This window comes from Rubrilithobacter danxiaensis (assembly GCF_047272945.1).
GTDB classification, from domain to species: domain Bacteria; phylum Bacteroidota; class Bacteroidia; order Sphingobacteriales; family Sphingobacteriaceae; genus Rubrolithibacter; species Rubrolithibacter danxiaensis.
The window spans coordinates 173,015-228,717 of the sequence record NZ_JBKOPS010000006.1 but is presented as its reverse complement, the minus strand read 5'-3'; the positions used below and the strand labels follow the sequence as shown (position 1 = coordinate 228,717).

The 55,703-nt window shown below is 39.0% G+C and carries 64 protein-coding genes and 1 pseudogene (1 of these 65 cut by a window edge); 37 read left to right on the top strand and 28 right to left on the bottom strand.

Annotated elements, in window-relative coordinates; all coding sequences use genetic code 11:
* The first annotated feature begins 17 nt into the window (after positions 1-17).
* Entirely contained in the window at positions 18-146 is a 129-nt protein-coding gene (locus ACLCDL_RS09835) for a hypothetical protein (RefSeq protein ID WP_423148116.1), read from the top strand.
* A 137-nt stretch (positions 147-283) separates the two neighbouring features.
* Positions 284-760 carry an RDD family protein gene (locus ACLCDL_RS09830; protein ID WP_423148115.1) on the top strand — a complete coding sequence of 159 codons (477 nt, stop codon included), beginning with the start codon at positions 284-286 and terminating at the stop codon, positions 758-760.
* Positions 761-1,293: 533 nt separating this feature from the next.
* Here the strand turns inward: ACLCDL_RS09830 and ACLCDL_RS09825 are convergent.
* Both ACLCDL_RS09825 and ACLCDL_RS09820 read right to left on the bottom strand, forming a co-directional pair.
* Positions 1,294-1,881 (bottom strand): hypothetical protein, encoded by a 588-nt coding sequence (locus tag ACLCDL_RS09825; RefSeq protein ID WP_423148114.1) that lies wholly within the window; start codon positions 1,879-1,881, stop codon positions 1,294-1,296.
* Positions 1,844-2,227: a hypothetical protein gene (locus ACLCDL_RS09820; protein WP_423148113.1), complete on the bottom strand. Its 384-nt coding sequence runs from the start codon at positions 2,225-2,227 to the stop codon at positions 1,844-1,846. The genes ACLCDL_RS09825 and ACLCDL_RS09820 overlap by 38 nt, the downstream gene beginning before the upstream one ends.
* Before the next feature lie 304 nt (positions 2,228-2,531).
* Here ACLCDL_RS09820 and ACLCDL_RS09815 point away from each other — a divergent pair, with 304 nt between their 5' ends.
* Positions 2,532-2,945 carry a VOC family protein gene (locus ACLCDL_RS09815; protein ID WP_423148112.1) on the top strand — a complete coding sequence of 138 codons (414 nt, stop codon included), beginning with the start codon at positions 2,532-2,534 and terminating at the stop codon, positions 2,943-2,945.
* Between the two features lie 136 nt (positions 2,946-3,081).
* Here ACLCDL_RS09815 and ACLCDL_RS09810 read toward each other — a convergent pair whose 3' ends face one another.
* The gene (locus tag ACLCDL_RS09810) at positions 3,082-3,273 is read right to left on the bottom strand and encodes a hypothetical protein (protein ID WP_423148111.1); all 192 of its coding nucleotides are present in this window, start codon (positions 3,271-3,273) and stop codon (positions 3,082-3,084) included.
* A gap of 100 nt (positions 3,274-3,373) precedes the next feature.
* Between ACLCDL_RS09810 and mazG the strand changes: the two genes are divergently transcribed.
* From mazG to ACLCDL_RS09790, 4 genes are all read left to right on the top strand, one after another.
* Positions 3,374-4,180 carry a nucleoside triphosphate pyrophosphohydrolase gene (gene mazG, locus ACLCDL_RS09805; protein ID WP_423148110.1) on the top strand — a complete coding sequence of 269 codons (807 nt, stop codon included), beginning with the start codon at positions 3,374-3,376 and terminating at the stop codon, positions 4,178-4,180.
* 69 nt (positions 4,181-4,249) lie between these two features.
* Positions 4,250-4,651, top strand: a complete 402-nt coding sequence (locus ACLCDL_RS09800; protein WP_423148109.1) for a hypothetical protein — start codon at positions 4,250-4,252, stop codon at positions 4,649-4,651.
* 3 nt (positions 4,652-4,654) lie between these two features.
* Entirely contained in the window at positions 4,655-5,221 is a 567-nt protein-coding gene (locus ACLCDL_RS09795; protein ID WP_423148108.1) for an RNA polymerase sigma factor, read from the top strand.
* A complete protein-coding gene (locus tag ACLCDL_RS09790) occupies positions 5,205-6,518 on the top strand; it encodes a hypothetical protein (RefSeq protein WP_423148107.1) in 1,314 nt (437 codons plus the stop codon). Before ACLCDL_RS09795 ends, ACLCDL_RS09790 begins: the two co-directional genes overlap by 17 nt.
* Before the next feature lie 61 nt (positions 6,519-6,579).
* Here the strand turns inward: ACLCDL_RS09790 and ACLCDL_RS09785 are convergent, their stop codons facing one another.
* The gene (locus tag ACLCDL_RS09785) at positions 6,580-7,800 is read right to left on the bottom strand and encodes an ABC transporter permease (protein ID WP_423148106.1); all 1,221 of its coding nucleotides are present in this window, start codon (positions 7,798-7,800) and stop codon (positions 6,580-6,582) included.
* 96 nt (positions 7,801-7,896) lie between these two features.
* Between ACLCDL_RS09785 and ACLCDL_RS09780 the strand changes: the two genes are divergently transcribed.
* The gene (locus tag ACLCDL_RS09780) at positions 7,897-9,171 is read left to right on the top strand and encodes an exo-beta-N-acetylmuramidase NamZ family protein (protein ID WP_423148105.1); all 1,275 of its coding nucleotides are present in this window, start codon (positions 7,897-7,899) and stop codon (positions 9,169-9,171) included.
* Positions 9,172-9,178: 7 nt separating this feature from the next.
* On the top strand, positions 9,179-10,096 hold the full coding sequence (gene fmt, locus ACLCDL_RS09775; RefSeq protein ID WP_423148104.1) for a methionyl-tRNA formyltransferase: 918 nt from the start codon (positions 9,179-9,181) through the stop codon (positions 10,094-10,096).
* 35 nt (positions 10,097-10,131) lie between these two features.
* Here fmt and ACLCDL_RS09770 read toward each other — a convergent pair whose 3' ends face one another.
* The 10 genes from ACLCDL_RS09770 to ccsA (ACLCDL_RS09725) form a co-directional block, all read right to left on the bottom strand.
* Positions 10,132-10,707 (bottom strand): Maf family protein, encoded by a 576-nt coding sequence (locus tag ACLCDL_RS09770; protein ID WP_423148103.1) that lies wholly within the window; start codon positions 10,705-10,707, stop codon positions 10,132-10,134.
* An 8-nt stretch (positions 10,708-10,715) separates the two neighbouring features.
* Positions 10,716-11,252, bottom strand: a complete 537-nt coding sequence (locus ACLCDL_RS09765; protein WP_423148102.1) for a KdsC family phosphatase — start codon at positions 11,250-11,252, stop codon at positions 10,716-10,718.
* A 48-nt stretch (positions 11,253-11,300) separates the two neighbouring features.
* Entirely contained in the window at positions 11,301-11,543 is a 243-nt protein-coding gene (gene iscX / locus ACLCDL_RS09760) for a Fe-S cluster assembly protein IscX (RefSeq protein ID WP_423148101.1), read from the bottom strand.
* A 10-nt stretch (positions 11,544-11,553) separates the two neighbouring features.
* A complete protein-coding gene (locus ACLCDL_RS09755) occupies positions 11,554-11,886 on the bottom strand; it encodes a 2Fe-2S iron-sulfur cluster-binding protein (RefSeq protein WP_423148100.1) in 333 nt (110 codons plus the stop codon).
* A 24-nt stretch (positions 11,887-11,910) separates the two neighbouring features.
* On the bottom strand, positions 11,911-12,687 hold the full coding sequence (locus ACLCDL_RS09750; protein ID WP_423148099.1) for a Rossmann-like and DUF2520 domain-containing protein: 777 nt from the start codon (positions 12,685-12,687) through the stop codon (positions 11,911-11,913).
* Position 12,688: 1 nt separating this feature from the next.
* Positions 12,689-15,127 (bottom strand): cytochrome c biogenesis protein CcsA, encoded by a 2,439-nt coding sequence (gene ccsA, locus ACLCDL_RS09745; protein ID WP_423148098.1) that lies wholly within the window; start codon positions 15,125-15,127, stop codon positions 12,689-12,691.
* Positions 15,128-15,134: 7 nt separating this feature from the next.
* Complete coding sequence (locus ACLCDL_RS09740) at positions 15,135-15,545, bottom strand: cytochrome c maturation protein CcmE domain-containing protein (protein WP_423148097.1); 411 nt, start codon at positions 15,543-15,545, stop codon at positions 15,135-15,137.
* A 178-nt stretch (positions 15,546-15,723) separates the two neighbouring features.
* Positions 15,724-17,160 (bottom strand): Glu/Leu/Phe/Val family dehydrogenase, encoded by a 1,437-nt coding sequence (locus tag ACLCDL_RS09735; RefSeq protein ID WP_423148096.1) that lies wholly within the window; start codon positions 17,158-17,160, stop codon positions 15,724-15,726.
* Between the two features lie 92 nt (positions 17,161-17,252).
* Positions 17,253-17,459 carry a CcmD family protein gene (locus tag ACLCDL_RS09730; RefSeq protein ID WP_423148095.1) on the bottom strand — a complete coding sequence of 69 codons (207 nt, stop codon included), beginning with the start codon at positions 17,457-17,459 and terminating at the stop codon, positions 17,253-17,255.
* Between the two features lie 41 nt (positions 17,460-17,500).
* Positions 17,501-18,166, bottom strand: coding sequence for a cytochrome c biogenesis protein CcsA (ccsA, locus tag ACLCDL_RS09725; protein WP_423148196.1), 666 nt, complete (start codon positions 18,164-18,166; stop codon positions 17,501-17,503).
* 223 nt (positions 18,167-18,389) lie between these two features.
* Here ccsA (ACLCDL_RS09725) and ACLCDL_RS09720 point away from each other — a divergent pair, with 223 nt between their 5' ends.
* Entirely contained in the window at positions 18,390-19,592 is a 1,203-nt protein-coding gene (locus tag ACLCDL_RS09720; protein WP_423148094.1) for an acyltransferase family protein, read from the top strand.
* Positions 19,593-19,614: 22 nt separating this feature from the next.
* On the opposite strand, the gene ACLCDL_RS09715 is transcribed toward ACLCDL_RS09720, so the two are convergent.
* Positions 19,615-20,274: a heme exporter protein CcmB gene (locus ACLCDL_RS09715; RefSeq protein WP_423148093.1), complete on the bottom strand. Its 660-nt coding sequence runs from the start codon at positions 20,272-20,274 to the stop codon at positions 19,615-19,617.
* A gap of 668 nt (positions 20,275-20,942) precedes the next feature.
* Here ACLCDL_RS09715 and ACLCDL_RS09710 point away from each other — a divergent pair.
* From ACLCDL_RS09710 to ACLCDL_RS09685, 6 genes and pseudogenes are all read left to right on the top strand, one after another.
* On the top strand, positions 20,943-22,475 hold the full coding sequence (locus ACLCDL_RS09710; RefSeq protein WP_423148092.1) for a TolB family protein: 1,533 nt from the start codon (positions 20,943-20,945) through the stop codon (positions 22,473-22,475).
* Positions 22,476-22,479: 4 nt separating this feature from the next.
* Positions 22,480-23,556, top strand: coding sequence for an SGNH/GDSL hydrolase family protein (locus tag ACLCDL_RS09705; RefSeq protein WP_423148091.1), 1,077 nt, complete (start codon positions 22,480-22,482; stop codon positions 23,554-23,556).
* Between the two features lie 27 nt (positions 23,557-23,583).
* Entirely contained in the window at positions 23,584-23,730 is a 147-nt protein-coding gene (locus tag ACLCDL_RS09700) for a VOC family protein (protein ID WP_423148090.1), read from the top strand.
* A 12-nt stretch (positions 23,731-23,742) separates the two neighbouring features.
* Positions 23,743-23,991, top strand: a pseudogene (locus ACLCDL_RS09695) (VOC family protein); the annotation flags it as partial.
* A 14-nt stretch (positions 23,992-24,005) separates the two neighbouring features.
* Positions 24,006-24,620 (top strand): YdeI/OmpD-associated family protein, encoded by a 615-nt coding sequence (locus ACLCDL_RS09690; RefSeq protein WP_423148089.1) that lies wholly within the window; start codon positions 24,006-24,008, stop codon positions 24,618-24,620.
* Positions 24,607-25,113, top strand: coding sequence for a methylated-DNA--[protein]-cysteine S-methyltransferase (locus tag ACLCDL_RS09685; RefSeq protein WP_423148088.1), 507 nt, complete (start codon positions 24,607-24,609; stop codon positions 25,111-25,113). The genes ACLCDL_RS09690 and ACLCDL_RS09685 overlap by 14 nt, the downstream gene beginning before the upstream one ends.
* 9 nt (positions 25,114-25,122) lie before the next feature.
* Here ACLCDL_RS09685 and ACLCDL_RS09680 read toward each other — a convergent pair whose 3' ends face one another.
* The 5 genes from ACLCDL_RS09680 to ACLCDL_RS09660 all read right to left on the bottom strand — a co-directional run bounded on the left by ACLCDL_RS09680 (position 25,123) and on the right by ACLCDL_RS09660 (position 28,634).
* A complete protein-coding gene (locus ACLCDL_RS09680) occupies positions 25,123-25,995 on the bottom strand; it encodes an AraC family transcriptional regulator (protein ID WP_423148087.1) in 873 nt (290 codons plus the stop codon).
* 285 nt (positions 25,996-26,280) lie between these two features.
* Entirely contained in the window at positions 26,281-26,703 is a 423-nt protein-coding gene (locus ACLCDL_RS09675; RefSeq protein WP_423148086.1) for a hypothetical protein, read from the bottom strand.
* Position 26,704: 1 nt separating this feature from the next.
* On the bottom strand, positions 26,705-27,040 hold the full coding sequence (gldC, locus tag ACLCDL_RS09670) for a gliding motility protein GldC (protein WP_423148085.1): 336 nt from the start codon (positions 27,038-27,040) through the stop codon (positions 26,705-26,707).
* Positions 27,037-27,297: a hypothetical protein gene (locus ACLCDL_RS09665; protein WP_423148084.1), complete on the bottom strand. Its 261-nt coding sequence runs from the start codon at positions 27,295-27,297 to the stop codon at positions 27,037-27,039. Before ACLCDL_RS09665 ends, gldC begins: the two co-directional genes overlap by 4 nt.
* Complete coding sequence (locus tag ACLCDL_RS09660; protein ID WP_423148083.1) at positions 27,294-28,634, bottom strand: DEAD/DEAH box helicase; 1,341 nt, start codon at positions 28,632-28,634, stop codon at positions 27,294-27,296. The genes ACLCDL_RS09665 and ACLCDL_RS09660 overlap by 4 nt, the downstream gene beginning before the upstream one ends.
* A 159-nt stretch (positions 28,635-28,793) precedes the next feature.
* Here ACLCDL_RS09660 and ACLCDL_RS09655 point away from each other — a divergent pair, with 159 nt between their 5' ends.
* The 12 genes from ACLCDL_RS09655 to ACLCDL_RS09600 all read left to right on the top strand — a co-directional run bounded on the left by ACLCDL_RS09655 (position 28,794) and on the right by ACLCDL_RS09600 (position 41,500).
* Positions 28,794-30,131, top strand: a complete 1,338-nt coding sequence (locus ACLCDL_RS09655) for a dihydroorotase (protein WP_423148082.1) — start codon at positions 28,794-28,796, stop codon at positions 30,129-30,131.
* A gap of 2 nt (positions 30,132-30,133) precedes the next feature.
* On the top strand, positions 30,134-31,156 hold the full coding sequence (locus ACLCDL_RS09650; protein ID WP_423148081.1) for a glycosylasparaginase: 1,023 nt from the start codon (positions 30,134-30,136) through the stop codon (positions 31,154-31,156).
* Positions 31,157-31,185: 29 nt separating this feature from the next.
* On the top strand, positions 31,186-31,932 hold the full coding sequence (locus ACLCDL_RS09645; RefSeq protein ID WP_423148080.1) for a copper homeostasis protein CutC: 747 nt from the start codon (positions 31,186-31,188) through the stop codon (positions 31,930-31,932).
* Between the two features lie 103 nt (positions 31,933-32,035).
* Positions 32,036-33,760 (top strand): GMC oxidoreductase, encoded by a 1,725-nt coding sequence (locus ACLCDL_RS09640; RefSeq protein ID WP_423148079.1) that lies wholly within the window; start codon positions 32,036-32,038, stop codon positions 33,758-33,760.
* 92 nt (positions 33,761-33,852) lie between these two features.
* Positions 33,853-35,706: a Fe-S protein assembly chaperone HscA gene (gene hscA / locus ACLCDL_RS09635; protein WP_423148078.1), complete on the top strand. Its 1,854-nt coding sequence runs from the start codon at positions 33,853-33,855 to the stop codon at positions 35,704-35,706.
* Between the two features lie 186 nt (positions 35,707-35,892).
* Positions 35,893-36,336 carry a hypothetical protein gene (locus ACLCDL_RS09630; RefSeq protein WP_423148077.1) on the top strand — a complete coding sequence of 148 codons (444 nt, stop codon included), beginning with the start codon at positions 35,893-35,895 and terminating at the stop codon, positions 36,334-36,336.
* A gap of 157 nt (positions 36,337-36,493) precedes the next feature.
* Positions 36,494-37,906, top strand: a complete 1,413-nt coding sequence (locus ACLCDL_RS09625; RefSeq protein WP_423148076.1) for a hypothetical protein — start codon at positions 36,494-36,496, stop codon at positions 37,904-37,906.
* 233 nt (positions 37,907-38,139) lie between these two features.
* A complete protein-coding gene (locus ACLCDL_RS09620; RefSeq protein WP_423148075.1) occupies positions 38,140-38,517 on the top strand; it encodes a type II toxin-antitoxin system RelE/ParE family toxin in 378 nt (125 codons plus the stop codon).
* Entirely contained in the window at positions 38,489-38,794 is a 306-nt protein-coding gene (locus tag ACLCDL_RS09615) for a helix-turn-helix domain-containing protein (RefSeq protein WP_423148074.1), read from the top strand. The genes ACLCDL_RS09620 and ACLCDL_RS09615 overlap by 29 nt, the downstream gene beginning before the upstream one ends.
* Before the next feature lie 145 nt (positions 38,795-38,939).
* Entirely contained in the window at positions 38,940-39,512 is a 573-nt protein-coding gene (locus tag ACLCDL_RS09610) for a hypothetical protein (RefSeq protein ID WP_423148073.1), read from the top strand.
* Positions 39,513-40,092: 580 nt separating this feature from the next.
* Positions 40,093-40,581: a class I SAM-dependent methyltransferase gene (locus ACLCDL_RS09605; RefSeq protein ID WP_423148072.1), complete on the top strand. Its 489-nt coding sequence runs from the start codon at positions 40,093-40,095 to the stop codon at positions 40,579-40,581.
* A gap of 469 nt (positions 40,582-41,050) precedes the next feature.
* Positions 41,051-41,500, top strand: coding sequence for an SRPBCC family protein (locus ACLCDL_RS09600; protein WP_423148071.1), 450 nt, complete (start codon positions 41,051-41,053; stop codon positions 41,498-41,500).
* Positions 41,501-41,650: 150 nt separating this feature from the next.
* On the opposite strand, the gene ACLCDL_RS09595 is transcribed toward ACLCDL_RS09600, so the two are convergent.
* From ACLCDL_RS09595 to ACLCDL_RS09580, 4 genes are all read right to left on the bottom strand, one after another.
* Positions 41,651-42,154, bottom strand: coding sequence for a GNAT family N-acetyltransferase (locus ACLCDL_RS09595; RefSeq protein ID WP_423148070.1), 504 nt, complete (start codon positions 42,152-42,154; stop codon positions 41,651-41,653).
* 178 nt (positions 42,155-42,332) lie between these two features.
* Positions 42,333-42,866, bottom strand: coding sequence for a dihydrofolate reductase family protein (locus tag ACLCDL_RS09590; RefSeq protein WP_423148069.1), 534 nt, complete (start codon positions 42,864-42,866; stop codon positions 42,333-42,335).
* 354 nt (positions 42,867-43,220) lie between these two features.
* On the bottom strand, positions 43,221-43,958 hold the full coding sequence (locus ACLCDL_RS09585; RefSeq protein ID WP_423148068.1) for an SDR family oxidoreductase: 738 nt from the start codon (positions 43,956-43,958) through the stop codon (positions 43,221-43,223).
* 78 nt (positions 43,959-44,036) lie between these two features.
* Positions 44,037-44,603 (bottom strand): Crp/Fnr family transcriptional regulator, encoded by a 567-nt coding sequence (locus ACLCDL_RS09580; RefSeq protein WP_423148067.1) that lies wholly within the window; start codon positions 44,601-44,603, stop codon positions 44,037-44,039.
* A gap of 400 nt (positions 44,604-45,003) precedes the next feature.
* Here ACLCDL_RS09580 and ACLCDL_RS09575 point away from each other — a divergent pair, with 400 nt between their 5' ends.
* The 5 genes from ACLCDL_RS09575 to ACLCDL_RS09555 all read left to right on the top strand — a co-directional run bounded on the left by ACLCDL_RS09575 (position 45,004) and on the right by ACLCDL_RS09555 (position 47,994).
* Complete coding sequence (locus tag ACLCDL_RS09575; protein WP_423148066.1) at positions 45,004-45,450, top strand: DUF1569 domain-containing protein; 447 nt, start codon at positions 45,004-45,006, stop codon at positions 45,448-45,450.
* 98 nt (positions 45,451-45,548) lie between these two features.
* The gene (locus tag ACLCDL_RS09570) at positions 45,549-46,112 is read left to right on the top strand and encodes a YdeI/OmpD-associated family protein (RefSeq protein ID WP_423148065.1); all 564 of its coding nucleotides are present in this window, start codon (positions 45,549-45,551) and stop codon (positions 46,110-46,112) included.
* A 169-nt stretch (positions 46,113-46,281) separates the two neighbouring features.
* A complete protein-coding gene (locus ACLCDL_RS09565) occupies positions 46,282-46,629 on the top strand; it encodes a TfoX/Sxy family protein (RefSeq protein WP_423148064.1) in 348 nt (115 codons plus the stop codon).
* Between the two features lie 73 nt (positions 46,630-46,702).
* Positions 46,703-46,951 (top strand): KTSC domain-containing protein, encoded by a 249-nt coding sequence (locus tag ACLCDL_RS09560; RefSeq protein WP_423148063.1) that lies wholly within the window; start codon positions 46,703-46,705, stop codon positions 46,949-46,951.
* Between the two features lie 2 nt (positions 46,952-46,953).
* Positions 46,954-47,994 carry a 2Fe-2S iron-sulfur cluster-binding protein gene (locus ACLCDL_RS09555; protein WP_423148062.1) on the top strand — a complete coding sequence of 347 codons (1,041 nt, stop codon included), beginning with the start codon at positions 46,954-46,956 and terminating at the stop codon, positions 47,992-47,994.
* 2 nt (positions 47,995-47,996) lie between these two features.
* Here ACLCDL_RS09555 and ACLCDL_RS09550 read toward each other — a convergent pair whose 3' ends face one another.
* Positions 47,997-48,875, bottom strand: coding sequence for a hypothetical protein (locus tag ACLCDL_RS09550; RefSeq protein ID WP_423148061.1), 879 nt, complete (start codon positions 48,873-48,875; stop codon positions 47,997-47,999).
* Between the two features lie 88 nt (positions 48,876-48,963).
* A complete protein-coding gene (locus ACLCDL_RS09545; RefSeq protein WP_423148060.1) occupies positions 48,964-49,839 on the bottom strand; it encodes a hypothetical protein in 876 nt (291 codons plus the stop codon).
* Positions 49,840-49,971: 132 nt separating this feature from the next.
* On the opposite strand from ACLCDL_RS09545, the gene ACLCDL_RS09540 reads away from it, so the two are divergent.
* The 4 genes from ACLCDL_RS09540 to ACLCDL_RS09525 all read left to right on the top strand — a co-directional run bounded on the left by ACLCDL_RS09540 (position 49,972) and on the right by ACLCDL_RS09525 (position 54,399).
* On the top strand, positions 49,972-50,592 hold the full coding sequence (locus ACLCDL_RS09540) for an L-threonylcarbamoyladenylate synthase (RefSeq protein ID WP_423148059.1): 621 nt from the start codon (positions 49,972-49,974) through the stop codon (positions 50,590-50,592).
* Positions 50,593-50,652: 60 nt separating this feature from the next.
* A complete protein-coding gene (gene nhaA / locus ACLCDL_RS09535; RefSeq protein ID WP_423148058.1) occupies positions 50,653-51,846 on the top strand; it encodes a Na+/H+ antiporter NhaA in 1,194 nt (397 codons plus the stop codon).
* A gap of 105 nt (positions 51,847-51,951) precedes the next feature.
* Positions 51,952-53,112 carry a sugar-transfer associated ATP-grasp domain-containing protein gene (locus tag ACLCDL_RS09530; protein WP_423148057.1) on the top strand — a complete coding sequence of 387 codons (1,161 nt, stop codon included), beginning with the start codon at positions 51,952-51,954 and terminating at the stop codon, positions 53,110-53,112.
* Positions 53,113-53,214: 102 nt separating this feature from the next.
* Positions 53,215-54,399: a sugar-transfer associated ATP-grasp domain-containing protein gene (locus ACLCDL_RS09525; protein ID WP_423148056.1), complete on the top strand. Its 1,185-nt coding sequence runs from the start codon at positions 53,215-53,217 to the stop codon at positions 54,397-54,399.
* On the opposite strand, the gene trpA is transcribed toward ACLCDL_RS09525, so the two are convergent.
* Entirely contained in the window at positions 54,396-55,169 is a 774-nt protein-coding gene (gene trpA, locus ACLCDL_RS09520) for a tryptophan synthase subunit alpha (protein WP_423148055.1), read from the bottom strand. The genes ACLCDL_RS09525 and trpA overlap by 4 nt on opposite strands.
* A 73-nt stretch (positions 55,170-55,242) precedes the next feature.
* Positions 55,243-55,703, bottom strand: the 3' end of a protein-coding gene (gene trpB / locus ACLCDL_RS09515; RefSeq protein WP_423148054.1) for a tryptophan synthase subunit beta. Its footprint extends 721 nt past the window's final position; only the last 461 of its 1,182 coding nucleotides appear in the window; its start codon lies off the right edge, out of view — the gene reads right to left on this strand; the stop codon is at positions 55,243-55,245.

Genomic DNA, 55,703 nt, shown 5'->3' with positions numbered 1-55,703 from the left:
ATTTCATCGCATTACAAATGTACCTCTCAGCCATCCGCGTTATAAACGCAGACGATAAAGCGTTGAAAATTGCAAGTCAAAAAGTAGAAGAACTTACAAAGCTTATGGGAGAGATCGATAACGACACAAAGAAAAACGGCTTATAACACACCCTTCAAAAATGGCGGCCGATGTTATTCTCGAAAATTTTCTACTTTTAACTAAGTTTTGTGCCGGGTGACAAATGAAGTCTTTCTATCCGCCATCTTCGCAAAGCCTTAACCGTTAGTCAGAAGTTCCCAATATGATCCATCAGTACAAAACGAACTTAAAGAAACGCATTTTAGCGACTTTGCTTGACTATTTAATTTTTGGTCTTCTAACTTATCTCTACTTCGGTTTTTTTGGAGAAGTGAATGAGCAAGGAGGATTCGAACTTTATAATTTAATGCTTCTTCCTATTGTTGTTTTATGGACTTGTTACTTCGTAGTAGTTGAAGGATTGAAAGGAGCTACATTTGGGCATCAGGCGTTAAACCTAAAGGTCTTAACAGTAAAAGGAGATGAAATAGGCTTTACAGAAGCATTTTTGAGACATATATTAGATTTGATTGATATTTATATCTATGGTATTCCTGCTCTAGTTGCTATAAAGTTTACCGACAGACATCAGCGACTAGGGGATCTAGTAGCAAAAACAGTAATGGTGGATTTGGATGACGAAACACAGTATAAAGAGAAAGTGCCAAGAAAAATCTTTGAAAGTAAAACCAGCCACTAACAAGAGCTTATAGCTATTGCTATTTCAGACTTTTCTATTACTTTAGTTCAAACTTGTGAAGATTGTGTTCTTAATTACTTAATATCACAAGCCGTTAACCGCTATCAATAATTATTGTGCTAAAAATATTCGAAAGAATTTATTACGGAACGATTAAAATGCATACATGGACGACCTCTTATATGCGAATAAACTTTTTTCTTTCCTAAATCGTCCTCGTTTGCAACGAGGATTAGCGAGAATTGCGATTTTATCGCACATTACAAATGTACCTCTCATTCCTCCGCGTTTTTAACGCGGACGATAAAGCGACGGAAAGCAATATTATTGCACATTAAAACATCGATCTCTTCCTTGATTCCTGTCTCTATAAAACATTTAAAAACTCCATTTCAATAAATAAAAATCCCCTTACCAATAAATCTCAACATCTATCAATAAGGGGAATATAAATAACGTTTCTAAACCGTCGCTTTAGCTGTTTCTGCAGTGGCAGCAGACTGTCTTCCTCCCCGGTCGGAGGTTTTACGAGCTTATTTGTAAGCGCCTATAAAGGTTTTATCGGCAGAAAGCCCTTCAACCATGGTATCCAGTAGCCCCAGGTTTGTGCGGGCATCTTTAAAAAGCGTTGCAAGTGTTTTTGTAGCTACGCTTCGAATGTCGCCTACCTTATCCCGCTGAGCGGTTAAGGGTTTAAAATCATTAATAGCAGTTTGCAACTCGTCTAGCTGCTGCGGGCTAACCTGGTAAGCGGCTGCTTCGGCCTGATGCTGAAAGCCGAGGCCAAGAATATCCTGGCTGGTATAAACCAGGGCTTCCTCCTTCATTTTATTAAAGTCCGACTTTGAAAAATCAACCGCCTTTTCCAGCACCGGGTTCTGCTTCACTTTTGCAAATGCTTTCAGTTTTAATGAGAGGGAATAAGCCATTTCTGTTAATTTTTTTCGCTGCAGTTCCCGCTGATCAGTATAACCCGCCGGGTTGTTTTGCAATTGGTTCAGTCCCGAATTCTCAATATCCCTGATATTGTTCTGGAACTTGTTAAATGTTTGAACAATTGGCTCAATACCACTCCAGGCATAATTAAACTGATAAAACGAGGCGGCTATCGCCTTGTACATACTTAACGAATTTAATTGCTTTTGATTCATTGTTTTTTAATTTATAATTAAATATATTAAAAATAAAAACAATAAAAGCAAGAATTGAAAGCTTATTTCCAATGTAACAATTGGCGTTTCTATCCGGATGATTGGCATTTTCGTTACAACAATTGCCATTTCTTACCTGGCGATCGTTATTTCCATCACGACAATTACCATTTCCATTGCGATAATTGCCATTTCTTACCTGGCAATCGTTATTTCCGTCACGACAATTACCATTTCCATTGCGACAATTGCCATTTCTCACCTGACAATCATCATTTCCGTGGCGACAATCGTCATTTCTTTGACAACAATTCACATTTCCATATCTACAATTGTCATTTCTTTGCTGACTATTCGCATTTCTTCATCGACAATTAACCTCATTACGCGGAAAAATCATACTTTAATTAAAAAAAGCAACTTATTTCCCCTGGCGGCTGATTTATTTCACAGTAATCACACCTTTCTGCTTATATTCCCTTAAATTTATAAAAAGGATTAGCAGGAACAACTATTTTTCATCGCACGTTAAAACACCTAAGCAAGGCTCAGGGTTATAAATACAACGATACCAAACACGCAATTCATTTCTGATATAAAACAACCATAGAACAAAAATTATGGATTCCAAAGAGAGCACAACCCATTTTGCGCCCGAACTGCACATTCCAAACGGAACATTCGATATTGACTTTTACACGGAGTTTGGTGCAACGGAACATTTTTGTCTGCGAAATGATGACGGCAGTATTCATGTTGCCGAATTGGAACTTAACGGAGCAATTTTTCATCTGCACGAAACTATGCGGTGGTTTAATGCCCTTGAACCGGTGAGGGCAAAAGGGGTAACTTCAGTTATCGGCCTGTTTGTTCCTGATGTGGATGCGGTAATGCAGAAAGCCATTCAGGCAGGTGCCACTGAAATCCAGGCAGCAAAAGACCACGAGTACGGTTACAGGCAGGGAATGTTCCGAGATCCTTTTGGACATTACTGGCAAATACAGAAAAAAATTGCTGCAAGTAATGAGAGATAAATTCGTTCGGTACGGAAGCAAACACAAGTTTCAGGCTAAAAAGAACGATGGGAATGGAATAAAAGTCCGCAAACAAAAAAAGGTCATATCCCGGTTTTAACCAGCGATATGACCTTTTATTACTTATTACAAAACGTTAAGAAAGTCGGGATTTGCTCTTTACAGGCTGTGTTTTCCTGTTCGGGGTAGCATCAGAACCTTTTTCTTCCAAACCAAACCAGCCGCCCTTACGGGTGTATGTTTGCTTTGGTTCCTGATAAACATCAGAAAGAGGTGATATTTTCATTAAAGATTCTAAAGATTGGTTTGATTGATTTACGTTTTTCATGTGCTTGTATTGTTTTTATTTTTAACCCTCTGCCCTATTTCACTAACATCTTTTAAATCTGTTAATAAAGGTTCTATTTTTGTTTTCTGATTCAAATACTATGCCTAACAACATTGCACCACTTACAGCCGCTACCCCGCCCGCCGCTTTTGAACGCTTATTAACCATTATGGATACCTTACGTGAGCAATGTCCCTGGGACAGGAAGCAAACCTTAGAGAGTTTACGGCACCTGACCATAGAAGAAACCTATGAACTTTCGGATGCTATTCTGGAAGGAGATAAGCAGGAAATAAAGAAAGAGCTGGGAGACATTATGCTTCACCTCGTTTTTTATGCACGTATTGCGTCAGAAAGCAATGATTTTACGATTACCGATGTGCTGAACGGCATCTGCGATAAGCTGATCTCGAGGCATCCCCATATTTACTCGGATACAGCAGTTCAGGATGAGGAAGATGTAAAACGGAACTGGGAGAAACTGAAGCTGAAAGAGGGCAATAAATCAGTCCTGGCAGGGGTTCCTGTTTCTTTACCTGCTCTCGTTAAAGCTGCCCGCATACAGGAAAAAGCCCGTGGAGTTGGTTTCGACTGGGAAGAAAAGAGCCAGGTTTGGGAAAAGGTAGAAGAGGAACTGCGTGAGTTCAGGGATGAATTTAATGCGCTGGATGCGGAAGAGATCGATAAGGAAAAGGCGGAAAGTGAGTTTGGCGATGTGCTGTTTTCTTTAATAAATTATGCCCGCTTTATAGATATTAACCCCGAAAACGCACTGGAAAAAACGAATAAAAAGTTCATCAAACGGTTTCAGTACCTGGAAAGCAAAGCGAAGGAACTTGGAAAAGATTTGCGGGAAATGACTTTAGCTGAAATGGACGAATACTGGAATGCTGCAAAAAAATTGTAATTTTTTTCAGGCTAACTTGTAGCGTTTTAATAAAAAAACACGTAATGTTCTAAAAAAGAGACGGATTGTATGATTATCAAGTCATTAAAACTTTATTGCATACTTGCTGTAGGCTGTTTGTACTCCTGCTCTGAAAAGATCGATCTTGCCCATTTAAAAGGCACTTATAAGGGAACGTTCATCCATACCGACATGCTCAGCTCTTTTTACCCCCCGCCGTCTGAAGAGGCTATTGTGATGTTTAATTCCAATACGTACACGGCTTCTCCGAAAGGTTCGGGAACTTTTGATATTTTAACGGAAAATAAAATTAAATTTAAGGATCAAAATATATGGACAGCCAACTTTGACTGGAACACGATCCTGAACGGCGAGTACAGTTATAAATTAAAAGGAGACAGCTTATTTCTTCAGAAAGAAAATGGCTCAAGTATATATGAATATCGTTTAAAACGGACAGAACAAAATTAGTACATGCTCAAACCTGTAGCCGTTTCGGAAGAGGAGCTCCTTCAGAAATGCAAAAAAGGCGATTTAAAATACCTGGAAAAGCTGTATAAACACTTTTATAGCTACGCTATGGGAGTTGGTTTGAGGTATTTATCAGACAGGGATGATGTTCTGGAAGTTGTAAACGACTCATTTATCAAGGTGTTTGGCTCTATTCATTCCTTTAATTTAGAAAACCCGTTTAAGCCCTGGCTGCGGAAAATTGTTGTAAACACAGCCATCGACAGAAGGCGAAAGAACCTGCGGTACCTGGACCAGGTTGATATTGAGGAGGCTGTTTCAATCGGGCATCAGGCACAGGTTATAGACGAATTAAACGCGGAGGACATCAGGAGCATGTTAAATAATTTGCCCGAAATGCAGCGGGTTATTTTTAACCTGTACGAAATTGACGGCTACAACCACGAAGAAATCGGAACTATGTTAAATATTCCTGAAAGTTCTTCGAGAGTGTATTTAAGCCGAGCAAAAGAAAAGTTAAGAAAGAATTGGAACAATCAGCACAAAACCAGATATGAACAATCAGTTTGATGAAAAACTTGTGAACAGGATCAGGGATGTGTTTGACAATTATGAAGACACAAACGCGGATCTTGGCTGGATGGAGCTTCGCAAAAAGTTTCCAGCCAAAAACAACAGGCGTACCGTACTATGGTGGATGAGTACTGCAGCGGCAGTACTGTTGCTTATTTCAGGCATTTGGGTTTTTAAACCTGAAACACTAAAAAACAATAATAAAATAAAACCGGAAACTTACAGTTCAAATAAACCGGCGCAGCCTGCGGAAGAGAATAAAACCTCAGAAGAAACAAATAACACTCAAAGCCTGCAGCCTGTTCAATCCTTGGCTGACAATGATGAACGAAGTACAGTGGAGAGTACAAGAGTGGTAGCAAAATCGCATGAAAAACTAAATACGAGCTTAGCATACCATAAACAAGTTCCTGTTCACGAAGATAAGGTAACCGTTTCTTCGGCAATTCAAACACCGGCTGCAGCAGAGTTAAATCCCGGCATTGAAACAGAAATTCCTGTTCAGCCGAAAGCAACAACTCCAGAAACAGCAATAGCTCAAAACACCTCCCCTGTTGTTAAAAAACAAACTTCTTTAGCGGATATTCATGAAAACAAAAAAGAGGCGGAGAAGAAGAAGGAAAAAGCGGCAGATAAAAAAATAAGCCTGGAAGTATTTGCGGGAAGTTTTGTTAACTATTCGGAAGGAAGCGACAATAAATTAAACTTAGGTGCAGGAATTTCTACAGATTTTGCGATTGCAAAAAACCTGAAGCTATCGGCCGGAATTTCTATCACGCAAAATCAATTATCGTATAAACAGGATATACCACCGGCGGCAGCTAATAGCTTTAATGCCTCTTATAACAATGCTGACCGTTTATTAGGTGTGAACATGACAAGATACGACCTGAACCAGTACGATGCCGATTTACTGGGGCTTGATATTCCGATTAACCTGAAATACAGCTTTGGACATCAGAAAAATGAATATTACGTTTCCGCGGGTTTCAGTTCAGGTACTTTCCTGAATGAATCATACACATATCATTATTCAAGTACCGGCCCCGGCGATCTGTTTGTGCCTAATGCGAGTACAGTAACCAACAGCGGCCTTTCTGATAAGAGCTCTACCGGGTTTGATATAGCCCGTATGCTGAATGTATCGGTCGGATTAGGATATCCTGTAGGAAAGCAAAACAAATTAATTTTAGAGCCTTTTCTCCGCTACCCGCTGAAATCTGTAGGAGAAGAAAACCTGCGGTTCGGAGCAGGCGGCATCAATCTGAAGTTTAACTTTAAGTCTTTTAAATAGAGCAAGAACCCACTACTTGGTACTTGATACTAGCTACTTGATACTAACTACTTGATACTCCCTATTTAAACCCAATCGCCTTCACCGGCGAGATTTTAGTTACCAGCATGGAGGGAACAATCAGAACAATAAGGCAGATAATTAAAGTTCCGATATTTAACAAAACCACATCCATAATTTCCAGTTCAATGGGAACAAAAGAAATGTAATACGATTCCTGGTCGAGCGAAAAGAAGTGTGTAGCATGCTGAAAAACACAAAAGCCAATACCGAGGATGTTCCCCAGCAATAAGCCTACGCCAATTAGAAACGCCGCATTGTTTAAAAATATCTTCTGAATCTGCCAGTTGGTACTTCCCAGTGCTTTTAATATCCCGATCATGTTCGTGCGCTCGAGGATAATAATGAGCAAAGCAGAGATCATGTTAATAACCGCTACCGCCAGCATTAAGGCAAGGATCACCTGGGTATTTACATCCAGCAGGGAAAGCCACTGGAAAATAGTGGGATAATATTCTTTTATGGAATACGACTTTAAGTCGATATCGATATTTTCATACACTTTATTTGCAATGGCATCCAGTTGCCTGAAATCCGCAACCCTCAGCTCGTACCCTCCTACCTGGTCAGGTTTCCAGTCATTCAACCGCTGAATCAGAGAAAGAGCCCCGATAACGTACATCTTGTCAACATCCTCTACACCGAGGTCGTATATTCCAACAATCTCAAACTTTCTCTTCCGCAAAGGCTCCTGAACAAAATACATGAGAAAATCGTCGCCTACCTTTAGTTTTAAACGGCTGGCGGTGTATTTTGAGATCATGATCTGCCTTTGAACTTTTACACTGTCGCTAAAGTCGAGCACTCGGCCCGAAACAATGATATTTTTAAAATAATCCCAGTTATATGTTTTGTCTACCCCTTTTAAAACTACGCCTTCCACCTCGTCGTTGGTATTTATTATTCCGGGTTTAGTAGCAAAAGGTTGCGCAAACTGAATATCTTTATAAGATTTTATTGTTTGAAGTGTAGCGGGCTTGATTGAAAAAGGTGTGTTTTCATAGGAAGAGTTTAAATCATATTTCATGATGATTATATCTCCCGAAAAACCTCTTACTTTTTCGCGGATCTGGCTCTTAAATCCTTTTACAATAGCCACGGAAAGTATCATGACAGCCAGGCCGAGCATAATGCCCAGAATAGCAATGCGCACACTCAGTTTCGAAAAGGTACGTTTAGATTTAAAAGCGATCCGGTTGGCAATAAAAGCAGATAAATTCAAGCCAAATGTTTTTTATAATTTAGCAAATATGCAATTTTTTATTGTACAGCATTTTCTGTTTTGCATCGCTAAAGGTTTAACATAAATACTAATTTGATGAAAAGGAATTTGATAACATACGCAGCCGTGTTTTTGTTGTTACTAACTTCATGTACTTCTGCCGGCCAGATTCACTACCGCGGCAGCGGAGTTCCAAACCCTAAAAATGTGCATGCCGAGGATATTGATAAGCCCCGTACTCATGGGAAACTGAAAACCGGGGCGGAACAGACAGAACTGTATATCCCGTATTTAAAAGGAAGAAAAATAGGGATGGTAGTGAACCAGACTTCCATTATTGGTAAAACAACCACTGTCGACAGCCTTCGTTCCCTGAATATTAATATTGTAAAAATATTCGGCCCGGAACACGGATTCAGAGGCAATGCCAGCGCCGGAGCCAAAGTAAATAACAGTGTGGATGAAAGAACAGGAATACCTGTTATTTCCCTTTACGGAAAACACTACAAGCCTTCAAAAGAGGATCTATCGGGAATAGACCTGATGATATTTGACATACAAGATGTGGGCGCACGTTTTTACACCTACATTTCAACGCTGCATTATGTGATGGAGTCCTGCGCAGAAAACAACGTTGAATTATTAGTGCTCGACCGGCCGAATCCCAACGGCTTTTATGTAGACGGGCCCGTGCTTGAAGAAAAATACAAATCTTTTATTGGCATGCACCCCGTACCTATTACGCATGGAATGACAATCGGCGAGTATGCTCAAATGATTAACGGCGAAGGTTGGCTGGCAAATAAAGTTCAATGCAAAATAAAAGTTATCAAGCTGGCAAATTACACGCACTTAACGCCCTATACGTTGCCGGTTAAACCCTCCCCTAATTTAAACACCCAGCAATCTGTTTTGCTGTACCCATCATTGTGTTTGTTTGAAGGAACAATCATCAGCCAGGGCCGCGGAACTTACTTTCCTTTCCAGGTGTTGGGAAGCCCCTTGCTTAAGTCGAAATACCGATTCAACTTTACACCTGTTAGCATTCCGGGCATGAGCGAAACTCCTTTGCATCAAAATAAAGCCTGCTACGGCCTTGATCTAAGAAAATTCAATACAAATTCGTTCAGGAAAACCGGGAAAATAAATTTAAAGTGGATGCTGGAGTTATATAATGCTTACCCTCAAAAAGATCTTTTTTTTGATGCCAGCCAAAGCAAACAGATCAATAATTTTGAACGACTGGCAGGTACAGCGAAGCTAAGGGAACAAATTATTGCAGGAAAGACGGAAGAAGAAATACGTTTATCCTGGGAGCCGGCGCTATCGCAATATAAGATAATGAGAAAGAAATATTTACTATATCCATAAGTTCAAGATGAAAATACTTTTTATGGGCACTCCAGATTTTGCTGTAGCTTCACTGGATGCGCTTATTTCAGCGGGCTGCGATGTGGCGGCCGTAGTTACCGCTCCGGATAAACCTTCCGGAAGAGGGCAAAAGCTGAATGAATCTGCCGTGAAGAAATATGCTGTTTCAAAAGGCTTGCCTGTTTTACAGCCCCTTAAATTAAAATCAGAGGATTTTCTGCAGCAACTGCACACATTCAACGCTGACTTGCAGGTAGTAGTAGCTTTTCGCATGTTGCCGGAAGCAGTATGGAGCATGCCTCGAAAAGGAACTATTAATCTTCATGCTTCGCTTTTACCAAATTACCGGGGGGCAGCACCCATAAACTGGGCAGTTATAAATGGTGAAAAAGAAACCGGAGTGAGCACTTTTTTCCTGCAGCACGAAATTGACACCGGCAATATTATTTTTTCAGAAAAAATAACCATCAGTGAAGATGAAACTGCCGGCGATATTCACGATAAATTAATGGAAACAGGTGCAAAACTGCTTGTTAAAACAGTAAAAGCTATTGAGGAAGGAGATTACAAAGAAATGCCGCAAAACGCTTTACCATTTACAGAACAACCAAAACATGCTCCGAAAATTTTTAAGGAAGATTGCCTGATAGACTGGAACCAGGATGTTCAAAAAGTTTATAATTTGATCCGGGGATTGAGCCCTTACCCAACGGCTTATACTGTTTTTATGGACAAAAGCTTCAAGATTTTCGGAAGCCGGATGGAAATTAAAGAACCGGGAATAAGTCCGGGGGCATTTTTAACAGACGGAAAAACGTATTTGAAGTTCGCCTGTAAAAATGGTTTTATATCTGTTGCAGATGTACAGCTGGAAGGAAAAAAAAGAATGAGTATTGAAGAGTTTTTAAGAGGAGTGCGGTTATAAATAGCTTTCCAAAATTTTAGGGCTTTTAGAAAGTTTTAACTGCAAAAAGCATTAAGCTCTTCATATAACTTGTGGGTAGGCAAACCTACTACATTGGTATAAGAGCCGTTAATTTTTTCAATACCAACTAATCCTATCCATTCCTGTATTCCGTACGCTCCCGCCTTATCAAAAGGCTTGCAGGTTTGAATATAATACCGGATCTGGTCGGGTTTTAAAGATTTGAAAAAGACTTCAGATACTTCATAAAAGGAATAAATTCCTGTAGCCTTCAACAGACTTACACCTGTTATAACCTCGTGCTTTTTGCCGCTAAGGAGTGAAAGCATTTCAAAAGCGTGCTCCTCTCCTTCCGGTTTTCCCAAAATCTGGTTATCAATTGAAACGATGGTATCTGCAGTAATGACAATTTCATTCGTTATGGATTCATCAAAAGCACGGGCTTTTTTTTCAGAAATATACAAAGCTATTTCTGTTGGAGATAAATTTTCAGGATAGCTTTCGTCCACCTCTTTCAGTACAACCCTGAAGTTAATGTTCATTAACTGTAATAACTGTTGCCTGCGAGGGGATTTGGAAGCAAGGATTACCGGAGGTAAGTTCGTAATCATAATTTTAATCAGGTAGAAGTAATACTGTCATCATGAGCCGAAGGATCTGCATCATACCAGCTGTTCTGAAGTTTGAGAACTTTCTCCATAACATCCCGAACACAACCAGCGCCTCCTGAAAAAGGCGAAATATATTCACAAACCGCCTTTACTTCCTCTACGGCATCAGCAGGACACACAGGCAAACCTGCTTCCTTCAATACCGGAAGGTCCGGAATATCATCTCCCATATAAATGATATCCTGCTTTTGCAAATTGTGCTGCGCTAAAAAGTCATTGTAAACGTCGAGCTTTTTATCCACTCCCAAATAAACATCCGTAATACCCAGACCATTCAATCGCGATACGACGCTTGCTGATTTCCCTCCTGAAATAGCGCAAACTTTAAAACCTTTTTTTACAGCCAGTTGCATGGCGTAACCGTCACGCACGTTAAACCGTCTTAACTGTTCACCGCTTTCAGTAACCAAAACAGTGGCATCTGTTAGTACCCCGTCAATGTCCAGTATAAAGGCTTTAATATGTTTCAGCTTCTCGAGAAACATGATTTAAAATAAGTTAAATATGCACATCTTCGGCATCTGCAAATCTATTTACTGATTATCCCGCCATTCGTACACCCAGGCCGACTGAATTTGTTCTAAATGTCCTTCATTGCATTCTTCACGTTTTCCCGCAAAATTCGGAAGGCTTAACACCCATTCCATCAGTTCGGTAAAGCGTATGCGATAGATTTGTGATTCGCCAAATTCGTCGCCGAATTTTTCATAAAGCCCCATTGCAATATCTTCATAATCGTTCCAATGAACCGGTAAAGCAAATTTATCCCCAATCATATTTGATCTGTTAATGTCCTAAAAATTGATTCTGATCTGGTAAAGTAACTTCAATATCGCCATCTAAAACTACACACTGGCATCCTAAACGGGAGTTAATTCTTGGATTTACCGCCCGGTCTATAAAGTCTTCCTCTTTATCTGAAATTTCCTGAATGTTATCCATCCCTTTATTCACATATACATGGCAGGTACTGCATCCGCAAACACCGCCGCAGTTATGCTGCAATTCAATGCCATTATCCAGGCAAACATCTAACACTGATTCACCTGCTGCTATTGGTATTTCAACGGGCTGCTTATCGGCTTCTTCAAAGTTTATTTTTATTTTATAAACGTTCATTTGGCGACAAAATTAACAAAATTGCTAAGGCTGTGAAGTATGATGAGCTTTAATTATGCTTTTGCTCAATTGTTCGTATAAATCTTTTAAAAATGGATGATCTTGTAAAAAATCCACGTGCTTGTCTATGACACGGATATCATTTCGAACTGCAGGACCCGTTTGAACAGCTTCAGGATCAGCGGCCTGAACTTTTGCTGCTGTTTCAGCAATCAAAGGCCGGATCAGATCAAAGCTTAAACCATGTTCTTTCAGAATTTGATTTGCAATAGCGTACAGATGATTAGTGAAGTTACAGGCAAAAACAGCAGCAACATGCAATGCCTTTCGTTTTTCAGAATCCAGCTTTAAAACTTTGGTTGTTAATTGTTCAGCAACCTTAACAAGCTGTTCTTCTATCGCAGGTGTACTTCCTTCAACAGCAAGGGGTATTTCAGAAAATGCGACGTCTTTGAACTTAGAAAAGGTTTGAAGCGGGTAAAGCACACCGATACGATTTGATACACCCGACAAAACACTTATATCTACAGAACCGGAAGTGTGTACAAGTAGCTTATCCTTTAGTTTGAGTGTAGCAGCAAGCTCTGTTATGGCATCATCCGAAATAGAAATAATATAAAGATCGGCATCGGGAATAATATCATAAATGTTAGCTGATGATGCTGCATCCAGTTCACGGGCAAGTTCCTCTGCATGGGCTTCGCTCCTGCTCCATACCTGCAAAATTACATGACCAACCTGTTTCAGAGCCTTCCCCAAATGAGTGGCTACATTTCCGCTTCCCAGAAGAACAATCTTCATATCAGGCAGCCTTGTACTCTTTATTTCTGCGGAAAATTGATAACAGAAAACCTATAACCATAATAATGGTTCCACCCCAGAAAAGGTTAATGAAAGGAAATTTAATTGCTTTCATAACGATCCATTTTTTAGGTGCCGGAGGTTTTTGATAAACCATTAATTCAAGTTTATTCTTTTCAGGAAGAACATCCGAAAAACGCAGCCTCAAACCTGCCTTGTCAATATTCTTTCCGAAGTCGAATTTATTTCCTCCTTTTAAAAGAAAAACAGGCTCTGTCGTATATTTCTGACCGTTTTGAATAATTTCCAACAGCATTCCTACGGCTACATCATCCTTTGCCAAACTGATATTCTCAATTTTAGCGTCCCGGTTAATGCTTTTAACAACAATAACTCCGTCGCGGGTTTTAACTGTGTCGCCCGGAGAAACCTGGTACTTTACCGGCTTTTCGTAATTTTCTTCCTCAGAATGTCCTTCGTGCTCCTCGTGTTTCTGTTCAATCTGCGGGGCAGCGGTAGTATGCGTATAAATATCGTATGTTAAATAATGCTTGGTATCCGGAGAAGCAACGAGCCCCATTTTAGGATTTTGCTGGGCATTCGGATAAAGATTAAAATCTTCGGTAACCTTTCCTGTTTCTTTATCAAGAGCCCTATAATTAACCTTATAAAAGGTATTGGGACCAATGGTTGTATCGCTTAAATAGGTAACACTGTATTTATCCAGCTGAACCGGTTCATTCTGGTAAAGCATCAGGTTCTCGCCCGGTTTTTCCGCTTTCTCAAAGTCCGCAACGGGAATAGCTCCGGTATTGTTGATGGATATTACCTTGTTTGTAGCAGCAGCCACCAGAGCGCCGATTAAAATAAGTCCGAAGCCAATGTGTGCGATAGCTGAGCCGGCAAGTTTCCATTTTCCCTTAAAAGCATCAAAGAGGATTCTTGAATTAGCAATAATGGAGAAAACAGCTGCAAAAGTTAGCAGTATAAATATCAGATTGGAATATACTTTTGTTACATAAACAGCTCCTGCTGTTACAACTACAGCAACTACCACAGCGACAAGAACGCTGCTGAAAAACTTTTTAGGATTGGTATTTTTATATTTCAGATACTGCGAAAAGCCGGAAATAAGTACAATTACAATAGCGAAAGGCACCTGCCACTTATTGTAATGCTGCACCACTTCGGCAGGGGGAGCAATTTTTGTTTTAAAGATGCTGTTGAATACAGGGATAGAAGTAGTAGCAATAATCTGTACACAAGCTACAGTCAGAACCAGAGCCCCGATAAAAAGCCAGAATTCACGGGAATACGTTTCTTCGTCTTTTTTGGTTATTGGCAATTCCTTCCAACGAACAACGAGTAAAGCCGCGGCAAGAGCCAGGAAAACGAGGATATAAATTACCAGGTGCCAGAACATGCCCAGATCGGTAAAAGCATGTACGGAAGTTTCGCCCAATATACCACTACGGGTTAAAAACGAAGCATATAAAACCAAAACAAAGCTTATCAGCACCAGGAACGTTGCAGTAAAATAAGAATGTCCGGAAGAACGGTACGCGATAATGACATGTACTCCGGCTATTAACGTGATCCATGGAATTATTGAAGCGTTTTCAACTGGATCCCAGGCCCAGAAGCCGCCAAAATTTAAAGCTTCATAAGCCCAGAATGAACCCATTATAATTCCTGTACCCAAAATCATCACGGCAAAAAGTGCCCAGGGAAGCGCCGGCTTTATCCAGTCCTGGTAGCGCTTTTGCCATAATCCGGCAACGGCGTAAGCAAATGGAACAACCATGGATGCAAACCCTAAAAACAAGGTAGGCGGATGTATCACCATCCAATAATTTTGCAGCAGAGGATTTAGACCATTTCCATCATCAATCAGGCTAAGATAATCAGGGCGTGAAAAAATAGGCCCTTCTATGGCGTCTCTTAATAAAATAAATGGCGAACTTCCAACCCGTGTTCCTACTATTTCTACACCGAGCAGCATGGAAGCAAGAAAAGTCTGCGACAACATAATCGTTGCCATTACCGGGTTTTCCCAGCTTTTTGCCCGTCTTACCAAGAAATTGCATAAAACTGCCTGCCAGAACATCCACAGCCAGAAACTTCCCTCCTGTCCCTCCCAAAAGCTGGAAATAATATAATAAACGGGTAACGATTTTGAAGAATGCGCCCAGGCATAATGGTATTCAAAAAGGTGATTATAGATAATATAAAAGAGACTGGAACCTATTCCAACTACGGCTAAAGTATTAAGCCAGAAAGCTATACGTGCAATACGCTGCCAGGAATTATCCAGTGTATCTTTTACCGCAGCAAAATAATAACTGATGCCTGAGAGAAGCGCCGTACTGAAAGAAAGAACAATAAAGAACTGTCCGATTTTACCGGGGAGCAGGTGTTCACCTACAAATTGAATATCCATCTATAATTTAAATTTTAGCAGAAGCAGGGGTTACTTCTTTAACTTCTATCTGGTCTTTCGTGTATTTCGATGGACACTTCATTAATATTTTCGAGGCATGAAACTCATCACCCACCATTTTTCCCGTAAGAACAATCTGCTCTGATTTTTCAAAGTCCTGAGGTTTTGACCCGTTGAAGACCACTTTACACTCTTTCCCTTTGTTATCTACCATATAGAAGGCAAAGTAATTTGCATCTTTCTGCGGATCGTAAAAAAGTTCTTTTTGTTTATTCAGCTGGCCTACAACATGCAGTTCGGTATGAGTTTCTGAAGCTTCATTAAAAGTACCATACGTACTCGAATCGGCATAAGTGCTGATGATCATTCCGATAGCAATCGCGATGATTATAATTCCGATGATCGAGGTTTTTTTCATTTTGCTAATTTGTTTTAAAAGATTAAAAACAGCCCTTGAAATTCTTTCCGCAAAGGTATGAATTAAACTGCTGAATAGTAAAAATATACGGGCTTATATCTTTTATTGTTACATTGATATGAGGAGAAAAGACTCCAAATCAATTTAGAAAATGACGAATTAAAAACCAGCATCAATTTTACGGCCAGATACCCATATTGATATACGAATTAGCTACTTTATCAATGGAGCTGACAAAAGCCGCTGTTCGCAGAGCATCAATTTTGGTATTATACATTTTCACATTACGGATTTCGTGATAAGAACGGATCATCGTGTCTTCCAAACCTGAATTCACCAACTCTAGTTCCGATGCTCCCTTGACAATCATGCTTCGCTCGCTCAAACTTAGATTTGTACCGGTCATCTTTTCAACCATGTTCACTAAATTCAGGTTAGCATTCTCTTCGTAACGCTTATCCATCCGTCCGAATGCTACATGCGATAAATTTTTGAGCCATTCAAAATACGAAACCGTAACTCCGCCGGCATTACAATACATATCGGGGATAATAATACCTCCATTTTTAATAAACGCACTGGCGGCTTCGGGGGAAGTAGGGCCATTAGCTCCTTCCGCAATTATTTTGGCTTTTATTCTTCCAATGTTAGAAGAAGTCAGCTGGTTTTCTAAAGCTGCAGGTACCAGAATATCGCATTCCTGCTCTAATCCTTCAGCAGATTTTTTAAATTCTGTTTTTGCTCCCTTAAATCCTAAAATAGAGCCTGTTTCCTTACGGTGGCTTATCACTTCTTCCAGGTTTAATCCATCTGGATTATAGATTGCACCTTCAAATTCACATAAGCCTACTATTGTGCCCCCAAATTCAGTTAAAAATTTAGCAGAATGGTAACCCACATTTCCGAGCCCCTGCACAATAATCCGTTTTCCCTCCAGGCCTGCGCTCAATCCTAAAGGTTTCATATCTTCTGCAATGGAAACACATTCTTTAACAGCTATTGCTACTCCCCTTCCGGTCGCTTCCCGGCGGCCTGCTATGCCATGCAACGCGATGGGTTTTCCGGTTACGCAACCCAGTGCATCCAATTGCCCCGGATTCATGGTATAATACGTGTCAAATATCCAGCTCATTTCACGTTCTCCCGAACCGTAATCGGGTGCCGGCACATCAATGCCAGGCCCGATAAAGTTTTTCTTGATCAATTCAACGGTATATCTTCTGGTAATGGTTTCAAGCTCTGCAAGCGTATAATTTTTAGGATTTATCCTGATTCCGCCTTTCGCCCCACCAAAAGGTACATTTACAATGGCGCATTTGTAAGTCATGAGTGCTGCCAACGCCATTACCTCGTCCTCATTTACCATCTCGCTGTAGCGGATTCCTCCTTTTGTTGGAGATTTATGATGCGAATGCTCAACCCGCCATGCATCGATCACTTCAAACCCGTCGCCTTTTCTAATAGGGAAACGAAACCGGTACACGCTGTTACAGGTTTTAATCTGATCCAATAACCCCTGCGGATGTTTGGTAAACTGAGCCGCATAATCAAAAAAGCTGGATACATCGTCAAAAAAATTGGTTGGTGCGGAGGTAACAACTGTTGAATCTGCCATGTCGTATAAATTAATAGTTGGTCAAGCAAGAGAAACATCTATTCGGGCCGACAGTTCTGCCGGGAATATTTAAGGAAAGCGTAAGAAGAGATTTACTGATTACGTTCTATTTTTTTTATTCGTCTGTCGATACTAAACAAATAAATAAAAAGGCCTATAAATATAACGGCAATAACCGCAACTACCACATATATTTTACCAGAAGCTCTCAGATCAACCGCCATTCCATTTTCTGCATTCTGAGCAAAAACTATTGTTGTAACAAAGGAAAGGACAAAAAGGATTATAATTTTTTTCATGAATCTTATAAAAGCTATTTAAAAGAGCTGTATTTAACCGATTATTCGGAATCAGAGTTTTTCTTTTCAATTAAACGGATACGATACCGCAAAGTCGCCACCCAGAGGCTTACAAGGATCCAGCCTAAGCAGGCCGGATAAAATACAGCCCTCATGGTATTATCCAGATCATATTTACCAAAAGCCGGGTTTCCGCCATTTCCTGGATGCAGAGAATCTGTCATCCGTGGAAGAATAAATAAAAGAACAACCATTACCGGAAAGGCAAAAATATTATAGATAGCTGAAATCTTCGCCCGCTTTTGTTCCTCGTCAATCGAATTTCTTAATACCAGATAAGCGCAGTAAACCAAAAAAGCAATTGCCGCACTGTTCTGCTTGGGATCATTGCTCCAGGGTTCTCCCCAGGTATAATTAGCCCAGATCATCCCTGTCACCAATCCAAAAATATAAAAAATAAGCCCTGTATTTACACATTCCACGGCAATTAGATCGTACTCTTCTTTAGGATTTGAAAGTGTTTTAATACTGTAAAAAACAGATATAGCAAACAAAACAATCATTCCGAACCACATGGGTACGTGGAAGTAAAGATTACGGATGGTTTCATGAACAATCGGAAGCGCCGGAACCGGCAATAAGAAGCCGGAAATCAGGGTATATACAACCAATATGCCCCCCAGTGTCTTCCACCAGCTTTTATAAATAAAACTCATAATACGTTGTTGCCAAAGGTAGTGAATAATACTAAAAAAGCACTACTGTTCAACCTTGTATTATAACTCTAACGACACCATTTATTGTAACAAATCTTTCTCATTGAGAAACTGTATAAACAATATTGTTCTCGCATTGTCTTTAGTTGAAAATATTTTAATTAAAGCGCTATATATTTATAATTTCAAATAAACTATTACTCAATTCTCACTTATGATTGAAACTTTTACTGCTAACACAAAAACAAAACTACTCGAAACAGAAGAAAAAATTATCCCCCTCAATTTTGTAAAAAAGAAATCAGAACGTTTGTACTTTCTGGACTGGCTTCGTGTAACTGCGTTTGCAATTTTAATCATCATGCATACCGCTGAAGTATTCGCTGATAGGGGAGGCTGGATTAAGAACACGGAAACATCACGGGAACTTACTTATATTTTATTATTCTTCAGACAATGGAGAATGCCTTTATTATTTATTATTTCTGGGGCTGCTGTTTCTATGATGCTTAAGAAGATATCCACGGTAGAGTTTTTAAAGAGCAGGGGAATTCATATACTGTTACCGCTTCTTGCTGGAATGATTATTATAATTCCTCCACAGATTTACTACATAAACCATGCTGAGGGAAGTTTTTTACAAATTTATCAAGACGTCTTTACATTTAACTGGTTTCCAAAAGGCAATTTTCACTGGCTTCACTTATGGTATTTAGCTTTTTTATTTGCATTCACTATTATCCTAACACCTTTAATTATCACTCTTAAAACTGAAAAAGGAAAGACATGGATAGATAGTATCTGTAAAAGACTAAATTACTCCTATGTACTATTTACGTTAGCATTATTGCTGGAAGCACCATTTTATTTAGTCAATTTATGGAAGCCGAGAAGCGACCTTTCCGCACTGCTTTTTTACTTCCCGTACTTTGCATTTGGAGCCTTGCTGTTTACTAATCCAGGCATCCGGAGTACATTTAAAATCTACAAACAAAAATCACTTATTCTTGCTGTTGCTACTACTTCTATATTGTATCTTTTTTTCTGGATTACCGATGACAGAAATCATACTGTTGTTGAGCCTATACTCACTCAACAAGTAAATGATTCTCTTCATATGCTCCTGGAAACTTTAAACCGCTGGTTTTGGCTTATTACTTTCTTCGGCTATAGTATGCAGTATCTTAATTTTGGTTCAAGAAGCCTTTCATACGCAAATAAGGCCGTATATCCATTTTATATTTTACACCAAACCGTTATCATAATGCTTGCATATTATGTAGTAAAATTCCCCGGGAATATGACTTATAAATTTATTGCTATTCTCTCCTTTACTTTTATAATCATTATGGCATTATTTGAATTTGTATTAAAAAGAACCAAAATAACAAGAATGCTCTTTGGAATTAAATTATAAATGTTTGATTTTTTCGTTCCTCTTATTCTCGCCACAAATAAGGGAATAAGAGCATTGAGACAGTTAGTACTATAACATTTATAGCTGCCAGCACGCCGATCTCATTTAAACTAACCGAGCGGTCAAGGCCATCCATTGCATTTTTAGAAAACTTTATAAGCACTATTAATAACGGAATAATAACAGGGAAGCCCAGTATAGCCATTAAAGCGCCATTATTACCGGCACGAGAAGCAATGGCTGAAATCATGGTAAAAACAGCCGAAAAACTAATGCTTCCGATTATTACCGCCAGGATGTAGTAAAGCGGGTCTCCTAAGGGATTATTAAATACGACGCTATAAACGGTTAATGCAATTACTGCTAAAAGAAGCATTAGCAGGATGTTGTAAATAATTTTGGAAAGAATAACTGCCTGCGGACTGCAAACAGTATAATAATATTGCTGCCGGCCTTTGCTTTCCTGCACAAAACTTTTAGAAATAGCGTTTATTGACGCAAAAAGCATAATTATCCAGAACAGGGCATTCCAGGTAAGCGGATCTATTTTTCGAAAAGAAAGGTAGCACACAAAAATAGTTGACACTACGTAGAGCATAATTCCGTTTAATGCATATTTTGAACGCCACTCCAGCATCATATCCTTTTGAATAAGGAATTTTACCTGACTGAATAAATTCATATCGCTCAAAGATAAGAGTATCTGCAATAATTGTCGGAAGATTGTTTCGTTCACTCTTCCAATCAGTATTTTACTATATTTAAACCCTATGGAACAAGCAACAAAAAGAGCGTCAACGCTTAAAGGAACCCATGAAATTCTATATAGACGCAAAGTACTGCGGCCCGTGTATTACAATGACAGACTACTTCCAAAGAGGTATTAGAAAAGATGTACAGTCCGGGTAAAAGACGGGGATCGCTTAACGATTTTAAAAAACAGAGTGAAACTCCGCAAATTCCCAATAACATGCAAAATTTACGTGGCATTTTTAAAATTGAGAACGGATGCAGGTATGAATAACAGAATTGCTGATAATCTTAAACAGCTTTTTGAAGAACCTTGCTTAAATTAGAATTAGTATTGCAGATCAGTCAGAATAGCGTAAAGGGCAGGATGAATTTGAAAAAGATTTGAATATCCGGAGTTGCTAAAACACGTGAAAAGTAACTTATGAAGGATGCATATATTACAGATGAAGAGAGACTACAGGCAATCAGGGAATACCAACAATGGATAGAAATCAGAGCCCATTATATGAAGATGTATTTGAGAGAAAACAAGAGGATATGAATAGATATTATAAGAAATTTTGCTATACATTCCCTACACCTATAACTTAAATTTTAATGATGATTATCAGCCATAAAACGAATTATTTGCTGCTATTTAAGACCGCATTAATTGCACTCATTTTTACCATTTCAGATAGAACTTTTGCCCAACAAAAAATTGGGGTTTTTACTGCCAGCAGCGATATTGGAAAGGTATTATCAAAAGGTTCAGTATGGTTTGACCCTGAAAAAGAGGCCTATACAATTGCCGGATCGGGAACTAATATTTGGGGCGGCCATGACGAATTTCATTATTTATGGAAACAAATGGAAGGCGATTTTATACTACAAGCCCGCGGATCTTTAATCGGGCAAGGAGATCCGCATAGAAAATTCGGATGGATGGTAAGAAATTCGCTTGACACAAATGCTGCTCTTGTAAGTGCTACAGTTCATGGCGACGGACTTGCATCTTTGCAATTAAGAAAAACTAAAGGTACCGAATTAACAGAAACTCAATTATCTGCAACAGCACCCGATGTAATACAATTAGAAAGAAGAGGTAATAAATACATTATGTCTGCTGCGAAATATGGAGAACCATTTGCAACAACGGAAATAACGGATATAAACATTGGAGATAGTGTTTATATCGGCCTTTTTATCTGTGCCCATAATAAAAATGCTATTGAAAAAGCAGTTCTAACTGATGTGCGAATTACCGTTCCGGCCAAAGAAAACTTTGTTCCATATAAAGATTACATCGGCAGCAATATTGAAATATTGGATATAAATTCGGGCACCCGAAAAATAATTTATACCGCACCTAACTCATTGCAGGCCCCCAACTGGGCCCCTGACGGAAAAACACTGATTTATAACAGTGAAGGACTGATGTATGCATTTGATTTAAAAAAACGTAAGCCAGAATTACTTAATACAGATTTTGTAAAAAAGAACAATAACGATCACGTTCTTTCCTTTGATGGTAAAATGCTTGGCTTAAGCAGTTCCAGCGCCGACCCGAAATACGGATCTGTTGTTTATACAGTTCCAGCAACCGGAGGGAAACCAAAACAAATTACGCCTACAGGACCTTCCTATTTGCACGGCTGGTCGCCGGATAATAAATTTTTGCTTTTTACGGGTCAGAGAAACAAGGAATTCGACATTTATAAAATCCCGTCAGCAGGAGGTGAAGAAATTCGGTTAACAACAAGTCCCGGATTAGATGACGGTTCGGAATTTACACCAGACGGAAGATATATTTACTTTAATTCAGTAAGGTCCGGAACGATGCAGATATGGAGAATGAAAGCTGATGGAACAGAACAGAAACAAGTGACATCAGATGAATTCAATAACTGGTTCCCGCATGTTTCGCCCGATGGCAAATGGATCGTATTTGTTTCTTTTATGAAAGATGTTCCGCCCGGCGATCATCCTTTTTATAAGCATGTATATATCCGCTTACTGCCAATTGAAGGAGGCAAACCAAAAGTGATTGCCTATTTATACGGCGGCCAGGGAAGCATGAATACCCCATCCTGGTCACCTGATAGCAAAAGAATAGCATTTATCAGTAATACTGAAATTAAACCAGAATAAAATAATGAAGTATATAATTCTTATTTCATCTCTGATATTAACCACTACTTTTTTTCCCTGTTCAGCACAAAAAAAATCGATTGAAAGTAAGCTTCACTTTTATGCTGCTAACAATAAATATATTCAATACACAGGCCGCATTCAGTTTGACAACCCGCTGAAACCCCGCTTTTGGGCGGGAGGCGTGTATATCACCGCCCGTTTTAAAGGAACTGCCTGCGAAGTAATTGTAACGAATGAATTTGCCGGAAATAATTACCTTGAAATAGTAATTGATAAAACAAAGGCTTACAGGGTTAAAACAGAAGGTAAAACCGATACCATACAGGTTGCCAGCGGGTTAAGCAATGAACCCCATACCCTTACTATTTGTAAAAATACCGAATCAAATAATGGTTACCTTGAATTTATAGGTTTACGCTGCAGCCAGTTGCTTTCACCTCTGGCCAAACCTGTTCGTAAATTAGAGTTTATAGGTAATTCCATTACTTCGGGTGCCAGCAGTGACCTTTCTGAAATTCCATGCGGAAAAGGGAAATGGCACGATCAACACAACGCCTATTTTAGTTACGGGCCTACCACTGCCAGATTACTTAACAGTCAGTGGCATCTTACTTCTTACTCAGGCATTGGTTTAACGCATAGTTGCTGTAATATTAAAACTACTATGCCTCAAGTCTTTAACAAAGTAAACCTGAGCAAAGATTCCATTTCCTGGGATTTTAGCCGATATACTCCCGATGCTGTCACCATCTGTTTAGGACAAAACGACGGCATTCAGGATTCGACGTTATTTTGTACTACTTATATTAATTTTATCCATAAAATAAGGAATTACTATCCCCATGCTGATATTATATGCTTAACCAGCCCGATGGCAGATTCTGCGTTGGTAAAAGTTATGAAAATTTACCTGACAGGAATAGTAGATCAGGTTAATAAAGAAGGGGATCGAAAAGTATATAAGTACTTCTTTTCTAAACGTTACCATCACGGATGTGACGAACATCCGGATTTAGCCGAACACAAAGAAATAGCACATGAACTGGCCTCATTTTTAAAGAAGCAATTAGATTGGTAAATTTATTATAGATAAACCTATTATTCTATGAAAACTTTAAACGTTTACTTAAGCTTCGCAGGACAGTGCCAGGAAGCTTTAAACTTTTACGCTAAGGTATTAGGCGGAAAGATTATCTCCTTACAAAAATTTGGAGATTCGTCAATGCCTTCCGATGAGGATAAAAAGAACTAGGTTCTTCATTCTGAATTCAAAGCAGATGGAATTTACTTCATGGCTTCTGACGGAATGGATAACAGTGAGCCTTTACGCAGTAACATCAGTTTAAGTATTAACCTGCCGAACGAACGGGAGCAGGAAACCGTATTTAATAAACTTGCTGAAGGAGGTACTGTAACTATGCCCTTACAGGAAACATTCTGGGGTGCCAAATTCGGAATGCTTACAGATCAGTTTGGCATTAACTGGATGCTGAACTGTGAAAAAAAGAAATAAAATACGTTCAATCAATGGTGAATAAAGATCAGCGCATTGATGCTTACATCGACAATTCTGCCGGTTTTGCAAAAGCTATTTTAGACCATTTACGGTCGGTTATACATACAGCCTGTCCCGAAATCCAGGAAACTATAAAATGGGGATTTCCGCATTTTGAGTATAAAGGAACTGTTTGCAGTATGGCTGCGTTTAAACAACATTGTGCTTTTACTTTTTGGAAAGCTTCTCTCCTGACTGATCCGAAACAATTGTTCAAAAAAAAATTAGAACAAGGTATGGGCCAGTTGGGCCAGATAAGTTCTTTAGCAGATCTTCCCCACTATGAAATACTCATTGAATACATACGGGAAGCCGTACAATTAAATATTTCTGGAAAGAAAGTTTTGAAAACAGCGGCATCGAAAGAAAAAAAGGAACTTGAAATACCCAACTATTTTGAAGAGTTTCTGAAGCAGAACAGCACCGCACACAGTACCTTTAATAACTTCAGTTATTCCCATAAAAAAGAATATATAGAATGGATTACGGAAGCAAAAACAGAAGATACCAGGAACAAACGGATGGCTACAGCGCTTCAGTGGATCGCCGAAGGTAAAAGTCGCAATTGGAAATATGCTAAAAAATAAAGATTTACTGCCTGAGTTTGTCTCTATACTGTCGTGTGCGATAGGCGACTTGGCAATAAAAGCAGATGAAAAAAACGTTTTCTTTATTGGATTTGATCAGGAGATCAGATCAGAAAATCCCAATGTAATAAGTAATTTGGCGAAACAGCAGTTAGAAGAATACTTTGCTGGAAAACGTTCGGTTTTTGATTTCCCTATAGTACAACCGGGAACAGAATTCCAGCAAAAAGTATGGGCTGAATTGTTGAATATTCCTCCCGGAACTCCAATAAGTTATGCTGCACTTTCAAAAAGAATGAACAATCCACTTGCAATAAGAGCCATAGCTGCTGCCAATGGCAAAAACAATCTTATGATCGTTGTTCCCTGTCACCGAGTTATCGGCAGTTCGGGCGATCTGGTTGGATATGCAGGAGGATTGTGGCGAAAAAAATGGCTGCTGGACCATGAAGCGAAACTAACAAGAAAAGGACAGGCATCTTTAAACCTATAACTATTTCTGTTAAACCAGTTCCTTCATTTCTTTCCTTTTATTCAGCATTCTGTAAGCCGAGGGATTTACTTCGTAGTATTTTTTAAAAATCTTATACAGGTGGCTTTCATCCGTAAAGCCAAATTCATAAGCAATTTCCGACACACTCCTATCACTGTAAATCAGCCGGTATTCCACCATTTTTAATTTATATTTAAGGATGTATTGCTGCAGGTTTTCGCCGGTTTGCTTTTTAAAAAAAATGCTCAGGTACTTCGGTGAATACCGAAAATTTAAGGCTAAGTTTTCAATTCGCAATTTTTCGGGCTGAAAGATGTTCTGACGGATATAAACCAGGATATTTTCTATTATTGAAAAAGACTTCGACTCCTCAACTTCCACATAACTTCCTTTAATTATATTCCTGGCCAGGATTGTGAGAATAGCTTTCATCAAACTATCCATCATTACTTCATAAGATCCTGAGTGCCGGTGCTGATATTCGTCAAGAAGCACCTCTAAAAGATTATTCAGTAATTTTTTTTCGTTGTCATCTTTAACTATGCTGCCACAATACTGGTACGGGGCGTTCAGCAAAAATTCAAAAGAACGCTGCCATGTATTCGCTTTCCGGGAAGATGAGCTTTCGAAGATGGTTTCCATAAAGCGGATATAGCAGAAACGGGTTGCCGACGTTATCTCAAAATAATGAAAATCTTCCGGGCCTAACAAAAAGATATCGCCCGAAGTGTATTCAAACCCGTTTTGGTTTACAAAATGCTTTCCCTCCCCTTTCCGGATAAATATAATTTCAAAGTGGTTGTGCTTATGAACAGGATGTTCCCATGCTTCTACTTCAAATTCATTGATATTAATAGGTTCGTATTGCAGGTAACGTTTCATATAATGAAGCTACCAAAAATTATTGAATTTTTACAACAAACGTCTTGTCAACTGAAAGTACCTTTGTAAAACTTAATAAAAATATAGGGGATCTGATCCCAGCAAATACTTCTTTTCTTAAATTAAGAAATACCGGGATTAAAAGCTGAAGTTATACATCACTTCAGCACGAATAAACTATTAACATCTGTGTTAGATTGTTAGTATCTGTGTTAGTTTAATCGGGTTAGCATCCTTTTCAGGATGCTAACATTTTTTAAAGAACCTTATTGTTAAACCTTTTTTCTATACTACTCCGATTTCAGGTTCCAGCCGTTGTTTCCTGCCAGCAATAATCATCAGTACTGAACCGATAATTAACAAAATCCATCCTATTCCTCGAAACCTGATAATACTTGCAGCAGCTTTTGCCAGTTTCTTAAAAGGAATGAAACTGAAGTAATCGTTCACTTTGAAATAAACAGCAATTAATGTAAAAAGCACTACGATCAAGGCGGCCCAACCTGAAAAGCGCAAAATGCCCTGCTTGTGAAAAACCGAGGCAATCAATCCTAAAATGGCAAGCACAAAAACAATGGAGGCAAGAACAGAATCAATATCCCAGTAATTCCAGTTACCGATAATGGGAATATGAAGCATAGGGCTCATGCCTCCCGCTATAATAAATATCGCTCCTATTATCCCCAAATAATTTTTAAAGCTGATCATTTTATTTTCCCTGAGTTATTTCCATCTTTTCGGCAAAGTGAGCGCAATAATCACGCAGATCTTCTACAATATTTGTTTCGCCGGTTGCCCTTAAAAAACTATCACCCATTGTTTGTAAAGTTTCATAAAAAAAACGTTTCATTTCATCTACGGGCATATCTTTAGTCCAGAGATCAATACGAAGAGAATTTTTATAATTATGATCCCAAAGGGCCAGCATCATTGCCTTTACCGGAACTTCTTCTTTATTTTTAGAATCGGTTGATTCCCAGGTTAAGTTTTCCGGAACATTATTATCGTCTAATTCTACGGTTATTTTTATTTCTGCTTTCTTCATTTTTTAAGAGATTGAATGATCATCATGACCAGCACTGCAAAGATGATAAATAGAAGTTCTACAATCCAAATCCGTTTTAATCCTTTCAGTAACGTCCTGAAAATTATATCTGATACGAAACTTATAACAACCAACACAATAAGAGGAATGGTTCCTAAAAGTCGCCAGCCCGAATCATCTTTAAATACTAATAAATAAAAAACAGCTACCAGCAATGCCGAAGACAGTATGTTTAAAGGAGTTAATCTCAATTTCATCGTCCGCCGGGCCTTTTTATTTTTATACTTTTTGTATTACCTGCTTTTTTCCCTTTCTGATTTCCTTTGCCCGGCTTATTGATTACAGTTTTTATATTCTTCTTTTCATGAAAAGCTCCTTTAAATTCAGGATTTTCCTTTCTTTTCTGTGAATCTATTTCCCTTGCAATTTCCTGGCGCTCTTCATACGGGGTTTCTTCAATAAAAACTTCGTTTGGAATTTTAGCGACGGGAATTTGCTGGCGAATAAGTTTTTCTATTTTCCGAATGTAATACTCTTCAGCCGGATTACAGAAAGTAATGGCATCGCCGGTATTAAAGGCCCTCCCGGTTCTCCCGATACGGTGCACATAATCTTCAATAACAATAGGAACATCGAAATTAATAACATGGCTTACATTACTAACATCCAGTCCCCGGGCAGCTACGTCGGTAGCTACCAACAATCTTACTCCGCCTTCCTTAAAGGCATTTACAGAATTTATACGGGTATTCTGCCCTTTATTGGCATGAATAACACGCACCTCCTCAACGCCGTATCTTCTTTCCAAAAAGTGAAAAATATTATCTGCAACACGCTTGGTTTTGCAAAAAACAATCAACCTCCTGAACTCATCATCATTTTTTAACAAATGCTGCAGCAGGTTAAGCTTAGTTTTCAGGTTAGGAACATGATAAAGAACCTGTTCAACCGTTTGGGCGGGCGTTGCTTGCGGAGCCACTTCGACAACGGTAGGAAACTTCAAAAAGTCACCTGCAATTTTGTGTACCAGGTCGCTCATTGTAGCAGAAAAAAGCAGGTTCTGGCGCTTCCTCGGAACAACTTCTAAAATGCGGTGTATAGAACCGATAAAGCCCATATCCATCATCTTATCCGCCTCATCCATCACCAGGAACTGGATCTGCCGGGCAACTACATGACCCGCGAGATAAAGATCAAGAAATCTTCCCGGCGTTGCTACTAGTATATCAATGCCTTTTTCAATCTGAGTTATCTGAGTTTTAGGCCCCAATCCCCCGTAAATAACAAGTGTTCGCAAATCCGTGTACTTTGCAAAAACGCGAATATTTTCCTCGATCTGCATCGCCAGTTCACGGGTGGGAGCTATTATCAAAGCTCTTGGATCTTTCCCCTGTGCGTATTTCAGCTTCATAATCATGGGCAGCACGTAGGCAGCTGTTTTACCTGTACCCGTTTGGGCTATTCCCATTATATCCTGCCCGGCAAGAATGGGGGTAATTGCCTTCTGCTGAATAGGTGTAGGAGTTGTAAATCCGGCATCAGCAACCGCATTCAATATCTGCCTGTTTAACTTAAAATCTTCAAATGAAGCCATGGGTGCAAAGATAAACTTAGTATTTACGATTTACGATTTTTGATTTACGATTGTTTGAGTAGGCTGACTTCTCTCAATAAATAGTACCTTCGTAATCCGATAATATTGATCCGATACTTATCGCATTATTACTAACGAGGTGTAAAATAAATCTAAAACATGTCTTCTATTCTGATAAAAGAAGCAACAATAGTAAACGAAGGAAAACAAATTGAGGGTGATATTTTAATCCAAAATGGGATTATTGAAAAAATTGACACTCATATAAACCAACACGCAGCTACCGAAATTGCGGCCGGGGGAACTCATGTATTTCCGGGATGTATTGATGACCAGGTACATTTCCGCGAACCTGGATTAACGCATAAAGCACGGATTTATACCGAAGCAAAAGCGGCTGTGGCAGGTGGCATAACTTCGTTTATGGAAATGCCTAATACCGTTCCTAATACACTGACGCAGGAATTATTGGAGCAGAAATACGCTATCGCTTCTCAAAACTCACTGGCAAACTATTCTTTCTTCATGGGTGCCTCGAATGATAACCTGGGCGAAGTTTTAAAAACCAATGCGAAGAATGTTTGCGGAATAAAGGTATTTATGGGATCTTCAACCGGAAACATGCTGGTGGATAATGAAAAAACGCTGGAAGGAATTTTTTCTGAAACGCCAATGCTTATTGCCGTTCATTGTGAAGATGAAGCTACTATCCGTGCAAATTTAGAGTGTTACAAATCGAAATACGGAGAGAATATAACACCTGAAATGCATCCGCTTATCAGGAATGTTGAAGCATGTTACAAATCATCCTCTTTTGCCGTTGAACTTGCAAAAAGACACAATTCCCGCCTTCATATCCTGCATATTTCTACAGCAAAGGAAACTGAACTTTTCAGGAATGACCTGCCTTTAGCTGAAAAGAAAATCACTGCCGAAGCTTGTATTCACCATTTATGGTTTTCGGATAAGGATTATGCCGAAAAAGGAAACTGGATTAAATGGAATCCCGCAGTAAAAACAGCCGGAGACAGGGATGCAATTTTCCAGGCAGTTTTAGATGGGCGAATCGATGTTATTGCTACCGATCATGCCCCGCATACTATAGAAGAAAAATCACAACCCTATTTAAAAGCTCCTTCCGGAGGTCCTTTGGTACAGCATGCACTGGTTGCCATGCTCGATTTTTATCACGAGGGAAAAATAACCTTAGAAAAAATCGCGGAAAAAATGGCTCATAATCCTGCCATTTGTTTTAAAATAAAAGAAAGAGGATTTATCCGCGAAGGTTACCATGCTGACCTTGCCCTGGTAAACCTCAATAAAAACTGGACGGTAGATAAAAGCAATATCCTTTCAAAATGCGGATGGAGCCCTTTTGAAGGACATCAGTTTAAATCTTCTGTTACACACACCATTGTTTCGGGAAACCTTGTTTATGAAAACGGATCCTTTTACGAAGATAAGAAAGGATGCCGATTGGAATTTAATCAGAACTAATTATGTATAACCGCAGGAAATTTATAAAAGCATCCGCCATGGGTGCTTCGTTATTAACGCTTAACCGTTCTGCATTTGCAGGAATTATGCCCCAGTTGAAATCAGCAGCAACAAAACCCATTGTTATTTCTACCTGGGATTTTGGAATCCCGGCAAACATTGCAGCCTGGCAAATTTTAAGTAAAGGCGGCAGAGCATTGGATGCCGTGGAAGCAGGTGTAAGGGTTCCGGAAGCGGACCCGAATAATCATACAGTAGGAGGAGCAGGATACCCTGACCGCGATGGCCATGTAACGCTGGATGCCTGTATTATGGACGAATTTGGGAATTGCGGTTCTGTTGCCGCTATGGAATACATCGAACATCCTATTTCGGTAGCCCGTTTAGTAATGGAGAAAACCCCGCACGTGATGCTAGTAGGTGAAGGAGCTACCCAATTTGCAATAGAGAATGGGTTTAAAAAGAAAAAGCTACTTACAAAGGAATCCGAGCAGGCGTGGAAAGAATGGCTTAAAAAAGCAGAATACAAGCCAGTAATCAATATTGAAAATAAACTATTTGCTCCTAATAAGCTTCCCGGAAATCAATACAACCACGATACGATCGGAATGCTGGCACTGGATGAAAAAGGAAACCTTTCCGGTGCCTGCACAACCAGCGGGATGGCCTTTAAAATGCATGGAAGAGTGGGCGACAGTCCGATAATTGGCGCAGGACTTTACGTAGACAATGAAGTGGGAGGAGCAACTTCAACGGGCGTAGGCGAAGAAGTAATCCGCAATGTAGGCAGTTTCCTGGTTGTTGAACTGATGCGCCAGGGTTATTCGCCGGAAGACGCATGCAAAGAAGCAGTAAACCGCATCATCAAAAAGAAACCCGAAAAAGCCAAAGAGATTCAGGTAGGATTTCTTGCCCTGAATAAAAAAGGAGAATACGGAGCTTACGCGATACAGCAGGGTTTTAGCTTTGCCGTTTGCAATACCGATAAACAGGACCTGCTGATAAAAGGAAAAAGCTTTTATTAAGATTAGTTTAAACACACAAATAGTTATTAATGAGATCCCTCGAAATTTGTGCTAATTCTGTTGCTTCTGCCCTGGCCGCCCAGAATGGAGGCGCAATACGTATTGAATTTTGTGATAATTTAAAAGAAGGAGGCACCACTCCTTCTTACGGACAGATTACAGTTGCCCGTCAGCTTCTTCATATTAAACTGTATGTTATCATTCGTCCCCGGGGGGGAGATTTTCTATACTCTGACCTGGAATTTGAGATAATGAAACAGGATATCGAGCTGTGTAAGCAAGCAGGGGCAGACGGAGTTGTTTTCGGGATTTTAAATGCAGATGGAACTGTGGATAAAAAACGATGCAAAGAACTTCTTGAACTTGCTAAGCCGCTGGCTGCAACTTTCCATCGTGCTTTTGATATGTGTTCTGACCCGTTTACGGCCTTGGAGGAAATTATCGAAATGAGATTTGAGCGAATCCTTACTTCCGGCGGAGAAACAACTGCAATTGAAGGGATTGATCAGATTGAAAAACTTGTTAAGCAGGCAAACGGAAGGATCAGCATAATGCCGGGCAGCGGAGTTAACGAAAACAATATCCTTAAAATCGCGAAACAAACACGGGCGAATGAATTTCATACAACTGCCAAAAGCCGGATCGGAAGTAACATGACTTTCCAAAACAGCAATGCGGCTATGAGCCCTAATTCTGACGAGTTTTTGATAGAACAAACCGATGAGAAAACGGTAAAAAAACTCGTATCACTTTTAGAAACAGCTTCTTCATCCTGATCTGTAAACAAAATATTACCTGAAACTTTCTAAAGCAATTCATTTATCTCTCTATCTTAAGATCCTTTTAATAAACTAACCAAAAAGCTTCTTAAATAAGATAATGAACGATTCGGTAAACATCAATTCCGGCGGAATTGAGAAAAATACGTTTGATGCTATTGTAATAGGTTCGGGAATAAGCGGTGGCTGGGCTGCTAAAGAACTATGCGATAAGGGATTAAAAACCTTAGTCCTTGAAAGAGGAAGAGACGTTGTTCATCTGAAAGATTACCCTACCGCCACAAAAAACCCATGGGATTTTCCTCATCACGGCCGAAATACTTTGGCAGTTGAAAAAGAAAACCCGATTGCAACACGATGCTATGCCTTTAGTGAGGCTTCGCAGCATTTTTTTGTAAAAGATAAAGAACACCCGTACATACAGGAAAAGCCTTTCGACTGGATACGTGGTTACCAGGTTGGAGGAAAGTCACTACTGTGGGCCCGGGCGGTACAACGCTGGAGCAAATACGATTTTGAAGGCCCTGCCCGCGACGGTTTTGCCGTTGAATGGCCCATAGGTTATGAAGATCTCGCTCCCTGGTACAGCCATGTGGAGCGCTTTGCCGGAGTAAGCGGAAATAAAGACGGCCTGGATACCTTGCCTGATGGCGAGTTTTTGCCGCCATGGGAAATGAACTGTGTAGAAAAAGACATCCGTGAAAAAATACTTGCCAATTATAAAGACCGCAATGTAATTATCGGCCGTTGCGCACACCTGACAAAACCGAAAGAAATACATTTGCAGCAGGGCCGAGGCCGGTGCCAGGCCCGCAGTTTGTGCGAACGGGGCTGCCCTTTCGGTGGCTATTTCAGCTCCAACTCCTCCACCCTGCCATGGGCTGCTAAAACAGGGAATCTTACTTTACGCCCTCATTCAGTAGTAGATTCAATTATTTATGACGAAAAGAAAGGGAAAGCCGTCGGCGTTCGTATCATAGATTCTGAAAGCAAAAAAGCTATTGAATATTTTGCAAAAATCATCTTTGTAAATGCAGCAGCGCTGAATACCAATCTTATTTTACTTAATTCTACATCCAGCAGGTTCCCAAATGGTATTGGGAATGATAACGGATTGCTCGGAAAGTATATTTGCTTTCATAATTACCGTGGCACACTTTCCGCCTCGGTAGATGGTTACCAGGACAAATACCATTACGGCCGCCGCCCAACTGCAGTAATGTTGCCTAACTTCCGCAATGTTCACAAACAAGAAACTGATTTTTTAAGGGGATATATGACCTTTTATTCGGCCAGCAGAGCCGGCTGGGGGCATACCGACGAGGGCCCGCAGATTGGGGGAGAATACAAAGACGCTATTTCAGAACCGGGAGGATGGGGCGTTTTTATGATGATGCAGGGCGAAACAATTCCAAAAGAATCAAATCATGTCCGCCTCAGCAAAGACCATAAAGATGACTGGGGAATTCCTCAACTAATAACTTCGGTTGGCTACGACGATAATGATGAAAAAATATTGAAGGATTTTTTGCAACAAGGTGCAGAAATGCTTGAAAAAGCCGGATGCAAAAATATCAGCTCTTCCGACTCCAAACAATCGCCCGGACTGGATATTCATGAAATGGGGGGTGTAAGAATGGGAAAAGACCCAAAAACTTCTTTACTCAACAACTGGAACCAGCTTCACTCCTGTCCCAATGTTTTTGTTACCGACGGCTCTTGTATGACAAGTACCGGCACACAAAACCCTTCGCTTACGTTTATGGCCCTTACAGCAAGGGCAGCCAATCACGCGGTTGAAGAACTAAAGAAAGGAAATTTATAATGCCCAAAGCAGCGGGCAAATGTATCCTACAATATAATGACACTGTATCTTTAAAAACTTAGCTACATTTGCCGCTGTTTAAAGATTCAGTAATGGCAAAAATTTCCATCAATATTGCAACGGGCTCCATACAGAAAGAAGATATTATTGTAGGAATTGACCTGGGCACCACCAACAGCCTGGTAGCATTTATTAATCCTGAAGGAAATGCGCAGGTAATTAATGATGCGGGCAAAGGCGTATTGGTACCTTCGGTTGTCCATTTTCAGGCCGACGGCAGCATTGTTGTAGGAAACGAAGCCAAAGAATATCTGGTAACAGATCCGCAGAATACCATATTTTCAGTAAAACGCCTGTTAGGGCGTTCCTATCACGACATTGAAAACTACAAAGATTTCTTTTCTTATAAGGTAATTGACGATAACTCAGAAAGCCTTGTAAAAATAAATGTTGGCAACAACTTTTATACGCCTATCGATCTGTCGTCACTTATTTTAAAGGAGCTGAAAGCACGAGCGGAGCACAGCCTGAAAACACCAGTAAACCGTGCCGTTATTACAGTTCCTGCTTATTTCAACGATTCGCAGCGGCAAGCTACACGGGATGCGGGAAAACTTGCCGGTCTCGATGTGCTACGCATTGTAAATGAGCCAACCGCCGCCAGTCTTGCTTACGGCATCGGACTGAACCCTGAGGAGGAAAAAACCATTGCCGTGTACGATCTGGGGGGAGGCACCTTCGACGTTTCTATTCTAAGAATTCAGAACGGGATTTTTGAAGTCCTATCTACTCATGGAAATACATTTTTAGGCGGCGACGATTTTGACCGTGCTATATTTAATTACTGGATAGAACAAAACAAGCTCAGTGCCACAGATATTGCGGCTAACAAAGAGCTTTCGCAAGCGCTGCGACTCAAAGCTGAAGAAGCCAAAAAAGCCTTAACCAACCAGAATATTTTTAACAGTGCTGTGGGTGATATTCCATGCGCTATTACCCGTGGAACTTTTGAAGAACTGATCCGCCCGAAAGTAGAAGAAACCATCAATAGCTGCAGGAACGCGTTGAAGGATGCCGAACTTTCCGTAACCGATATAGATGAAATCATTATGGTTGGTGGTTCTACCCGCACACCCTCGGTTAAACAACAGGTAGCCGCATTTTTTGAAAAAGAGGTGCATGATAAAATCGACCCCGACCAGGTTGTTGCATTGGGAGCAGCCATCCAGGCAGATATTTTAGCAGGAAACCGGAAAGATATCCTTTTGCTGGATGTAACCCCCCTTTCGCTTGGCATAGAAACTATGGGCGGCTTAATGGATGTAATCATTCCGCGAAACGCGAAAGTGCCCACCAAAGCAGGCCGGCAATATACAACCTCTGTTGACGGTCAGGTGAACATCAAGATTTCTGTTTACCAGGGCGAACGTGACCTGGTGAAAGAAAACCGAAAGTTAGCGGAATTTGACCTCAAAGGGATTCCGGCAATGCCTGCGGGCTTACCAAAAGTAGACATTAATTTCCTTTTAAATGCTGATGGCATCCTCACGGTACAGGCAATTGAATTGCGCTCGGGCGTAAAGCAGGAAGTGGAAGTAAAACCCACCTACGGAATAACCGATGCGGAAGTTGAAAAAATGCTGCTCGATTCCATTACCCATGCGCAGGAGGATGTGAGCCAGCGGATGCTGATTGAAGCCCGGACAGAAGGAGAACAAATGGTTTACACTGCCGAACGTTTCCTCGAGAAAAACAAAGACTACGTGTCTGCCGAAGAAATTTCCCAAACCACCGGGTATATAAACGCATTAAAAGAGGCTCTCACTTCCGGTGATAAAGACCGCATCCTGAAAAAGATTGATGAACTGAACGAATTTACCCGCCCCTTTGCCGAACGCTTAATGGACCAGGCTATCGGGCAAGCTATGAAGGGGAAAACGTTGTAAGCCTTTCTTCTGGTTAATATTCCAGTCACAGCCTTTTCATTTGCAATTACATAGATAAATTATTAACTACGTTTTAATTTATTTCCGTCTTTTCTGGTCTATTATTTCACCAACATCAGATATATTGGAAATATACGCAAGTGTGCGTAAAGCCACTTGTTATGCCTAATTAAACCGACCAATACTATGGCCAACAAAATAGAACTAAAAAACATTAACCGACAAGCTAAAATCCTAAAGTATTGCGGAATTATCCTAATTGCTATATCGGTAATAAAGATTGTTTTTATAAATCAATTTAATTTCAGAGGACTTGGAGAATTTATCGACAGTATTATTTGGTTATTAGGCGGTTCATTCGCCTTGTATCTTGCAACATCGCAAAAGATGAAGGGTAGACAGAACCAATTTATCGAATGGGATGACGAAACAGTAACTTATAAACTGGCTGAACAAGAATCGACCCAAGTGATTGAAATAGGCCTGATTGAAAATGTATTGATATCAATTGATAAAATTAGCTTGACCATGAGAGACGACTCCATTTATATTTTAGATATCAGCGACTTCAAAGATTATGAACAACGAAAAGAAATTAAATCGAAGTTTGAAAATATAAAAATTAACTAGGCATAACAACAGGTTTAAAAAATTGCGGGCGAAGTGCTTTATGTCCTATCATCTTATTTATTTAGTTTTCTCCTTGCGGACATTGTAGTGCAGGTAATTCCGCAAATTCTTAAACCTGCCAAACGTTAGCACCAATTGTAAAACGACACTGTAACCAATGACAGTAATCATAATCATAGCAGTAGTTGGACTACTAATTTACTTCGGAACAAGAAAAAAATCCGAGAAGACTTTTATTGACAACGGACAGGGTTCTCAAACATCAAAACCAAGCAGCCAGACAAATTCTACTCGACAAAAATTTCAATCTAAAATATCAGACTTGCCGTTTTCCGACAGAATTGACGCAATAGTTTGGCATATTAAAGCCATTGACAAAGAACTTGCAAGTGGCGACTTAGAACTTGCAAATCTTTCATACGCAAAACTTATTGAAAGTATCAGACAACAAAACGTTACAGAAAACGGAACTTTTGAAGACCATTTGCAGACAATCAGAAAAGAGTATGACGAGTTTAGAACATATTACGGACTTGAATATCCACAACAGTTTTTACCGCCTTCTGAACGCAAAAAGAAGGAACCCGCCCAAACTTCTACAAGCCAAGACAACACTCTCGTTTTCCTTGAAACATTGAATTTTGAAGAACTTCCAAAATCAGTGATTAAACACATTGACATTGTTAGAACAATATCTCAATGGAATGAATTGGGATTAAAGCCAAAAAAAGACCAATACGGAAGATGGAACGATATTAAGCGACAAGAACGCTACTTTGAGTTTGTTGGTGCTTCCGCCACCAACCCAAGACACAAACTTTCATTAGAAACTGGTAAAAGAATAACGACAAAACCATACTTCATAAAAGCTCTCGTTGAACAAGGAATTCCTCTCGAAGATTTTGTGGATAGTGGCGATGATTTAAAGCACTTTATTATAGCAGATAACTTATTTGTAGAAAAAAATTATGAAGAAGCATTGAAAGAAATTGAATTAGCAATTTCAATTAGAGCAACTTCTGACTATAAAGAGTTTAAAAAAGATATTCAAGTTAAATTAGGCAACGAAGATATTGTTGACCAACAATTTAAGAAACACGAATTTGACATTGATAGTCCAATTCATACTGGAGAAATTTTTGACTGGTTCAAGGCATTATTAAAAAATAAAAAAATTGATAAGGTTATAAGTTACATTCAAAAAACTAACGACACACTTGACAAATTATCGAAAGGGGAGATAAAACCTAGAATATACGGGCAACAGTCTGGCGACTGGTATTCATATAAAAAAGAAGACTTTAATAAAAACCTTTTTAGAATTTTTGACTTTAATGTTTTGCAATTAGAGCAAACAGATGAAACATTAAAAATGCTTAACCTTTTTATCAAACTATATATTGGTAAAGAAATTAAGCCAATAGAAAGCATTGCAGACATTTATGTTCAGTGGCAACTTAAAGACAAAGCACTCGAACTTTACAAACTTTGTTTAGATAAACTTGCAGGCGAAGAAAAACCAAGAGTTAAAGCAAGACTTACGAAAAAAATTGACGAACTAACAACCTGAAAATGAAAACAACTGGTGCTAACAGCGATTTGGCAAAAGTGGCGGTTCAGTGCTCCGCAGACACATTTTTGGTTAATCAAACATTGGTTCTCCGCATCAACATTTGTGGTGAAAATCGCCACCTTGGCCAAGCCGCAAAACGTTACAGGCAACCCTAACGAACCTGACATTACGCCTATCTGAAAAACAAAATAAGACTTGCATTTTGTTGACTTTTAAGTTAACTTCGTTGTGTGAAATTCGTAGACAGAAAAATCCTATTTCATGGGTCTCATTTTACAGACTTTTATCTTGCGCAGTCTGAAAAGGTTCAAGAAAAGATTGAGTATGTTCTTCGTATTGTCCGTCAGGTAGAACGTATCTCCAAAAAGTTTTTTGACCACATGGAAGGGACAGACGGGCTGTATGAAATCAGGATTGAGGTAGAATCGAATATTTTCAGAATTTTCTGCTGCTTTGACGATGGAAATATTGTTATTCTGTTTAATGGCTTTCAGAAAAAGACTCAAAAGACTCCGAGAGCGGAAATTGAAAAGGCTCTGCGATTGAAACAAGAATACTTTGACTTAAAAAACAAGAGCAATGAAAAAGGAAGAAATAAGAAAAGCTAAGTCGTTTGACGAGCTGCTTGACATCAAGTACGGAAAGGTAGGAACTCCTGTGCGAGATGAATATGAGGTTAAAGCGAATTATTTTGTAATCTGCGAAATGCTGAAGGAAGCGAGGAAAGAAGCAAATATAACTCAAGAACAGCTTGCAGAAAAAATAGGCACAAAAAAGAGCTACATCTCAAGACTTGAAAACGGAAAAGCTGACATTCAATTGTCGACTTTGTTTAAAATATTTGAAACAGGACTCGGAAGAGAAATACGGCTTACAATCTTATAAAGAAAGGCAGCCAGTAACATCCCCCGGCGACGTGAATCCCGTTCATTTCTGCTTTTTACTTACTTTAGTACTGGAAAAAGTGAAGTGCTCTTAATCGAGCACAACTTAAACCCTTAAAAGTTACGGGTAATTTTAGGACGACAAAGTGAACAGACACCAATATAAAGAACTTACAGTTGAAGTACTCGACGAGCCAACCTACAAATTGGGTTCGGCCGACAACAATTTCAATTATTCAATGACCTACTTTGGTGATAATGCAGAACAATATCCTACATCTAAACATGGAATAAAAATTTATTGTGACAACCAAATTATTGGTAGTTGCATTGTTGTCGGCTCAGGTGGTGCAACAGCTGTTAACAAAAACTCTTCGCTTGTTGACAATGACCGATTAATAATTTGTTGCTGCGACACAGTATTTAGCTTGACACTTCCTGACCTTGAATTAAAATGGAAAATTCAAGCTGACCAAGCAACTTGCTTTCAAATTTTCAAACAGAAAGACAACTACATTGTACACGGTGAACTCCGGGTAACAAAACTTGACAAAGACGGAAATAAAAAATGGGAATTTGGAGGTGCTGACATTTTTGTTTCAATAAACAATGAAGAAGAATTTAAAATTGAAAGTGATGGAATTTTATTAACGGACTTTGCAAAGGCAAAATATAAAATAGACTTTAACGGAAAGCTATTCTGGGACACGTATAAGTAGACAGAAAAAACTACAGTAACAGCACCTTGCCAAAAGCGGGACGGACGTGAGAAGAAAAACAGCGAATAACAACAAATTGCAATTGGCGGGGTTGCGTACTTCGCAGACATATTTGTGGGTATAGAATGTTCTTTTCTAAATGAAGTTTGTGCTAAAATTCCGCCTCTCGGTAGCTGCAAAAACGTTATACGAAACGCCTAAAACCAACGTCACAACCTAGAGCTGCCAAATAGAAATATGGGGCAATTCATTGATCCTGCGGCTTGCGTTATATCATCCTGCATTCACTCCTTTTCATTCTTATCTTTAGCTCATATTCCGGGATCGGAATTCTTCACCGCCACCTGCTTAAACTGCCAGCTTCTGTTATCCTGAGAGAAGTATAAGAGATTTGTACCTGATAGTTTAACTTCCTGGTTTTATTGCAATCTATCTGGTAATAATTTTACTTTGTGCCGGGGATAAAAGTAAAAGAGCAAATTTCAAGTGAGTAACTTTTCCAACACCTATTTGCACCCAATTGAAAAAGCGAGTGCTTTAGACAGCCGACTTCGACTATTTCTAAAAATCCGAGAAAATTTTGAGAAAATATATTTATTCGTGTATAACTGTTCTTGATTTAGGTTGCGGAACAGGCTATTTTACATTAGAAATTGCAAATTTGCTTAAAAACAATGGAAAGGTTATTGCCTCTGATGTGCAAAAAGAAATGCTTGAACCCTTAAAGCAAAAATTACTAAATAACGTACTGCAGAGACTAATTGAAATTCACAATAATCAAGAAAACTCCATCGGCCTGACAGAAAAAGTTGATTTTATCCTTGCTTTTTATTCCCTTCACGAAATGAGATATATTGACAGCATCATCCGAGACCTGTCAAGAATCGCAAAACCTGAAACAATGATTTTTATTTCCGAACAAAAATTTCACGTCTCAAAAAATACGTTTCGACAAATAATTGAAAAAATGGGAAATAACGGATTTGAAATTTGTGACCAGCCGGTAATATTTTTTAGCCGAACGGTAATAATGAAAATGAAACAATTAACAAAGAGTACGAACACCTAATACGTGTTATAGTGCATCGGGAATTTGGGGTACACTGATAGAAAATCGCCTCGTAATCCCTAACGCCCATAGCCGGTGCAAGTATAATGTTGCTGGTTCGAGCTTGTAGCCGAAACCTTTTTATTTATTCAGATTATCTTGCTGTCTGCTTTAATGCTACATGAGCAGAAAATATAGTTCTATTTCTGACAGCAGCCAATAAACCGATAGAGCATTTTAATGAGTAAGACTCATAAAATCAGTATATAAATTGAAAAAATACTATAACGAGCAACATGAATTACGGCCAAGAAAAAAGCCGCAAAACAGCCTCTAATTTGTCGCATGCGGAACCTACGCCCTATTGTTTTTACTATCATCTTTGTAATGTAAATTCGTAGAAACCAACGAACAGACAGTGGAGCAGCTACCACCCAAAACGGGCGAACCGAAAAGCCAGACGAGTAGGAACCAATTAAAAAGATTTTTTATGGCAGACAACAAAGTTTCATTACACAGAGTAATTAAAGCATCTCCTGAAAAAGTTTTCAGGGCATTTACCGAAGCCCTTGCAATTGCCTCCTGGTTGCCTCCTTATGGTTTTCTTTGTACCGTGCATAAAATGGATGTGCAGGTTGGCGGCAGCTTCAGAATGTCGTTTCACAATTTCAGCACGGGTAACGGCCACTCCTTCGGCGGCGAATATGTTGAGATCAAACCGAATGAGTTTTTAAAATACACCGACAAATTTGACGACCCGAACCTGCCTGGCGTGATGAACACCTCCATATGGCTTCAAAAAACGTCTGTGGGAACCGAGTTAAAAGTATTGCAGGAAGGAATACCTGATGTTATACCGGTAGAAATGTGTTACCTGGGATGGCAGGAATCGCTGGAAAAGCTGATCAGGCTGGTAGAACCTGAAATACCGGACGCATGATATAACGCGGGCACACGTTATAGGGCGTGTGCCTTTATTTAGCTTTATTGCTGTTCAATTTTTCGTTACGTCCTAAGATTAATAAAATGTAAATCTTGCATGGTACTTCACATGCAATTGATTGAAGCCTTGTTCGTGTTGACATTCATCTCATCCGGTGTCAATTCGATTGCTATCGATCTTTTCTATCAGTTCTTTTTTCATTACTACAATGTCCTTTGCACCCAAAACAAGGCGCTCCAATTGTTGCCATTCAAGCTGCTTGTATAAGCTTTCGGCAGTATGAGTAAATAAATAGATTTCACTCAGTCCCAGTACTTTTGCATGATCCTGAATATAATTACAGATTAATGCTCCAAAGCCTTTTTTTCTGAAGTCGGGTTTTGTATAAACCAAAGCCAACCAATTTTTATAAATTTTAAGCCTTGGCTCTCTGTCTAAAAGGCCAACGTTATTATAAAGTCCGCCTGTTGCAATTGGGTTACCCTCAACAGTTAACAGTACCTGAAACTCAGAGTTGTCCACAGAAAGGTTTTTTATTTTTTCTATTGTTGTCTGAACAGGAATTTTCCATTCATTTAAATACCATTCTGCGATGAGTTCCATGTTTTCATCGTCCTCAGGGGTGATTATTTGAAATTTTATTCCTGTCATATATAAAGTTATCGTGGTTTTGGATTTCTATTATGCTTACCCTAACTGCCTTCTGGTCAGAAGTACCTGGCCGGATAGAAGAATTCACTGTCCGTTGTTGGCAATTTAGCAGAGGCTAAAGTACCCCATTTAATGATCCAATCCGCATTATGCTTTTATATGGTTATCGGTTCGTTGTTTATCTTTTCCGTTTGTAATGTAGCTGAGTTAATCCGGTCTCAAATGTTTTTGCGCTTACAAATTCGAGTAACTGTTCCGGCCGGCCGTCTTTAAATAGCCTTGTTCCGTCACCTAACAATACGGGAATCACGGAAATAATAAATTCATCTACCAGATCATCTTTTAAAAGTTCGTTTATTATTTCTGCTCCTCCGTCACAATAAATGTTTTTTCCGTTTTCGTTTTTCAATTTATGCACTAATTCCGCGAGATCTCCACTGTAAAACTTTACTCTACCCGCATCAGGTCTTTCGGTCCTTGTTATTACATATACGTCTCTTTCCCCATTATTATAATGAGACGAGCCGATTTCATTCAACACATAATCATAGGTTTTTCTACCGATAATCAGGGTGTCTATGGTATTCGTAAATTCCGCATAACCATAATCTTCGCCTTCTTTTTCTACTAATTTCAGAAAATTAAGGTCATCACCGGGTTTTGCAATGTACCCGTCGAGACTTGCGGCAATGAAAAGTGATAATTTTCGCATTCGTTTTTTTATTTTAAATCTTCAAAATTAGTTTCTTCCCATAACTAATACTTGGGGAAAAATGACAACTTTAAAATCCTCAGGGTGAACATCTGTATTTCGCTTGATTTCGTTGAAACTGCCTCGTGACTTTAACGTAAATATAGAAGTCGGTTTAAGACAGCTACCAGCAAATTACAAAAGATGTATTAAGGTAGCAATCACGGGACAGGGGTGCGACAGAGGGGAGCATACTTTCTATGAAAGGTCATAGCGAGACGCTACGACCAGTATTGGTGTTGAATTGTAGCACTTAGCCCGCCATTACGCAAACCGATGTTATCAGGACTTTTGCCAATTCATTGTCAATCCTTGCTACCAAGCAATTTCGCCTGCTTGGGGATTGATTTCTTCGCTGATAAATTTTCCTGTTACTCCGTCTTTGTCCAACAAAGCATATTTCACAATTCGTTTCCCTGCTTCTTCAACTTCGCCACCATTGTAACCTGTAAAATCGGTTTTCGTATAACCTGGACAAACTGCATTTACTTTGAACGCTGTGTCCCGAAGTTCATAAGCCAAATGAACGGTAAGCATATTCAAAGCTGCTTTTGATGAAGCGTAAACTGCATATTTTGCAAAGTTGTAACCAAACCAATTCGGATCACTTTGCAGTGTAAGTGAACCAACGCTTGTGCTTACGTTCACAATTCTTGGTTCAGCCGAATTTTTAAGCAAATCAATAAATTCACGTGTTACTCTTGCAACACCAAAAACGTTAATGTCAAATGTTGCCAAAAATTGCTTTGAATTTGCTTCTAATGCGGTGTAAGGTGCACCGCCATTGATACCTGCGTTGTTTATCAAAACGTCCAAACTGTCTATCTTTTTGCCGATTTCTGTTCGGGCATTTTTTACCGAATTTTCATCGGTTACGTCAAGTTGAATGGCTTCAACATTTGTTAATCTTTGTGTTTTTAATTTTTCAACGGCTTGTAAACCGTTTTCTAAATTTCGGCTTCCGATGTAAACATGAAATCCTTTTTGCAAAAGTTGTTTTGCGGTCTCAAAGCCTATGCCTTTGTTTGCTCCTGTGATAAGTGCTAACTTCATTTTTTATCTGTTTTAAAATTTACGGTAAAGTTTGCACGATAAAAAACGAATGTATTTACCAAATGGTAAAAAGTGATTTTAGCGAATGTTTTTTCTAATTCTGCTAAATGATTGTTGTGTAACTCCCAAGTATGATGCGATGTGAGAAAGAGCAATACGGTTTGTAAGGGTTGGATAATTTTCTAAAAATTCCAAGTAGCGTGTAGTTGCGTTTTGTGAAATTACAGGGCTTTTTCTGGATTTTTGATAAAGGCATTTTTGCACGATTTTGTTTTTAATGTTGTCCCAGCCAGCAATGGTATGCGAAAGTTCGTCCCAATCTTGTTTTGAGAATACAATGAGTTTGCAATCGGTGCTTGCTTGCAAGTATTCTGCCGAAGCTGAATTTGCTTCAAAGTTTACATAATCAACCGCCAAATTATTTTCAGGAATAAAACACCGTGTAATTTCCTCGCCTTTGTTGTTGTAATAGCAACCACGAACAACACCGTTAACCACGAAACCGACTTGTCGTGGAATTTTTCCTGCTTCCGAAAAATAGTCGTCTTTGCGAAGTTCTAGTTCTACCGCCTTACTTTTAATATGGTCAATTTGCTGTTCATTTAAGTTGCCGAACTGTAAAATATGTTCTATCAATTCTTTCATTGTAGCAAAGTTAGCAATCGTTGTCTTTATTCCTTAAACCTGATTGAAGTGGATACCGGCACCAAGCCTAAGGCCTGCAGGCGTATGAACGGAAAGCAGGGCTACAGCACCTACGGAGACCATCTGTTCGTTTTCAAATCTTTGAAAACTTTAAAACATTGAGTCAGGTGATGCTCCACCTTTCAACAGGCTAAAGATTACAGCCGGCAAACTGCTTAACCTGCTTATCGATTTCCCTTGTCGCGATTTACCTTGCACAATGTCGCGTTCACACCTTTCATTGAATTGCTTAATAATTTAAACTTGTGCTTATATTCAGGTGAATGAGAAAATATTATTAAACTCTCTTCCTTATCTATTTCGAAAGCAAAGCAACTCGTAAATAAAGAAATCACTAATTATGAAATCCATATTTGACCCTGGTACGAGAAATGAATTGATAAAGAGAATCAAGACGATCAATAAAGAAAGCACAGCTCAATGGGGTAAAATGAATGTCGGACAGATGCTGGAACATTGCACTCGTTGGGAAGACATGATGCATGGCAGGAAAAAATTCAAGAGAGTTTTTTTGGGTTACCTGTTTGGCAAAATAGCTTTAAGAACTATATTAAAAGATGAATCTCCATTGAGACGAAGCACGCCTACAATTCCTGACTTTGTGGTTAAAGAAACCAGGGACGATATTGAAACCCTGAAAACAAAATGGATTTTGCTGATTGAGGAATACGAAAACTTTTCGAATTCATACCTCATACACCCATTTTTCGGGAGGATAACAAAAGAACAAATCGGATACCTGGTTTATAAACATACGGACCATCATCTTCGGCAATTCAATAGCTAAACATACTGAATCAAACAAAAAACACCCTTACTTCCTGACATAGGGCTGTCATTACCTCCTATTATTTTTGCTTTATTAAATGCAAACAATAATAAAAAATGGAAGTATTTTATCCGGCAAAGCTTATCGAATGGCGAAAGTGGTTAGAGGAAAATCATCGTTCAAAATCCTCTGTGTGGCTTGTTTTTTATACTAAAGCTTCGGGAAAACCTACTATCAGCTGGACTGAGGCTGTGGATATAGCTCTTTGTTTCGGGTGGATAGACAGCAAGAAAATAGCAATAGATAAAGAGAAATCACACCAGTTTTTCAGCAAACGAAAAGCCAGAAGCACCTGGTCAAAAATTAATAAAGAGAAAGTGGGAAAACTTATTGAGTCTGAATTGATGACCGAAGCTGGCTTAAAAGCTATTGAAATTGCGAAAGAAAACGGATCCTGGACAATTTTAGATGAAGTTGAAGAACTAAAGATACCTAAAGACCTGGATAAAGCGTTTAAAGCCAAACCGGGTTCAAAGCTATTTTTCCTAAGTTTGACCAAGTCTGTAAAAAAAGCAATATTGCAATGGGTCGTTCTGGCCAAACGAGCTGAAACACGACAAAAACGCATTGATGAAATAGCCGAACTTGCCAGTCAGAAAAGGAAGCCCAAACAATTTTAACGGAAAGAAGCGTCAGAAAGCTTTCTTAAAAGAAATATCAGGAAGCATCTGGACACAGTTGTACCAGCTCTTTTGTATTTCATGTTGATTATCTTTTTTTTTTGCTGCCCGGAAACGCTTTAAAGAACAGCAAAACATTCGTAGATTACCTTTCCATATTGTTAATTACATGGCATACTACATCCACCTTGAAAACAGAATAAGAGCCTGTCTTGCAAAACTGCCGGAACTAAAAATTGAAGAAAAGAAAATGTTTCGTGGTCTTACTTTTATGGTGAACGATAAAATGTGTGTCGGGGTAAGCGGAGAAAACCTGATGTGCCGGTTTGATCCTGTTTTACAGGGAGAAGTTGCCGGCAAAAGCGGCTTTGAACCGATGATAATGAGAGGAAAAAAACTTAACGGCTACTGTTACGTTAATCCGCAAGGATTGAAATCGGATAAGGACCTGGAATATTGGATTAACTTGTGTTTGGATTTCAATGAAAAGGCAAAATCTTCCAGGAAGAACAAGTAAGTTTTTTCGGTCTGTATTAACCTCTGAAAAACCTATTCCTGCCAGATTGATTATACTATAAAAGCAGTCAGGTATGAAAAGGCTTTCTGAAGAGAATGCGATATACACTCCGGGTTCAGGTACAACGGTAATGATAAATTACTCTTTCAAAAAGAGGATTCTGGAAGTTGAATTTACCGGAGGAAAAACTTATCATTACCTGAATGTAGAACCGGATGTGTGGAAGAGCTATAAATCGGAGGTTGAATCCGGAGAATCTTCCGGTCAATTTGTAAATTTCAGGATTAAGCCTTTTTACGAGTTTGTGTTAATTAATCCCTGATAGTGGAAGAAATACTGGCATTTACCATTACAACTGTTAAAGAAGAAACGGCTGATGCAAAAACGTTTCTTCTTCAGCCACACGATCCTCTGTTCCATTTTGTGCCCGGGCAATTCCTCACCTTTATTATTGAACTGGAAAAGAAAGAATTGCGCCGTTCTTATTCCATTGTTTCTTTACCCGGAGAGCCTTTAAAAATTACGGTTCAGAGGGTAGAAAATGGCGCTATTTCCCGTTATCTGTTGATGCACTGGAAACAGGGGGATGTGGTTAAATCACTTCCTCCCGCCGGCCGGTTTGTCCTGTCTCCGCAAAACGCTTATCCCCGTGATATTTTTTTTCTTGCCGCAGGAAGCGGAATAACCCCGGTTCTGCCTCAGGTAAGGTATTTATTGCAACAAGAGCCCCAGAGTAATATCTTTCTTTTTTACAGCAATAACACCGAAGATAAAATTCTTTTCCTGGAGGAGATTGAACAGTTGCAGGCACGTTATAAGCGGTTTTATGTGTTCAATTTCCTGAGTAATCCGAAGTCGCAGTTTAAAGAACGGCAAAGGCTGAATAACGGTATCCTGGAAAAGCTGATAACAGAAAAACTACAGTTTGAGAGCAAACATGCTGTTTTTATGGTGTGCGGCCCTTTTACTTATATGCGTATGGTTACGCTAACTCTGGTGTACATGAAGTTCGATGAAGAACAAATTAAAACAGAGAACTTTCTTCCCGTCACCATGCGCAGCGATACCAGGCGGACGCCAGACTTCCCTGACCGGGCTATCCGGATAAAATGGAAGGGAAAACAATATACGGTACTTGTAAAAAACGGACAAACCATTCTAAGGGCAGCATTAGCTGCAGGTTTTAATCTTCCTTATAGCTGCGAGGGCGGAATCTGTTCGGCATGCTCGGCTATCTGTACCAGCGGAAAGGTAAAAATGACTATCAATGAAGTATTAACATCAAAAGACCTCAAAAACAACTGGGTTTTAACGTGTACAGGATATCCTGCAGATGAAGCGGTTATTCTGGAATTTCCGGAATAAAATTATTTGCTTGTAATGCTTTGGTAATTCAGCGGAACGTGTTCTCCTTCGCTTAACGTATAAAATCCCTTATCATCCGGACTTATTGCAATAGCTTCTCCCTGAAATTCTACATTGTAGGGGATTACGAGCGGCTCTCTCATCAACGTTTCTTCCAGCTTCTCTCCTTTTCTTCTATCCCAGTAATAAATTTCGCTATAACTTCTTAAAAGAACTTTTAAACCATCTTCCGAGATGCTCGCCGCTGTCAGGTATTTCTGTTTAACTCCTTCGGGGTTCAGGTTTAAAGAACCCGCTTTTTTTAAAAGAACAAGACCATCGTCTTTAAAAGACAGGCTTGCAGAATAAATACCGGCTTGCTTTTCACGCTTTGAAATAATATACAATTGCTTGCTTAAAGGATCAATTAAAACAGCTTCTGCATCGTGCTTGCCGTCAGGGTATCTTAAACGGATTGTTTCAATTCCGCTTAAATCCTGCTCATCTCCAATAACAGGCTCGGGAATACGAAATACCTTTATATTATCCCTCCAGGCGAAATTATCGCCGATGTCTGCGGCATATAAATAAGACTTTCCATCAACAGAACCCGGATCAATTGCCATATCTTCCCAATCAAATGTCCATTTATTCCCTTTAAATACTGCTTTGGTATGACCATTGGTGTCTATAAGGAATAATTTGACTTTCTGGATACCGTCATTGTGTACCCAGATCAAGCCCTTATTTCTTTTTGAAAAAACCATTCCTGAAATTTCGTCAAGCCTGGAATCCTCGACTTTTTGAAAAGGACTGCCTGCTGCTACAGGCAAGTAAAACCAGCTGTAATAACTGGTAATCCCTATTACTAATACTGTTAAAAAATAGAATAAACGACGCATTAAGAGCTTACATTTCCTTCGGTTTTCACGAAACGAAGGACAACGGTAAATATATTAACTTAAACGAGATTTAAGTAGACTTAAGCCATTATTGAGTAGAAATTCTTGTAAAGTTCAGTGCTACATGCTTTCCTTCACTCAGGGTATAAAAGCCATTGCCTTCGGGAATAAATCCGATAGCTTCGCCCTGAATTTCAGAAGCATGTGGTAAAACATCCGGTTCTTCACGTAAAGCTTGTTCTACAGATTGCCCCGTATTTCTCTTCCAGTAGTAAACATAACCGTAGCTTCTTATCAGGATCTGTGAGCCGTCCCTTGAAATATCTGCTCCTGTAACCCAACGCAACACATCTACGCCCTTTAAATTGAGTTTTGCTGCTTTTTTTAACAACACGGTGTCGCCGGCGCCAGCACTTATCGGGGCTGAATACACTCCAACATTTTCTTCCCTTTTTGTAATAATATAAAGCTGCCTGCTGATCGGGTCAATAAACATGGCTTCAGCGTCGTGACTTCCATCCGGATATTTAAGATATATTTTTTCCGTATTCTGCAGTTCCTGTTCATCTCCCGCAGCAGGTTCGGCAAATCGAACTACATTTATAACCGGCCGTTTGGCATCGTTATCACCAATATCACCTACATAAACGTAAGGTTTTCCTTTTTTCCCTTTAACATCTATGGCAATATCTTCCCAGTCCGTTATAATATCTTTACTTCTGAATACAGCATCCGTATTACCCTTTTCATCAATTAAAACAAGTTTCATCCGCTGACGCCCATCGTTATGCACCCAAATTTTATCCTGATTCTGAACAGAAAAAACTAATCCGGAAATTTCTCTTAATCTTCGGTCTTTAACTTTGTGGGAGGAGTTGTTGAACCATAATGCTTTTTCGAACCAGGTATGATAAACAAAAATTACAACTAAAAAACTAAAGATAAAATAATACAGATATCGCATTAAATGGGACTTACAGTAAAACTTGTTATTAGACGAAAATCAAGTTGATTTATTACAAATCAAATCTTTAATTTATTCCCGAAAAAGAAAAAGTAAAAACCATTAAACGATAAATTGTTATTATCTAATACTATGTTAATACGAATTTTCGAAGAAAACCCCCATGAGAAATCCATCAACCAGGTTGTAGATATTCTGAAAAAAGGCGGCATTATTATTTATCCTACCGATACTATTTATGGCTTAGGCTGCGATATTACCAATCAGAAAGCAATAGAAAGAATTTGCCAGATAAGAGGAATTAAACCGGAAAAAGCAAATTTCTCATTTATCTGTCACGATCTGAGCCATATTTCTGATTACATAAAACCCATTGAAAACTCTACATTCAGAGTTTTGAAAAAGGCACTTCCCGGGCCTTTTACTTTTATCTTCGATGCCAATAATAAAGTACCAAAACTTCTAAGTTCTAATAAAAAAACAGTTGGAATCCGTGTACCTGCAAATAACATAGCCAGAGAAATTGTTCTTAAACTTGGCAATCCCATACTCTCCACTTCCATCCGCGACGAGGACGAAATTCTTGAATATTCTACCGATCCGGAACTTATATATGAGAAGTTTAAAGATAAAGTAGATGCTGTAATAGATGGCGGGTACGGTGGTAATGTTGCTTCAACCGTTGTTGACTGTACATCGGAAGAATTTCAGGTTATCCGGCTGGGCAAGGGAGACATCGACCAGTTTTTATAATTATCCGTAAGGTTATCGATTTTGAAATGCTTTAAAACATAAAAGTATTAATTTAGGCGGATGACTGAATCACGCGGAATTAATATCAAAGCTTTCAAAGATTTTTTCAGATCGGAACAGATTGGTGGTTTTATACTGCTTGGCTGCGTAATAATATCCCTTATAATTGCAAACTCTTCCTTCGAAAAAGTATTTCATAGTGTTTTAAGTGAGCAGATTGGTTTTGAAAGTTCGGCTGTTCAATTAAAATATTCTGTAGAACAATGGATAAACGATGGCTTAATGGCCATTTTTTTTCTGTTGGTTGGGCTGGAAATTAAAAGAGAAATACTGGAAGGTGAACTTTCTTCGCCTAAAAAAGCAGCAATGCCCATTTTTGCAGCTTTAGGCGGAATGCTTGTTCCGGCAATTGTCTATTCTCTGTTCAACTTAAAAACGGAAACTGGCCACGGTTGGGGAATCCCCATGGCGACGGATATTGCTTTTGCGCTTGCTATTATTTCATTGTTAGGCAACCGGGTTCCCGGATCGTTGAAAGTGTTTTTAGCTGCTTTAGCCATAGCGGATGATTTGGGCGCAATTCTTGTCATCGCTATTTTTTATACTAAAGAATTACATACAAATTATTTATTCTACTCAGCAGGAATTTTACTTATACTAGCCCTGTTAAATTATTTTAAGGTAAAAAATCTTTTATTGTATCTCATCCCGGGACTGTTCCTCTGGTATTTCGTTCACCATTCCGGTATACATGCTACCATTGCCGGAGTTTTGTTAGCCTTATTTATTCCAACCAATCCCGTTAAAGAAATTTCACCCTTAGAGAAGCTGGAGCACATAATCTCGAATCCTGTAAACTTTTTCATTATGCCGCTTTTCGCCCTGGCAAATACAAACATCCCCTTTGAAAGCGGAATGATAGAGGGATTAAGCAGTAATTTAGGATTGGGAATAATTTTAGGATTGTTTTTAGGAAAACCCATTGGAGTTACGCTGTTCTCCTGGTTATCGGTAAAATTAAGGTTAAGTTCTTTGCCTTCACAAGCAGGCTGGCTTCATATTATCGGTTTGGGCATGTTAGCCGGAATCGGTTTCACCATGTCGATTTTTATTTCACTGCTTTCTTTTACAGACGCCACCCATCAAACAGAAGCAAAATTCGCAATTTTAACTGCTTCTATCCTTTCGGGCATTTCAGGCTATATTTTTCTGAATCTATTGAATAAAAGAAGACAGGAAAAAGAGTTGAAATAGTTTTCCCGCCGTAATTATACTCGGCGAGTAAGAAAATATTTTCCTTGCTTTTTTATAAACTTAATTATAAAAGGTTTGTTATAAGCACTCTACCAATTATAGCCAATGAATGTTAACAAACTGAGGCAAAAAAATCTTCTCTTATTCGAAGACCTGATTTTTACTGTTAAATGTTCTCTCGGAAGATTTACAAGCTTGATTTCCTTTATCAGGAATCAAAAGACTTATGTCGCTGCAAAAAGTTATTTTCCTGAACAGGAATTAAAAAGCAAGAGGAGAATTTTTTACGAGCAATTTCTCCATATTCTTAAACATGGAGAAACAAATGAATATTATTTTTTATTTGGAAGAGATCGTAAAGATACGCCGAGGAGCAGATACCTCTCCAGGCAGAAATTCATTCATTTAAGAGATAAAGTTAACCTTATACCACCCAAAAGCGAGAACGAATATAAAATCTACAATTTTGTTTGCCTTTTACAGGACAAATTTACTTTCGGAGCTTTTTGCAGGGGAAATGGAGTAAAAACACCTGTAAACATAGCTATTATTGAGAACGGATTGCTAAACTTATTTGAAAAAAAAGCAATAGTACCTTTAGAAGAATTAGAAAATTTAAATATAGATACATTTTGCAAACTTGTTACGGGGGACCAGGGGAAAGGCCTTTTTCATCTTAAAATAAGCGAAAAAACTATTTTTATGGACGGGAAGCCTGTTACAATCCAAGAGTTAAGACAAGTCCTTGGTCAGGACAAATGGATAGTACAAGAAAAAATAGCTGATCAACACGAAGAAATAAATAAGCTTTATCAGCATTCAATAAATACCATACGAATTATGACCGTTAATACCGGTTCTTCTGTTGAAGTGTTAGGAGCTGTATTAAGAATGGGAACAGACGGAAGAAAGATAGATAACTGGAGCGCAGGAGGAATAATTGTTGCAATAGATTTCGAAAAGAGTGAACTAACAAAATGGGGCTACTATAAGCCCGGATACGGAACCAAAGTGGATGCGCATCCAGACACGAAGGTTAAATTTGAACAGTTTAAAATTCCCTTTATAGAAGAAGTGGTTAAGGAGGTAAAATATTTACATAGTTTATTATATGGAATACATTCAATAGGTTGGGACGTTGCAATTACGAAAGACGGACCACTTTTTATTGAAGGAAATGACAACTGGGGAGTTACCATATTCCAGCTTATTCACGGAGAAAGTAAACAAGCATTTCAAAAATACTTAAAAATTAAATCAGCCTGAATAGTTAAAAATTATAAAGTAATTTTTTTACCTGAAAGCAAACCGGGCGTACTTTTTTTTCGTAAGCCTATTTAATACCTCATTCTACAGGTATAACTGCTTATGAGATGGAACAACGAAAGAATAAAAAAAATCAATGCGCACCTTTTTGAGAATTCGCTGCATTTAATAAACACAAATACAGGAAGAGTTCTTAACTTATACAAACTCTTAAGGAACCCTAATCGCTATATTTCGCGAAAATCTTATTTTCCGGAGGATCCTTTAAAAAGCAAAAGAAGAATATTGTTTGACAATGTTATTCATATTTTAAAATATGGAGAGTTAAATAAATACTATTTCTTATTCGGGTTAGACCGTAAAGAAAAAAATGATTTAAACCAATATGTATCCCACAAAACATTAGTCCACTTCAGAAACAAAAGAAATCTTTTTCCCCAGAATCAGCAGTTGCACTATAATTTTATTTGTATTTTAAGAGACAAGCTGATTTTCGGAGCCTTTTTTAAAGGGCTGAATATCCCCACTCCCGAAAACATTGCAACAACCGACGGTAAAACATTTCATCTGCTTCTTACAAAAGAAATACTGCCATTTGAAAGAATAACCGATTTTGACATAGATGCCTTTTGTAAAGTATTAACCGGTGAACAGGGTAAAGGAACATTTCATCTGGAGATAAGAAATAAAAACATTTATTCCAATGGTGAACTGATATCGCTAAACCAGTTAAAGCACCGGTTGGTTGGAGAAGAATGGCTTATTCAAAAGTGTATTGACAACCAGCATGAACAACTTCGCAAACTTTATCCGCACTCTATCAATACCATACGTCTTATGACGGCAAATAGTGGAAACTCAATAGAAATTTTAGGCGCTGTGTTACGGATGGGCTTAAACGGGAACCGGGTTGATAACGGCAGTGCAGGCGGAATAACTGTCGGCATTGATATTTCAACAGGAGAATTAACCCGCTGGGGATACTTCAAACCGGGTTTTGGTACGAAAGAAGAAAAACATCCGGACACAGGAATTTTGTTTAAAGGCTTTAAACTTCCGTATTTTCAGGAAGCAATAAACCAGGCAATATATGCTCATCGGCTTTTAAAGGGAATTTACTCCATAGGTTGGGACATTGCTATAACAACCAAGGGACCCGTTTTCGTTGAGGGAAATGACAACTGGGAAGTGGGCCTTTACCAACTTGTTAATGGTGGTGTAAAAGACTCTTTTAAAAGGATTTTTAAAAATATTCCGGTAAAAAGTAACCGGAATAATATTACTTAAACTCCTTTAATTGAACGGATAAATGCAGGAACCTTCTCCAGATAATTGGCTTCGTTAAGTATTTTAACAAAAGCACTGCCCACAATAGCACCGCGGGTATATTCTGCCGCCTTACTAAAACTTTTGTTATCCGAAATCCCAAACCCAATCATTGTTGGATTCTTTAGATTCATATTTTTAATACGGGCAAAATAGCTTTCGACGTTTTCAGACACAGCTAAATTCTTACCCGTTGTTGCAGATGACGAAAGCAAATAAATAAATCCGTTTGTAAGTTCATCAATTTTGCGGATACGATCTTCTGAAGTTTGAGGAGTAACCAAGAATACATTACTTAAATTATGCCCTTCAAAACATCCCTGGTACAGTTCTTCGTATTCATACATCGGAAGGTCGGGAACAATAACGCCATCTACTCCACAGTCGGCACACGAATTACAAAATTTTTCTACACCGTATTGTAAAACCGGATTAACATAACCCATCAGAAGAACGGGGAGATTAACACGTTTTCTTAAATCCTTTAACTGTTCGAAAAGGATTTCCAAAGTCATTCCGTTTTCCAGTGCTTTTTGTGAACTGTTTTGAATTACAGGCCCATCAGCTACCGGATCAGAATAAGGAAAGCCTATTTCAAGAAAGTCTGCTCCTGCCTTTTCCAGAGCCTTGGCTATATCCAACGTACTATTTAAATCCGGATACCCGGCTGTAAAATAGATAGAAAGAATGGATTCCTGTTTTGTATCAAAAAGTTTTTTTAATCTGTTCATGTATATAGATTATGATTTGAGATATAAGAATATGAGATAGGAGGCAACTCTTATTTCAGTTTATCCCGTATGGTTATAATTCAAAATAGTTCATGTAGGTAGCTAAATCCTTATCTCCCCTGCCCGAAAGACAAACTACTACTTTTTCATCTCCTTTAAAGTGCATTTTCTCCAGGTAAGCAAGTGCATGCGAGCTTTCTATAGCCGGAATAATCCCTTCCATTTGTGCCAGTAATAATCCTGCTTTCATGGCTTCATCATCCGTTATACTAACATAAAGTCCTCTTTTTGAAGTATGGAGATGAGCATGCTGCGGGCCTATTCCGGGATAATCCAGGCCGGCGGAAATAGAATAAGGTTCCACCACCTGCCCGTCCGAAGTTTGCATCAATATGGAGCGGCTTCCATGCAGAACCCCTTCTTTCCCCAAGGCGGTAGTAGCTGCAGACTCTCCTGAATCAACCCCTTTTCCAGCTGCCTCAACAGCAATTAACTTAACCTGCTCATCATTCAGAAAATGATAAAACATTCCTG

Excerpts from the sequence above, each read along its gene's own strand:
- ACLCDL_RS09835 (WP_423148116.1), top strand. The coding sequence starts at position 18 with ATGTACCTCTCAGCCATCCGCGTTATAAACGCAGACGATAAAGCGTTG.
- ACLCDL_RS09830 (WP_423148115.1), top strand. The coding sequence starts at position 284 with ATGATCCATCAGTACAAAACGAACTTAAAGAAACGCATTTTAGCGACT.
- ACLCDL_RS09825 (WP_423148114.1), bottom strand. The coding sequence starts at position 1,881 with ATGTACAAGGCGATAGCCGCCTCGTTTTATCAGTTTAATTATGCCTGG.
- ACLCDL_RS09815 (WP_423148112.1), top strand. The coding sequence starts at position 2,532 with ATGGATTCCAAAGAGAGCACAACCCATTTTGCGCCCGAACTGCACATT.
- ACLCDL_RS09810 (WP_423148111.1), bottom strand. The coding sequence starts at position 3,273 with ATGAAAAACGTAAATCAATCAAACCAATCTTTAGAATCTTTAATGAAA.
- mazG (WP_423148110.1), top strand. The coding sequence starts at position 3,374 with ATGCCTAACAACATTGCACCACTTACAGCCGCTACCCCGCCCGCCGCT.
- ACLCDL_RS09800 (WP_423148109.1), top strand. The coding sequence starts at position 4,250 with ATGATTATCAAGTCATTAAAACTTTATTGCATACTTGCTGTAGGCTGT.
- ACLCDL_RS09795 (WP_423148108.1), top strand. The coding sequence starts at position 4,655 with ATGCTCAAACCTGTAGCCGTTTCGGAAGAGGAGCTCCTTCAGAAATGC.
- ACLCDL_RS09790 (WP_423148107.1), top strand. The coding sequence starts at position 5,205 with ATGAACAATCAGTTTGATGAAAAACTTGTGAACAGGATCAGGGATGTG.
- ACLCDL_RS09780 (WP_423148105.1), top strand. The coding sequence starts at position 7,897 with ATGAAAAGGAATTTGATAACATACGCAGCCGTGTTTTTGTTGTTACTA.
- fmt (WP_423148104.1), top strand. The coding sequence starts at position 9,179 with ATGAAAATACTTTTTATGGGCACTCCAGATTTTGCTGTAGCTTCACTG.
- ACLCDL_RS09770 (WP_423148103.1), bottom strand. The coding sequence starts at position 10,707 with ATGATTACGAACTTACCTCCGGTAATCCTTGCTTCCAAATCCCCTCGC.
- ACLCDL_RS09765 (WP_423148102.1), bottom strand. The coding sequence starts at position 11,252 with ATGTTTCTCGAGAAGCTGAAACATATTAAAGCCTTTATACTGGACATT.
- iscX (WP_423148101.1), bottom strand. The coding sequence starts at position 11,543 with ATGATTGGGGATAAATTTGCTTTACCGGTTCATTGGAACGATTATGAA.
- ACLCDL_RS09755 (WP_423148100.1), bottom strand. The coding sequence starts at position 11,886 with ATGAACGTTTATAAAATAAAAATAAACTTTGAAGAAGCCGATAAGCAG.
- ACLCDL_RS09750 (WP_423148099.1), bottom strand. The coding sequence starts at position 12,687 with ATGAAGATTGTTCTTCTGGGAAGCGGAAATGTAGCCACTCATTTGGGG.
- ccsA (WP_423148098.1), bottom strand. The coding sequence starts at position 15,127 with ATGGATATTCAATTTGTAGGTGAACACCTGCTCCCCGGTAAAATCGGA.
- ACLCDL_RS09740 (WP_423148097.1), bottom strand. The coding sequence starts at position 15,545 with ATGAAAAAAACCTCGATCATCGGAATTATAATCATCGCGATTGCTATC.
- ACLCDL_RS09735 (WP_423148096.1), bottom strand. The coding sequence starts at position 17,160 with ATGGCAGATTCAACAGTTGTTACCTCCGCACCAACCAATTTTTTTGAC.
- ACLCDL_RS09730 (WP_423148095.1), bottom strand. The coding sequence starts at position 17,459 with ATGAAAAAAATTATAATCCTTTTTGTCCTTTCCTTTGTTACAACAATA.
- ACLCDL_RS09720 (WP_423148094.1), top strand. The coding sequence starts at position 18,390 with ATGATTGAAACTTTTACTGCTAACACAAAAACAAAACTACTCGAAACA.
- ACLCDL_RS09715 (WP_423148093.1), bottom strand. The coding sequence starts at position 20,274 with ATGAATTTATTCAGTCAGGTAAAATTCCTTATTCAAAAGGATATGATG.
- ACLCDL_RS09710 (WP_423148092.1), top strand. The coding sequence starts at position 20,943 with ATGATGATTATCAGCCATAAAACGAATTATTTGCTGCTATTTAAGACC.
- ACLCDL_RS09705 (WP_423148091.1), top strand. The coding sequence starts at position 22,480 with ATGAAGTATATAATTCTTATTTCATCTCTGATATTAACCACTACTTTT.
- ACLCDL_RS09700 (WP_423148090.1), top strand. The coding sequence starts at position 23,584 with ATGAAAACTTTAAACGTTTACTTAAGCTTCGCAGGACAGTGCCAGGAA.
- ACLCDL_RS09690 (WP_423148089.1), top strand. The coding sequence starts at position 24,006 with ATGGTGAATAAAGATCAGCGCATTGATGCTTACATCGACAATTCTGCC.
- ACLCDL_RS09685 (WP_423148088.1), top strand. The coding sequence starts at position 24,607 with ATGCTAAAAAATAAAGATTTACTGCCTGAGTTTGTCTCTATACTGTCG.
- ACLCDL_RS09680 (WP_423148087.1), bottom strand. The coding sequence starts at position 25,995 with ATGAAACGTTACCTGCAATACGAACCTATTAATATCAATGAATTTGAA.
- ACLCDL_RS09675 (WP_423148086.1), bottom strand. The coding sequence starts at position 26,703 with ATGATCAGCTTTAAAAATTATTTGGGGATAATAGGAGCGATATTTATT.
- gldC (WP_423148085.1), bottom strand. The coding sequence starts at position 27,040 with ATGAAGAAAGCAGAAATAAAAATAACCGTAGAATTAGACGATAATAAT.
- ACLCDL_RS09665 (WP_423148084.1), bottom strand. The coding sequence starts at position 27,297 with ATGAAATTGAGATTAACTCCTTTAAACATACTGTCTTCGGCATTGCTG.
- ACLCDL_RS09660 (WP_423148083.1), bottom strand. The coding sequence starts at position 28,634 with ATGGCTTCATTTGAAGATTTTAAGTTAAACAGGCAGATATTGAATGCG.
- ACLCDL_RS09655 (WP_423148082.1), top strand. The coding sequence starts at position 28,794 with ATGTCTTCTATTCTGATAAAAGAAGCAACAATAGTAAACGAAGGAAAA.
- ACLCDL_RS09650 (WP_423148081.1), top strand. The coding sequence starts at position 30,134 with ATGTATAACCGCAGGAAATTTATAAAAGCATCCGCCATGGGTGCTTCG.
- ACLCDL_RS09645 (WP_423148080.1), top strand. The coding sequence starts at position 31,186 with ATGAGATCCCTCGAAATTTGTGCTAATTCTGTTGCTTCTGCCCTGGCC.
- ACLCDL_RS09640 (WP_423148079.1), top strand. The coding sequence starts at position 32,036 with ATGAACGATTCGGTAAACATCAATTCCGGCGGAATTGAGAAAAATACG.
- hscA (WP_423148078.1), top strand. The coding sequence starts at position 33,853 with ATGGCAAAAATTTCCATCAATATTGCAACGGGCTCCATACAGAAAGAA.
- ACLCDL_RS09630 (WP_423148077.1), top strand. The coding sequence starts at position 35,893 with ATGGCCAACAAAATAGAACTAAAAAACATTAACCGACAAGCTAAAATC.
- ACLCDL_RS09625 (WP_423148076.1), top strand. The coding sequence starts at position 36,494 with ATGACAGTAATCATAATCATAGCAGTAGTTGGACTACTAATTTACTTC.
- ACLCDL_RS09615 (WP_423148074.1), top strand. The coding sequence starts at position 38,489 with ATGAAAAAGGAAGAAATAAGAAAAGCTAAGTCGTTTGACGAGCTGCTT.
- ACLCDL_RS09600 (WP_423148071.1), top strand. The coding sequence starts at position 41,051 with ATGGCAGACAACAAAGTTTCATTACACAGAGTAATTAAAGCATCTCCT.
- ACLCDL_RS09595 (WP_423148070.1), bottom strand. The coding sequence starts at position 42,154 with ATGACAGGAATAAAATTTCAAATAATCACCCCTGAGGACGATGAAAAC.
- ACLCDL_RS09590 (WP_423148069.1), bottom strand. The coding sequence starts at position 42,866 with ATGCGAAAATTATCACTTTTCATTGCCGCAAGTCTCGACGGGTACATT.
- ACLCDL_RS09585 (WP_423148068.1), bottom strand. The coding sequence starts at position 43,958 with ATGAAGTTAGCACTTATCACAGGAGCAAACAAAGGCATAGGCTTTGAG.
- ACLCDL_RS09580 (WP_423148067.1), bottom strand. The coding sequence starts at position 44,603 with ATGAAAGAATTGATAGAACATATTTTACAGTTCGGCAACTTAAATGAA.
- ACLCDL_RS09575 (WP_423148066.1), top strand. The coding sequence starts at position 45,004 with ATGAAATCCATATTTGACCCTGGTACGAGAAATGAATTGATAAAGAGA.
- ACLCDL_RS09570 (WP_423148065.1), top strand. The coding sequence starts at position 45,549 with ATGGAAGTATTTTATCCGGCAAAGCTTATCGAATGGCGAAAGTGGTTA.
- ACLCDL_RS09565 (WP_423148064.1), top strand. The coding sequence starts at position 46,282 with ATGGCATACTACATCCACCTTGAAAACAGAATAAGAGCCTGTCTTGCA.
- ACLCDL_RS09560 (WP_423148063.1), top strand. The coding sequence starts at position 46,703 with ATGAAAAGGCTTTCTGAAGAGAATGCGATATACACTCCGGGTTCAGGT.
- ACLCDL_RS09550 (WP_423148061.1), bottom strand. The coding sequence starts at position 48,875 with ATGCGTCGTTTATTCTATTTTTTAACAGTATTAGTAATAGGGATTACC.
- ACLCDL_RS09545 (WP_423148060.1), bottom strand. The coding sequence starts at position 49,839 with ATGCGATATCTGTATTATTTTATCTTTAGTTTTTTAGTTGTAATTTTT.
- ACLCDL_RS09540 (WP_423148059.1), top strand. The coding sequence starts at position 49,972 with ATGTTAATACGAATTTTCGAAGAAAACCCCCATGAGAAATCCATCAAC.
- nhaA (WP_423148058.1), top strand. The coding sequence starts at position 50,653 with ATGACTGAATCACGCGGAATTAATATCAAAGCTTTCAAAGATTTTTTC.
- ACLCDL_RS09530 (WP_423148057.1), top strand. The coding sequence starts at position 51,952 with ATGAATGTTAACAAACTGAGGCAAAAAAATCTTCTCTTATTCGAAGAC.
- ACLCDL_RS09525 (WP_423148056.1), top strand. The coding sequence starts at position 53,215 with ATGAGATGGAACAACGAAAGAATAAAAAAAATCAATGCGCACCTTTTT.
- trpA (WP_423148055.1), bottom strand. The coding sequence starts at position 55,169 with ATGAACAGATTAAAAAAACTTTTTGATACAAAACAGGAATCCATTCTT.